The sequence below is a fragment of the Campylobacterota bacterium genome, assembly GCA_020633995.1.
Lineage (GTDB): Bacteria > Babelota > Babeliae > Babelales > RVW-14 > JACKCO01.
This window is the reverse complement of the sequence record JACKCO010000006.1, coordinates 1-57,671: the sequence shown is the minus strand read 5'-3', so window position 1 is coordinate 57,671 and position 57,671 is coordinate 1. Positions and strand designations below refer to the sequence as shown.

Here is a 57,671-nt window from a genome sequence, read left to right as displayed (position 1 = left end):
ACGTTAGAGGCCAATGGAGCCAAGAGTCCAAAGCTAAGTTCTCCTTCCTTGCAATTGCCAGTGGTATTAGTGAAGAGTTCATCCCAGATAAGCCCGTCATGAAAGTTGTCAAATCAATTGGCGTTCAAGATAAAGATGGCAAACCATATGATCCAAGCCCTGATGCTAAAGTCCAACTTGAAATAGCAAAACTTGGTATGGGTGGTGCCATTGCTCCCGGCCGCGCAACGGAACGACTTGACCGCGTACCATTTGCTAAAAATCCTGTTATCAGCGGTTTTGCAACAACCAAGTTTGAAGATGTCAGCGAAAGTAGTTTAATCGAACTTAAGGGCTTACAAGCTGAACAAAAAGATTCAGGTGCTGCTTGGATTGAGCGCGCTTTAAGTGAACAAAACCGTGGTACTATTAGCTTTCTTGCACGCGCGGGCGATGACGGCGGTATTAGTATTGTCTTCGGCCAAGACATCTCGACAAACTTTACTTGGAAAATTGTTATTGGTGGCTGGCAAAACACAACATCACAAATTATCCGTCGCCACTTTGAGGGCAATGAGCCTCGAGATGAAACACTTTATGAAGTAACACAAGAACAGAACCCATTGGCACAAGCAGTGCCCGGACAATTTGTCCCATACTGGGCATCGGTTGACAACGGGCTCATCATGGTTGGTGTTGGACTGCCGGGTGAAAATATTATCATGGCAGTGCGAGACGAAACACCTGCATACAATATTAAATTTGCTGGTATTGGTTGTCATAAGCGTCCTGTTGAGTTCACCGAACTTCAAACACATAACCCTGTTGTTGTACAAGAACCAATAAGACTCTTTAAAGAAATAACCGACTCGTTTGACGCTCCGGCCGGCAACATTAACATTTTAGAACACCCATTTAGAACTAAGGGACGAGGATCTATCGGTTTTGAAGTTCAAGGCAAAGAAAAGGTTGCTCTCTTTTTAGGGGAAGCCAAAGACAACACGAAAGAACACTACTTAATCGTCTTTGGCGACACCAATGCAAAGGGTAAGCAGGGAATCTCAATCAGAAAGTATGTTCCTCTCATTGAAGATTATGTGCTCCGTGCGTTCGTAAACCAAGAAACACACCCTTCCATTGCACTATCAGGAAGTGGTACTAATAGCTTTTGGGTTAGCTATCAAAGCGCACAGCTTGTTCTTGGACAAGGTGAAATTGGCGACAACACATTCTTCGTCTACAATGATCTAAACCCATACGATGAAATACACACTATTGGTTTTGGCTCACTCGGTCAGGCAGGCGCAACAATTAATAATCTGACAATTGCACCGCCAACAGAAATCGAAGTTGAAGTACCAGAAACCGTCTACAAAACGCTGATGCGTGGCTCAACATTCTTCAGAGGCGGAGTCAGCATCAAGACACCATTTGAATACCGTGGAGCTCAAGAAAAGGAAAGTCTCAAGTTCACTGACCTAATCGCAGACCATGACTATTTTCCAAGCTCTACACCGGTGCCCGGTCAATACTATGACTTCATTTTTGAAATCAAACCAGATGGTTCCCCGCACCTTGCTCTTGCTAAAACTCCAGAAAACCCACTGTTTGAATCTATTCAAAAAAGCATCATCAGAAAACGTGCTGAGGCTGAGCGAGCACAACAGGAAGGAGCTATCACTGCTGCCAGAGGAGCTTCTACACGTGAGATTGCTGAGCTTGAAGCACATAAAATAGCGCAGGAAGGTGAGGTCGCACTGAAAAAAGCAATGGCTAAAGGTGATATACAACGTCAGATGGGACAAGCAATGCAAGCTGTATCAAGCGGTGGTACCATGGGTGCTGGTATGATGGCTGGTATGACACTACCAAGCTTGCTGCTCTCCGCGGCATCATACAGCGCTGCAATGGCAATTGGTGCGGGTTCGATTGGCCTAATGAAAAATGCAGCACAGAAAGACCTTGAAGGTGTCCAAGCACAAGGTCAAAAAACAATTGAAAGTGCTAGAATGCTTCAGGAAGCTGCCAAAATAGAGGCCAAGGCAAAAGAGAAACAGCTAGCGCTTGAAAACAAGGCTAAAGAACTTCAATATGAGGCCAACCTACTTGAAGGTAATCTTGGATTTGCAATGAATAAAGCTGATCAATACGCTTATGCAAGCGATGTACCTCGACCACAACCCGGCACAATCAGCGTTCCAGACCGAGCCAAGATGAATGAGCAATATGCACTCTCAAAGCTTGAAGAAGTTGGAGAGCTCTCATTTCAAAGTAAAGACAATCTTGAACGCATCATTACACTCCTGCAAGGCGTTGTTAACCTTACTTCTCACGCAACTGTTATGGACAAAGAATATACACGTAGAACACTTTATGACTTCATGGAAAATCTCTACTCATCGTACCGAAACCTCTATGGCATGCCAAGTCAACGTCAAGATCTGACTATGTACAACCGCATGCTCAACCTGTTCATCACCGCATACAACAATGAGTACATAGCAAACATTAACAATCCACAAGAGGCACAGATTAAGGGAACCTGGTACTCCTATATCAACCAACTCGGTAGAGCCTTTTTGACGGCTCTCAAATTTGCTGGCTTACGTATTCCTCCGTGCTATGGTGAGTACATTTGGCTACCAATTGAACTAGAAGAAGATGGACAAGGATCAATTACCTTTGAGGTACGTGCAACCAACGACGTCTTTATCGGTTTTGGTCAAGAGGCTTTCAGAACAAGAAACACCAACAAAGAAATTTACGAGTTAGTCATTGGTGGATGGAAAAACTCACGCACCGTCATTCGTATCGACAGTCTTGGCAAATCAGTCAAAGAATTCCATCGCGAACAAAACCCTGACGCTATGCTCAAGCCGATGGAATACGAAAAATATACGGTTAGTCTGAACAACGGCGTCATCACACTCTTTAAGGAAAACAAAAAAGTACTCGAGTGGGAAGATCCATATCCAACTGAACGTATTCGCTACATCGGCTTAAGTTCATGGGATTCACCGGTAGAATTTCGTAATATTGAAGTTGGAAAACCAACAAGCAAGTCAACGTCAAAACCGGCTATGAAAGCAAAAGAACCAGCTAAGACTGAAAAAAAACGCCAAGTCAGACGCCGTAGAAAAACACAAAAAAGTGCGGCTACCATAAGCGCCTAAAAAACTTTAAACCTTGAGCTAGCAACCCTTTTCTTTATTTGTAGTTATGGTAAAATGGGGAAAAGTGAGCAGGGTTGCTAGCTCAATTGGTAGAGCAACAGACTCTTAATCTGCAGGTTCAGGGTTCGAGTCCCTGGCGACCCACCATTATCGATCTTTTAGATATTTAGAGCTAAATTATGTTGCAAGGGTGGCGAAATTGGTAGACGCACTGGCCTTAGGAGCCAGCCCTCGAAAGAGGATGGGGGTTCAAGTCCCCCCTCTTGCACCAAATACCTGCTAACTTGTTTCTTTTTATTTTTTCTCTTGACCTTGTCCCATTTTCATTTTTTATACTCCCTGTGTATTACTATAATAAATACTGTAAATTAATTGTGTTTTACTTTCAGCGGTAAAAGGAGCCTTTCTATGATAAAAGTAAACCAAGACACTTCTATCTTAATACAAGATCCAGCTACGCTACCGCTCTCGCCCCTTTCGCTCAATGCACATAACATCACCTTCAGCATTTCTCAAATCTCTTCGCATATCTACAGAATTAATATCAATATCCCCAAAAATATTGTTCTGTTCCTCAAATCAATCACCATAGAATTGTTTAAAAATGACCACTTTGAAGGATTTGAAGCACAAACAGCACCACAAGAATACATAGAAGAAGTGTATAAAAATGAAATAGATTACAAGATCAAAAATTACCTACTCAAGCACATTGTCATCGATTTCATCTATCAAGAAATCTTGAAAAAAAAAATACGCCTTGTTAACTACCCGCGGCTTGCAGGAATAACAAGCAACCCAGACAAAGGAATAACCTATCTTTTTGACTATTCAACCTCTGACTTGATGGAACTTAAAGAATGGAGGCATTTTGCCTTCAAGTCGCCTAAACGGAAAAAATACAAGGACCTGGATAAACAAGTTATTTCCTTCATAGAGCAGCATTGCCCACCTGAGAAAAATTTTAAAAAGAACGTAACGGTCGAGGAAGGTGATTGGGCTTATTTTACGGCCATCTTGCTTAACAAAAATAGCCACTCGCTCAAGCCACCCCTGATGAGCTCGTTTTGGATTAAAATAAAAAACAATCACCTACAAGATCCATTTGCTACGCTCTTTATTGGCAAGAGAATGGGCGACAGCTTTATCTCTAATAAATTTGAGATAAATAAGTCGTTTAATGAGCTTGATACCAAGCGGTATAATTTCTACATAACGATCCAAAACCTTTCAAAAGGCAAATATTTCCTTATTGACACGTTCAAAACAACCTTCAAGCTTAAAAATATAGCGGAAATTCATAATAAATTGATGGAAGTATTTTCTTATAGAAATGACTTGTCACAGCGCAAAACAATTATAGAAGAGATCTTTCATCTCCTCCTTTCAAAGCACCGATTTGAAATACCAAAACACCTTGTTGTTCGTCGGGAAGAGGACCTTCTGCGAGCAATCTCTCAACAACCTGACTACCACGTTTATAAGGCTCAAAAGGACTTTTATGAACAGGTTTCTTTACTAGCTGAAAAACAATTGAAGGAAGAGATCATTATTGATCACATAGCCTACCACGACAACATAACCGTCTCAACCAAAGACGCTCAAAATTATCTCCATTTATTCAATCACAAACGCCTTAAAGAGTTTGTGTATTTCAAACCATACCTACAAAAAATAGAAGATCCAGATGCTCCGATCTCTTCACACATACTCAATCAAACGATAATACGGGAAAAAACACTTAACCACATCGTTCACGCCCTGACAAAATAAATGGCGCAAGCCACTTCAAGAGCAAATTTGGACTTGCGAAGAAGCCTTTCATGCGGTAAAATAGAGGATATTCCTGTATATTTAGTATTTGATATCGCATGCAATTTTGAACAAAAATTTCATTTAGGAGTTTTTTCATGTCAACGACGTACAAGCCAAGCGTAAGAAAACGCAAAAGAAAGCACGGCTTTTTGAGCCGCATGAGAACAAGACTTGGTCGCAAAATGATCAACCGCAGACGCGCAAAAAAACGAAGCCGTCTTTCAGCGTAACCTGCAGCGTAATCTATTTAGATGGTGAAATTTACAAACTGCTTTCGTTTTTCTGGCAAAGAGATCAAGCAAGCGTTTGATCGCGCCACTTTCCACCGCAAGCTTAGTGGAATAAAAATTTTGAAGGTTTGTATTTCACCATCCTCTTCGAGCCAGCACGGCAAAATACTCATTGTCGCTTCCAAGAGTTGTGGTAAGGCTCACCAACGCAATTTATTCAAGCGCCGGATAAAAGCAATTTATTATCAAAACAAACTATACCAAAACTCCACTCAGTGGATTTTGATAGCATCAGCGCATGCTTTAACGTTGTCATTTCCTGAACTTGAGCAAGCAATCCTTGCGCTTCTCACTGCTACGCAGGAGTAACGATGAAATTCATTTATCGCCTCATCTTTGCCATCATAGATTCACTCAGACCAATGCTGGGGGCACCATTTACGTGTATTTACTGGCAAGAATCATGCAGAGTTTATGCAAAAAGAATACTCCTTGAAAAACCCTGGTATATATCCCCCATATACATAGTCTTGAGAATTCTTAGTTGCAACCCAATGGGGGCTCTATTTTTATACTTCCGATCTAGAAGTCAAAATCATTAATATGCCCCAATCTCACACAGGCCTTAACAATGCTTCGTGCTTTCTGAGACATTCTGATAGCACCTTTAAACAGCTCACTTCGTGTAACAGGCATCTCATCAATAATCTGAAAAACACTTAGCCCAGAGCTATTTCTGTTTATCATAAACTGAACCTGCTCTGCACCTGTTCCACCAATACTCTCCAGCAAATGCGTAAACATTGCTAAATTATTTTTTAGCGCTGCAATTTGCAAAACATTATTTCCAGAGCCATCAAGCATCCAAAGGGCACTCAAATCTTTTGAAAGTATTTTTTTGACTAATTCAATGTCATAACCGTATCCAGCAAGCAAATGCAAGGGAGTATTACCAACCCCATTTTTAGCACATACATCAGCATTATTTTGAATCAACAAATCAAAGGTCCCCCCAAAATTGACATTCGTATTCCCAGCGTAGGAATCAAACGAAAACAGTGCCGCCAGATGTAAGGGGGTCATACCTTTCACTTCAACAATTGGCAACCCACCAACCAGTATCTGCTTGCCCAAGATTTCGTAACCGAAGTCTTCATTAATTGGTTGCATATTCTCGTCTACAAGCGGAATAACACTGTTAGCACCGCAAGCGGTTATATTATGCCTTAACGTCTCACGAACCCCAGCCACATCGCCAGTGGCAGCAAATACATGTATGTTCGGGTCATCTAAATCCATAACATATGACAATAACTTTGCTAAAAAAATTATTTCGTTGGTTTGCAGCAAAAATAGAATATTTGTTCTCGATTGCCTTGAAAAAAATATTGCATGTCTTGTTCTTTCGTCTTTGCTTGGATCATAAAACGTTAAAATGTCATACGGCGCAGAAAAACTGGTAGGCACCATAATAGAACGGGGTCTTGCCCCTCCTAACTTCCTAAGTTTCTTCACCACGGGTAAGGAACTACTAAAAAGATTGCCCCCACTCTTTTTCTGTTCAGCACCCCTTAACGAAAGGCTAACCCAAAAGACTGTAAACAATATTCGAGAGACTTTCATAATATTTTCCTGCATAAAGAACCGTTACTACTCATCCCACTTTTTACTAAAAAACGCATAAAGATTACAACAATATAAGATGTCAAAAAAGAATCAGTATGCCTACTTTGGTTCCTCCTTTGGCCCACATAACTTTCTATAATCTTGTGCGCCAGGTTCGCCATTAATAACATCATAAAATGGTTGATACTGATTTGCCGTTTTTTGATCTAGAAGCCTTAACGGAGCTAAGCTCTTTGCATTTTCTTGTAACATATAAGAATACAAAGAGCCCTTTTTAACCATTAGTTTTAAAAAATGAGAAAACATTATAACATTATTTTTTTCAATAGACAGGTGCAAAACATTATTTTTTTGTCCATCTAAAACACAAAGTATATTTTCATTCTCAGACAAAAATCTATCAACCAACTTTGTATTACACCCATACATAGCAAGTAGATGCAACGGCGTGTAGCCTGTCTCTTCCATTTTTGCCTCAATATTTGCCCCATAAGAAAACAGTAAATCAACGACTTCTAAAAAATTGGCATTATTCATCGCCCGCTCGTCAAATGAAAATAACGCTGCACTATGTAGAGGGGTCATACCGCGTATATTTTGGTAAATACCAGATTTATTTTTTAGCTTTCCAACACATTTGTTAACGCCAGAAGAACTCTTGTCACCCCGACTACTAAATACCTCCTGAGACATTTGCTTAATCCCATCAACATCTCCTGAACAAGCAAAAATATGCCAATTTGGATCGTCCAGATCAGCAATATACATCCATATGTTCAGCAAAAATAAACGCTCAGCAGGGTTTAAAAAAGAAATCTTACTCAACGATGATCCCCAAAATGCATTGGCTGCATCTTCGCTATATTCGGGCCGTTGACCATAATTATCACCAATATCGGTTTGTTTTGTTAAAGATCTTACAATTTTTCGAAACATATTGGGAGACCCGCTCCCTCGCCTCTGATCGGCAGCATTAACAAACGCGCCATTAAATAAGACACAGAAAAAAAACAATAAAATCATGTATCCCCCAACCCTATTTTATGACATAAAAAAAAGAGGTTCCCTGTACATGATTGTACAAAAGAACCTCTTCAAAACTCAAAACATGAGATTTTTTATGTTTGTAGCCTTCCCACACGAACACGAACCATGTCATCCACCTTGCAATATTTTGCAGCAACGTCATTCATGTCTTTCAGCTGCATACCCTGTACACGCTCGAGCACTTTGTCATAATAATCAAACCCAAGCTTGAGTGCGTCAAGATAGCACAAAGTTCGTGCAATGGCTCCATTGTCAGAGATCAGATCAAGCAGGTCTTTAATGTAAATTTGCTGGGCAGCCTTGAGCTCATCTTCTTTAACTCCACCTTGCCCGACGCCAACAAGCATCTCTCGCATTTTTTGTTCTGCTAGCTCAACCTTGTCCGGGCTCAACATTGAACCGATAACGTCATAGCCGTGCAATTGGCTTGCTCCTAGACACAGGCCTCCAAATGCCCAGTAAAACAGACCGGTTTGTTCGCGCAGTTCATACAAGCGAGAACCAAGCGAACGAAAACAGATAGTATTGAGCAGCTTAAGAGGAACAAAGTCTTGATCGTAGATGGTAAGTTGCGAAGGCTGGCCAAGCAGCAATACCACTTGATCTCGCAGCATTGGAATATCAAGCGTCTGTCCAGGATCAAAATCCGCTTTCATCTGATCCCACACCTTTGCCTCACCATTTTGCCAACTCTTGCTCACCTCTGTAATGACACCCTGCATGTGATCAAGATCAAAATCACCAACAATCGACAAAACCATGTTTGATGGAACAACGTATTGTTGATGCGTCATGCGCAAGTCATGTACACCAACTTTTTTGGTCAAATTAATAACTTCATCAAAATCCCAAGCAAACGGATGATTTTTATACACTAAACTCTTAAACGCCCTAACAGCACGAGCCTTAGGATAGTCTTTTGCACGCTCAAGCCCATCAACAGTGATTGTTTTTAATTTTTTAAGGGCTTCAAAACTAAATGCTGGCTGCGTCATCACATGCATGAACCGGTCAAACAATGGCTCAATATCATTAGCTAAACAAACAAATCGTGCACCCTGCTCATAAAATGAATACACCGCCCCATTTTGCTCAAAAAAGTCTGCTATTTCCTCTTTGCTATAATCAACGCTCCCTTCTGGCAGCATGTCCATCATGATCTCAACCAAGTAACCTTCCTTGGCATCGCTAAATAAATGACCATCGCGAAACTGCAGGCACACGCTGATCAGGGGAGATGTTGCTTTCTTGTGCAGCAACACCTTGAGGCCGTTGTCCAATACAAACTCACGGCTAGGCTTAGGAAAGGCAAACTCAAGCGGGCAAGGCTCTGGAAGCGTATGAACAAATTCAGCCTGCTCAAGTGGCGCAGTGCGTGTATGTTTTTTTACAATGTCTTTTTCAAGCTCTTCATCCTGCTTTTTTAAACTCAAGACAAGTTCTTTTTTCGACTCAGGAAGCGGTAGCACCTGTACCCGATTCATTAAAAAGGGATCTAGATGTTTGCTCACATACTCCTGAACGATCTGGTTAGTAACCTCAAAAAGCTTCCGTGGTCGTTTAAACACGGCCAGTTCATCTTTTGTTGCAAAATATGAATCAATCCATGCATTAATAAAACTCGACAAATTCTCCATTTTTTGAAAAAAGCGTCGGCCCCGCATTTTTGCAGCACGTGCAAGTTCTCGCTCATCAACCCCTTCTCTGGCAATCTTTTCAAGCATTTTTTGCACCGCCTGCATGCAAGCATCTGACTTACCTTCAACCGGTTCTGCCAGAATCAAAAAAATGCCAGCACGTGCAAACTTTAATGCCTTGACATAAACGCTTGTTGCTATTTTAAGTTCATCAACAAGCAGTTTGCTCAAAATACTGGCATTGCCGTCACCAAGCATTGCCTCAATAACTGATGCCACGACTTCTTGTTCATGACGACTTCCCGGAATAAGCCAGTACAAACCAAGCTGCTCCTTTTGTACATCCTCAAATAAACGAGTACTGTGCGTTGTCACCTCTTGCATAGGGAGTGGAAATTTCACGTCATTTTCAGAACTAGAATTCAAACCTTTAATTGATGAAAAATTCTGGCGGAACTCTTTTTCTATCTCATCAAGGTCTACATCTCCAGCAACAAACAACGTTGCACGGGACGGGCCATAGTGCTGTTCATAAAACTTTTTCAAATTTTGAGCATCCAGATCCAGCAAATCTTCTTTAAAGCCAATAACCGGCATGTGATACGGATGGTGCGGTGGAAAAATATTCTGACAGGCTGAGTAAAGCATTTTTCGTACGTAATCGTCTTTGCCCATCTTCAGCTCTTGAATAACTGCCTTAACCTCAGAAGCCAGGTGCTGCTGTTCAAAACGAGAGTTTTGCATACAGTCGGCAAGAATACCCACAAACGGCTTCCAATTGTTTTTGTTCGTCTCAAAGTAATAGCTTGTAACATCCATCGAGGTATAGGCATTAAAACTGGCACCATACTTTCGGGCAATGGAGTCAATATCTCCTTCTTTGAGCTTTTGCGTCCCTTTAAAAATCATGTGCTCAATTAAATGAGCAAGCCCTCGCTCTCCCGATTTTTCAACGTATGAACCGACATCATACGCAATCTGGACCAAGACTTTGGGAATGGATGGATTGGCAAATGCAAGAAGCGTCATACCATTGTCTAGTACGACTTTTTTAACTTTCTCTTTGGGAACTGGAAAATCTACTTTGAAACTTTGCAACGTGCTACCCTGCCTCTTTTTATAAACATAAAACCACGAACTAACAATAATCCCTACAAATACCAAGCAGATTACACTAAAAATCAAAATATTCATACGCTTCATAAGACTTTCTCTACCCAAAAATTTATTATAGATTTTCACAAGACAATTTTATTGTACATGTTATTTGTAAAAAATCACATGTACACAAAGTCACTGATGTCTACAAAAAAACAATTCTAATGTGCTAGACTCTCGCTAACAAAAACTATATAAATAAATTTGTAAAAGGAGACCCCATGCCTAGATGCCCTATAAAAAAGCTATTCATATTTTTCATGTTGCTGACAACAGTGTCAGCAAAGATGAAATACAACATAGAACTTGAAACCATCACCCCTGCCTCCACCAGAGTTTCAATGCATGAAGCTGTACAAAAAGCATTGGAAAACAGACCGAACTTACGCGCGCTACAACACGCCATTTTTGCAAGCAGAATGGCGGCGCGCAACGCAATGACAGGGTATTATCCGCAAATCAATTTGACTTCAGAATTTTCACAGGCAAACAACGAAAATGCACTCAGTAACACAACTACATTAGAACTGAATCAGCTTATCTATTCATTTTCTGGCCCGTTGCAACAACGCAGAAAGGCAAAAAAAGAAACCGATGTAACACGCCTACTTACCGAAGAAGAAAAAATAAACGTTAGACGTGATGTTGAAATAGCGTTTCTTTTCGTTTGGTTTCAAGAGAAAAGACATCAAGCAATTCAAGCTCTGTACACATCCAGCTCATCACAATTTAAACGCTCAAAACATCAAGATAAACTCGCCCTGATTGATAAAAAAGACTGGCTACAAGAAGTATCTCGTCACACACAAAACATTTCAAGCGTAGACACGTACCATGATGAGCTAGACATCATACGAGAACGGCTCGATTTTCTATCTGGTCATGCCCTTGATTTTTATAAACAAGGCCAATCTCACGACGAACAAGCAATTCAGCAACTTTACTGGAAACCATACCCTATCAAATTGCTGTCCCTCAACCACTACTATGATTGCGCCTGCAAACACCACCCAAGCATAAAAAAACAAACCAAGTTCATAGAAATAGAAAAAGAAAATCTAAAAATTGCCCAAGGCTCACGCTTGCCAAATTTTGGCTTTGTCGCAAACACCGGTTTTAACAAAGCACCTCTTTCCGCACTACAGAGCGGTATACCACTTCGCATTAACGGCTTTCATGCGTTCGGTTTTGGCACACAATGGACCATGTTTGACGGGCTATCTGCCCACTTTCGAGAGGAGCAAGCTCGAGCAAACAAACTTAAAGAAACACTCAACCGCCAACAAACTGTTGACTTGATCAAGCAACAAATACACGAAAAATTTATGGTACTAAAAACCGAACTCAGTAACGTACGAACACAATATACAAACTATATAAAAGAAAAAAATGACTTCTTGCTCAAGCGCCAAGAACATAAACTTGGCTTACTATCAGATACACAATACGACGCAGTGGTAACAACGTGGGAGAATGCACGCCTTGCATGGATAGACAGGCTAACACGAGCTGAAATAAGACATCGAGAACTATTGCACGCGTGCGGATATCCACCAGAGCTTGAAAATCCACACGCGCAAAAAGCTTAAAGCTGAGGAAGCGTGATACCGCGCTGTCCCATATACTTACCAGAACGGTCGGCATATGAAACCATGCACTCACTATCAGCTTGAAAGAAAATAACTTGGGCTATCCCCTCGTTTGCATAAATCTTTGCAGGCAACGGCGTCGTATTTGAAATTTCAATGGTGACGTGACCTTCCCACTCAGGCTCAAATGGCGTCACATTAACGATAATGCCACATCGAGCATATGTTGATTTGCCCAAACAAATTGTAAGCACATCACGTGGAATCTTGAAATACTCAACACTACGCGCAAGCGCAAATGAATTTGGTGGAACAACGCAAACATCTGTTTTTGTTTCCACAAATGAATCATCACGAAAATTTTTTGGGTCCACGATCGAATTATAGACATTGGTAAAAACTTTAAACTCGTCAGATACGCGAATGTCATAGCCATAGCTTGAAACACCGTAGCTGACAACTTTATTACCCTGCTGGTCAACAGTCCTCATCTGTCTTTCAACAAATGGATCAATCATCTTTTCATTTAATGCTTTTTCAATTATCCAACGATCCGACTTTATACTCATAAGGCTCCTAAGGTTTATATCATGTTTCAATAGCGCTCCTCAGCCTACCGCAAATTAAAAAAGAGCTCAACGTTGATACATAACAGACACAAATTCAGGATAATCGCAACGTTCAACTTCTTTCCAACTGTTCCATTCAACGGCCGGAAAAAAAACATCACCTTCATAAGCATGCTTGATGTAGCTGATATACAAACGGTCAACTCGCTCCAAAAACTGTGCATAGGTGTATGCACCACCGATAATAAAAATATCTTTGCCATATGTCTGTGCCACACTCAACGCTTGCTGAACAGACGAGCAAACACAAACACCTTCAAGTGAAGTATCCTCTGGTGCTAACACAATGTTGTGTCTGTTGGGCAATGGCCTGCCGATAGACTCAAAGGTACGTTTACCCATGATAACAGTTTGCCCCTGCGTAATTTTTTTAAAGTACTTAAGCTCATCGGGAATATGCCATGGCAAGGCATTGCCTCTACCAATGACACCGTCTTTTGTCATTGCAGTAATAATGGCAATCATACCGCTATCTCAAATTTTATTCGTGGATGACTTTGGTAATTAAGCGGTATGGAGTCTTGTGCAGACCAGTTAAAAATTGATGTAAATGGCTCGGTCATCAAACTTGGCAATTCATATGTTGATGGATCACGCTTGACCTGCTCTAAAGCACCCTGTACATGATTAGTGTAAATATGCACGTCGGCCAAAAAACCAATTAACTTTCCTTCTTTCAGGCCAGCCTCTTTTGCAAGCAAATGAAGTAACAACGCATAACTTGCAATGTTAAACGGCAGACCAAGCATGACATCAACCGAACGTTGATTCCACAATAAATTCAATGCTCCATCAATAACCGTGACTTGAAACGCGTAATGACACGGCGGCAACGCCATCTCTTTTAAAAATGGTGGATTCCAAGCACACACCAACATACGGCGATCATGTGGATTACTTTTTAGAGTATCCACAAGCTGCTTGAATTGATCATGCCCCTTGCCAGTGTAGTCAGCATCATATGAGCTATACTCGGCGCCAAAGTGCCGCCACTGAAACCCGTAAATTGGCCCAAGGTCCTGCTCATCAAACATACGTTGTTTTTCTTGCTCGCTATGTCCATAAGGTGCTTTTCGAGGATATGCCCACTCATCCCAAATATGGTTATTGCGATCCTGCAACCATTTTTTATCAGTGATCCCTTTGATAAAAAATTCAAGCTCGGTCGCAACCAACCTAAAGGGCACTTTTTTTGTCGTCAGTAATGGAAAACCATCAACCATAGCATGCTCAAACATCTGGCCTGCCACGGTCAACGCTTCAACCCCCGTTCTATTTTCTTTGCGCACACCATTATCAAGTACATGACGTACGATGTCCAAATATGCTTTCATGATTTTAATCCTACCTGAAATTTAGAGTAGTAACGCGGTTTACTATAGTCCGCGTCTTCGTTATAGTTATAACATTATAGTCTAAAAAAATTAATGCTACCCCTTGAAAGGAAACAAGCAATGAACAACCGCATCCAACAACTTTGTTCGGCTCTTTTGTGGTCAGGAGCAACTTATGTCAGTTCATGCATCAAAATAAGTACACTAGTAGGATCAAGCAAGTTTATGCTTTCTCCATTTGCATTCATCGTGCCACTCGTTGGTGGACTGTTCAGCCCAATCTCCTCGGTTGTCTGCTTTATTGCTAGCTGGGGCCTGCTGCATACGCTTGGTGCCAAACCATTGGTGACCATGGGCATTCCAACGTTGTTTGCAACACTCTCATTGGCACTCTCATCACGCACTAATCGTAGGGCACACCGCCTACTCAACGTTGCTCTGCATGTTTTAGTTCCTGCATTTTGCATGGGGATTTTTATCACACATGATGGTATACAAGGCTGGGCAATGCTGTACAGCGCCTACTGGCTGGTTCCAATAGCCCTGCACTCTTTTGCCAGACACTCATTGCTTGCGCGCATGCTGCAAAGCACCTTTTTAGCACATGCGATTGGTTCTATCATGTGGCTCTACACAGTTCCAATGACCAGCGAGCAATGGACAACACTTATACCCCTTGTCGCAGTTGAGCGACTCACGTTTGCGGTCATTGCCACAGGCGTGCTAGTCTTAATCAGGTTAGCCTCGCAGCAGCTAAGTTACTCGCTAAAAAAAGAAATCGTATAAATGTTTAGGCCGGGCTAGTCCTGGCCTTTTTTTTACTCGGGAAAGGAGAACTCGTATGAAAAAAATAACATACACATTGGTAACGCTAGTCCTCTTTCTTTTACCTGCCCTGCACTGCGCGGAGCAACAACCTTCTCCCCTACAAACGCTCTTTCAACAATATCAACTAGATCTACAAAAACCTCAAACAAAAATCTTTTATAGCTGGCTTACTAACGTTGTGAGCAAAAAAATACCTCAACCAATACACCATCAAGGCTGCAAAAAAGTTGGAGATTGCACATGTCTTTGTCAGCTTTACAGTGTTCTAGAAAGTTTGGAAAAAGAAAATTTCTGGACAGGCCAGCGCTCTGACCAGTTCTTCAATGCCTTGGTGGCAATGCTTGGCGGGCAGCCTCAAAATCAAATACTAGAAAACAAATCTGCCAAAACACTGTATGCGCAAATTCAACCATTGCTTGCTAAGATTTTTAACACCCAAAAATATCCAAACATGAATGGGCTGGAACTATGTTATGCCGCTGTTGAACCCTTTTTTTACGCTCTCTATCAGCTACGCGATCAGTCAAGTCAAGAATCTGCTAGTCAACAACTTTCACCAGCCTCACAGTTTTATTGTCTAAAAAAGTTTAAGCCTATCCAAACCGACGCAAAGCTCTCATTCTTACTTGATCCAATAATCAGCATAGCACGAAGCTATAACTGGCAAACAGATAAAACTGTAGAAATCATGCTCATGACAACCTCGCTGTTCAAAGAAATTTTGCTCTACAAATACTCTGCCAAAACCAGCGAAGAAGATGAACAAACCTTTTCACTCTACCAAGGCAAACCATCAGACAAAGCCTCGGAGATTGAAACACGATTACAAAAATATGAGCAGTGCATACAACATGAAGACATCAAAAATCAGCTCATGCCCCATTTTGAAACCATCAGACAAGCAAGTCTTTTAATACTACTCCCCTCGCAACACCAGTACATTGAAAAAACACTTTATGCGCTCGTCAAAGAGCACAGTCAATTTGATATTTTTAATTTTGGACCAGCTGATGACAACGAGCTCCTGATAGCAATAATTTTAAGTTATTATTGCCAACAAAGCCTCAGTCACAATGCAGGAGCCCCTGAAAAACAGATAGAAACAGCTATTGATCAGATTTGTAAGATACTCAAACTGAAAGACGGGAAAGCTAAAAAACATGCAGCCAAACTCTTGGCAAAACTCAAGGGTATCCCGCTCCAAAGCAACGATCAAAAATCACCCCAACCTTCTTTTATGCAGCAGTTAGATTTCTTGGGCTGGTTTGCATATCTTTACTCACAAAAAACACCCACAGAGCAAGCTCACCCAGAGCAATAGTCAGACAAAGCAATCTTAATAAAAGGCCATCTCAAATAGATGGCCTTTTATGTTAAATGTTTATTGCCGACGCACCGGTCACCTTTTGCTCAATTGCACCACATAGCTGACCAAGCACAAAAGCACACACTTTTTTAACCGCCTCAGTCGTTTCAAGCTGCTGCACCTGTTCAAGCGTAAACCACTGCACACCTTCAGATTCAGCCTCATTAACTACAACGCTCTCATCCAACGCTTGAGCCAAATAACACAGATCCAAATGTTCGTGCACCTGCTGCTTACCAGTCTCTCGGTCAAAAATTCGATGCTCCCAAACAAAAAGCGGCGTAGGCAACTGCGTCTCCATTTTATTATGTACTCCAAGCTCAAAATAAGGGTTAACAATGCGTGCCTGCACACCCGTCTCCTCTCGCACTTCACGTAGCGCGGCCTCATGGGGCACTTCCCAACCTTCAAGATGCCCACCTGGCGCAAGCCAAAGGCCAATTTTTTTGTGCAACATAAGCAAAATTCTGTCAGCATTTTTACTAAGCACATAGGCACTTGCGGTAAAATCTTGTGGTTTGAGCGGTATATTGTTTTGGCACATGAAAAATTCCTTGATAACATGCGTTGATCCAGCACTTTTTTATGTCATTGCTTGACCAGTTAGTAAAAGTCAGTATCTTGAACAAGATAGGTCAGAACAGGACAATTGTTAATTTATTTTTGAGTGTAAAAAGTATGATGCGCGTTAAAATAAACCATATCAGTGCACAACACCTTAACCAAACAGCAACCGTTAAAGGGTGGGTCAGGTCAGTACGCAACCAAAAAAGCTTCTCATTTATTGCCATTAACGACGGGTCTCAAGTCGCTCCATTTCAAGTTATCGCTGACGAAAAAAATGTTGCCAACTATGAAACTGTTATTCCGACAGTTGCTAATGGCTGTTCAGTCAGTATTACCGGAATTATTGTCCAAAGCCCGGGCAAGGGCCAAGCACTTGAAATGCATGCACAAAACATAGAAGTGCTAGGCACATGCGACCAAGAAGCATATCCTTTGCAAAAAAAACATCATACTCTCGAATTTTTACGTGAAATCTCCCACCTACGGGCACGCACCAACACCATTGGGGCAGTGGCACGCGTACGCAATGCACTCTCATTTGCAACACACAAATTTTTTCAAGAAAAAAACTTTTTATACATTCACACCCCTATTGTTACTGAATCTGACTGTGAAGGCGCTGGTGAACTGTTTACCGTCACCACATTGGTTAACAAACCAGAGCAACTCAAAAAAGGTGTCAATTTTGCCGACGATTTTTTTGCCAAGCAAGCCTATCTAACCGTTTCTGGCCAACTTAATGTTGAAACGTATGCCTGTGCGCTTTCAGACGTTTACACCTTTGGCCCAACCTTTCGCGCTGAAAACTCAAACACTCCACGACACCTCGCCGAATTTTGGATGATTGAACCTGAGCTAGCGTTTGCCGATCTTGACGATGACATGGACTGCGCGCAGCAGTACCTGCAGTACATCGTCAAATACGTCCTTGAGCACAATCAACCTGATCTTGAGTTTTTTCAAAAACAATACAAAAAAGATTTATTTGAGCAGCTTGAACACGTTGCACACACACCATGTAAGCGTTTATCTTACACCGAGGCTATTGATATTTTGCTCGCCTCAGGCAAGTCGTTTGAATATCCTGTTGCGTGGGGTGTAAACCTACAAGCTGAACATGAACGCTACCTGGCTGAACAACATTGCAAAGCTCCAGTCATGGTGTACGACTATCCTAAAGAGATTAAATCATTTTACATGCGTGCAAACGAAGATGGTAAAACGGTTGCAGCCATGGACATGCTTGTGCCCGGCATTGGTGAACTAATTGGTGGATCACAGCGTGAAGAGCGCCTTGATGTACTTCAGAACCGCATGCTCGAACTGGGAATGGAGCTTGAACGCTACCAATGGTACCTCGACTTACGTCGCTTTGGCAGCGTCAAGCATGCTGGCTTTGGCTTGGGGCTTGAGCGCATGGTACAATTTGCCACAGGCATGGAAAACATTCGTGACGTTATTCCGTTTCCACGTACACCAAAACACTGCCAATTTTAAACAATAACTTCTTGCTGTTGCTGGTGATAGTCAAGTGTCTCGTCAACTGAACGCAAACGATACATGTTCTGGCCACTACGGCTAGGAGTTACTTCGACCATATACAAAATAAGGTTGAGTAGAGGATGATTAAGCTCAAACTTGTCATTTAAGAACTTGTATGCATGCAAAATACCAATGCCTGTCGCATATTCAGCTTTTTCTCGCATCGCTCCAATGGCAGCACCAAGCTCCTGCTTACCCTTATTGCAAGCTTCAACAACAATCCTAAAAACATCCCGAGCCTTGGTCTGTAATTCTTCAAGGCCCTTATGTACATTTTCAACATTCTCTCGCGACCACTCAGTAGCTCCAAGTGCTGCCGTAGCAACAGTAACTTGCTGATCCTCAGGTACGGTATGACAAAGAAAAGCCAAACAACATTCAATGCAACCTCTACGGCGTTGTTCGCTAGTCTTCTTTCTTTTGCCACCTTCTTCATCCATGCCAGAGCCTGTGCCCACCAATCCAACAAGCAAAAAAACATATAATAGCTGCTTTTTCATACCACACCCCTGTGTTTTAAAAATGACACTCATCTGCCTAAGTGTTAATGATTGCAAACCTCAGATGCAAGAAAAACAAAAAAAAAGAAGGAAGCTGAGTAGCTTCCTTCTTTTTTTACAAAATTGCGTTTCTTACCAACAATAATTACCCCTGACGGACAATTAATGCCGCCTCTTCACTCGTCAACTCGGTGAAATCGCGCGATACTACATCATCGATCACCAGATCAGTGTATTTGAGGTTTAAAAACTCAGCCATTGTCTTAACGTTACTGCAAATTGCAAATAACTCATTTATAGAGGCTCTTCTAATCTCTTTAACATATTCAGCTTTATCTCTGCATATCTTAATATCTTCTGTCTCAAGAGGCTGAAATGTTATTGGGTAGTCACCCCACGAAGAGAACAAACTCGTCATAGTAGACGGTCCAATATTACAGCTCTTCACCCACTCTGGTAAGTACTTATTAAAATCACCGCTTTGTGCTATCTGCATGTAAGCACTTTTCGCATTCGCAACTACCGCTTTAAAATTAACCGTTTCTAGGTCAAGCTTTGTATAAAACAATTTATTCAAATATTTCGTTGCAAAGTAGTTGTACATATGCTCAAATGGTGCACGTGCTGTCTTTGCCATGCTCCACATACTTACTGTCGTATAAATATCAGCCTTTAATATCATCAAAAACAAAAGAATTGTGCTGAGTCCAAGAATACCCTGTTCAGCTTCTACAACAACTTTTGAATTTTTTCTTAACCATGACCGTGTTAAAAAGAGTAGTGAAATAGGATCTCCAGCCTTCACCCCTTCTCGCACAACACGATTCAAATGCTCCATTGAAAGTCTCTCAACATCGTTGTTTGGGTTAGCATTTAAGTAAAGTCGCTCTAATACATCAGCGTATTCTTTACAGTGCATGCTATCACGATATTGTTCTACTTTTGCAAGAAATTTTTTCGCCTCTCCTGCATTTTTTTCAGCGAGCTCTTGCATCGCCCGCTGTTTCTTCAATTCTTCTTGTTGTTTAAGTTGATCCGGAGTTAGAGGTGGCGGCGTTGGGGCCTGTTGCTGTTGAACCAGTATGACTTGCTGCGAATGTCCTACCCCCTGATACGTATGACAAAGTTGCTGTGGTTGAAGCGGTGAAGCTTGGTGCACTTCCGGAGCTTCGTGATACACTGCTTGCTGAAGCCCTTGTGTTTGTTCATCACGTTGCTGCTCAGCTGCAAAAGCCATTGAGCCCATTGTCACCACAGTGGTTAGTGTCAACAAATTGACTACTTTGATCTTCATCATCTTTCTCCCTTTTGTAATGATGAGACTACCCTACTTCTCTGTTCCTTACCCAATGCTCGAATCTGATCAAAGCATGAGCTTTCTTGAAACATTACTTATTTGAGCATGGAGTGTCAAGCTTTGGAGAGAAAGAAAGCACAAAAAAAATGAAACTGTACAGCGCCGCTAAAGTTTTACAATGTTGCTGCAAATGATTCAAAAACTTGCTCAGGAGAAATGTTTGAAACATTCAATGTGTCAACGCGCTGATTCACTGAATTATAAAAATCAAGAATATGTTGTTCGTGTCGGCGATATACCTCTAAACGATGTTTGACCACGTCGGGTTCGTCATCTGGACGACGGCTCAGTTCTGAACCACACTCATCACATGTGTAGCTATCCTGTTTTGGCAGCATGGACAAACGAAAAACCTTTTGACACTTTTTGTTGCTACACACTAAGCGATTGCTCAAACGTTTAACAATTTCAAAGTCAGGAATTTCCAGCTTGATAACGCAAAAAACAAAGTCGGGGAAATAATGCGCAAGCATTTCACGCATAAGTTCGGCCTGTGCACGCGTACGTGGATACCCATCTAAAATGATGGAAGACCCATTAACCGCATTCTTCTCAAGCCACCCTTGTACCATTGAGTTAACAATATCATCAGACACCAATTTTCCAGCATTGATCAGTTCCGAAACCGTCTTACCCAGCTCATCACCAGCTGCAATATGCTCACGAAATAATTTACCCGTTGAAAGCACCTTAAACCCAAGACGCTCAACGCATAGCGAAGCCAGAGTTCCCTTGCCTGAGCCTGGAGCTCCAAAAAACACAAAAATTGTTTTATCTGTCTGATGATTGTTCATAAAAATATAAAACCTCTTTTTATTGATGCATAGTACTTTTTATGTACCCCATGGTCAAGGAAGGTCTAGAATACCAAGATTTTGTCCAGAACACAAAGCCCGACTTATTTTCTTTAATCAAACAAACTGTTTTATTGACAATACACGCATTAGATGACAATCTGAAGAAAGTTAAGCATTACAATGCACGAATTATAAATACAAACCGAAAGGTATTTTTATGATTACCGCTCAGGTACCGTGCATACAGCAGTCAAAAAAGCGTATGCACCCACTACACACACTCGCTACTACTCAGCTCAATAGCGCACCCTGCTGGCATTCTTACTATTTTGGTTATCTTTTTTACGGCTGCTAGGCCGTACCATACTATCCCTCCAATCACCATTTTCGTTTAATTAACGCGTGCACTCCACAGCAAAAAATTGCTTTGTGTACACACAATAAGCACTTGTTGTACCATTTTACTAAAAGAATATTACTCCCAAATATTTGGAGCCTTATACCTTGAAGGGTTTTTACCATGGCAAAAAGAACTATTGTCATCGTCGCTAGCATCTTACTCACCATCGCCGTTTCGCTACTGCTGACACAAAAATTTAGAACTGCCCGCCACGGCCCGGCACTAACCATTGGTGTGTTAACAACCATTCCACACCCAGCGCTGGACAGTGCACAAGAAGGATTTATCAAACAAGTGAGCGGTAAGTTTGGTAGCGCTGTTCGCTTTGTTATGCAAAGTGCAGACGGATCAGCAGCACAAGCACAAGCCATTGCACAAGCGTTTCACGCAAATAGTGATATCAAAGCAATTTTGACACTGGGCAGCCTGGCAACACAAGCCATGGCCCGCGTTGAAAAAAACAAACCAATTTTTACCGCCGCCGTTAGTGACCCGTGGGCACTCAACCTTGACCGACAAGACAACGTGTGCGGAAGCTCAGACATGATCAACTTGACCCAATACTTGGACACACTCAAAAAGCTATTGCCCGACGTACGCCGTATTGCGATTATGTTTAATCCCGCAGAAGTTAACGCCGTTGGCATGGTCGAAAAAATGACACCACTACTTGAGCGAGAAAACTTCACCATCACAAAAGCACAAATTCAACATGAGTCTGAAATTGGACAAACAATGAACTTTGCACTCAGCCGCGCAGATGTTATTATTACTCCAATTGACAACACTGTTGCAAGTTTGGTAGAAACCATCAGCAAGCAAGCACTTAAAGCAAACAAGCCGCTTGTTGTAGCAGATGCCCTGCTCGTGCAAAAAGGTGCATTTGCAGCGCTGTCAGGCATCGACTACTTCAAGAGTGGGCAAGCTGCTGGTGCAATGGCGCTCAGCGTGCTCATTGATGGAAAAACACCACTGCAGCTGGGCTTTGCTCAGGCTCCAAGTACAAAGCTTGTTGTCAATAAAAAGGTCATGAACACACTTAAGCGTTCAGTACCAGTCTCGCTTACGCAAGATTGCATTTTTGTTGAAAAGTAACAGAACATTTCACTATACAAACGAGGAAACAACGTGGAGTTTTTACCCGAACTTAGTCAACTGTTTATCAACACACTCATTATGGGTGGCATTTATTCACTCGTGGTGCTCGCATTATTTTTAACATCACAGCTCATCGTCTTTGACGATCTGAGCATTGAAGGAAGCTTTGCAAGCGGCGGCGCACTGTGTGCGCTCATGCTCACCTGGTATGTACCACCAATTGTATGCATTCCGTTTATCATGGCAGCGGGAGCGCTCGTTGGCATTACAACCGGAACTATTCACAACAAACTGCGCTGTAGCCCACTCATTAGTGGCATCATTGTCATCACAGGTTTGTTTTCAATTAACCTCAATCTTGCCGGTCCCAACCTATCTCTTGCAAACTACACAACCATTTTTGATCAAACATGGCTTGCAAGCATCACCAGCAATGCAGAACTACAAGCACTCATAATAATTACACTCATTAACGTGATTGTAATGTGTGGCATAGAATATTTTTTACGCACAGAACTTGGCTTTCTGCTCACCGCTGTTGGACAAAATCCACGTTTTCTTACCAACTTGGGCAAAAACTCTGGCGGCTACAAACTTGTCGCGCTCATGATTGCACATAGCGTAACAGCACTGGCAGGATCGCTATTTGTTCAATACAACGGTTTTTTTAGCATCACTGGCAGTATCGGTACTCTCATCATTGGTCTTGCAGGACTCATGATTGGTGAAAAAGTTATTGCCCACTCAACGTTGCGCTTCATTTTGGGTGCCATTATCTATCAAGCAGTCATCGCGCTTACCATACAGCTTGAGTTTAACCCATCGTGGAACAAACTCGTCACGGCACTGCTGCTGGCAGCACTTATGTTTGTACAACATCGTAAACTTGGTAGAGGAGCATAATATGTTTACACTTAAAGACATTTCAGTCATCCGTGCTGGCAATCTGATTCTTGACAAAATCAACGCAACTATCCAAGAAGGCGATTTTATAACCGTCATTGGAGCAAACGGCGCGGGCAAAACAACCTTGCTTGAAACAATATCTGGCAAACTCAAACCAAATGCCGGCAGCATTACATTCAAGGGTAAAGACGTTACATACGAAAACGAACAAAGCAGAGCTCGTTACATCAGTCGTGTTTTTCAAAACCCACGCCTTAACGCTGTCGATACTTTAACCGTCGCACAAAATTTGGCACTGGCAAACATGAAATATCATCGTGCGGGCCTGCGTCCAGCAATGGCAAACCTACCAGCAAAGGCCGCCAGCGAAGTTGCTCAGCTTATGGAATATGACGAAGATGAATTACTACAAACACGTATGAACAGACTCTCTGGTGGACAGCGCCAACTTATTGCACTTGTCATGGCAACGCTCTCACGTCCTAAGCTGTTACTGCTTGACGAACCAACCGCAGCGCTTGACCCTACTGCGGCTACACGGCTCATGCTCTACGCCAAAAAGCTTGTCGCGCGGCACAACATGACAACACTACTGATCACGCATGACCCACACCTTGCGCTGCTGCTTGGCAACAAACTTTGGGTCATTGAAGATGGACAACTCGCACATGAATACGGGCCAGAGAAAGTTAACTTTGAGCCGGATCGGCTGCTTGGTACCATTGACTACGAAGCGCTGAAAACTCTTTGACGAATAAGAAAAATTATCACACTCAAAACCTCGTCACGCCGGCCCATGAGCCGGCGTCCACGTTAACATTTAGATCAAACAGTAGGTTTCATCTTTAGAAATGGACTCCGGATCAAAGTCTACTACTGTCCAAAGTGTTTTTTGAGGTGCTCGTTGTTAACTCAAAGCCAACAAAAAAGGGGTCATCCCCGAGATCCATCGGAGATCTTTATTTTGTATTATCCGTAAAAATATGATTTGCTTAGACAAGTATCTTTGTGATACACATGTGTTTGTAGCTTATTCATAAAACATTAAAATAGATTCCCGATCGAAGCCGGGAATGACGCCTTTAAAAAAATAAATTTTACGTTCTTCTTACAACTAGCCACAACTAAAAGAACCTAGGAAGAAAGACCTCATACATAAAAAAGAGAAAGGAGCCCTCATGGTAAAAAAGTCATTATTTGTAAAAGCAGCACTCATTGCCTGCTGCATGCTTAAACTCAGCGCCGAGCAACAAGCAACATTCAACAAAAAAGCGTTTGTCGAAAAAAACTATCAAACATTGCTCAAAGACTTTGCACAAAAATCAGTACTCGAATGCGATTTTATTGAGAACACAAAAGATATCGATGAAAAAAACATCGAATCACTCACATTCAGCCCATGTGGCAATTACTTGCTCGTTGGTGCTGGCGCGCATGGTGCAATTTTAGTTGAACTAGCCTCTGGCAATAAAAAAAATCTTTACCAACAACATGTGCTCCCAACCGTTACCAGCGTAGCATTCAACAACGACGGAACAACAGCAATAGTTGGACGAGATCTGGGCGTTGATTTTTTTACCATCACTTCATTTGATAACATCATTAAATCTGCAACACAAGAACTTGAACAACAACCATGCAGTCTTGCAACCTGCGGCCAAGGCTGTTGTACCTATGTTGGCGCAGCACAGCTGCATTACTTATTTCGTGATGTAACAAATAATAGCGATCAAGAACAGCTCACCTCATTTTCACTTAACACACCGGGCTCACTGCTCTACAGTGTCGCCTGTCACCCTGGTGGCAAGTTTTTACTGGCCAATGCAAGTGACCATACAAGTTATTTTTTCAACCTCAGCTCAGGCTCAACCGTTACGCTCAGCGGAGAGGGTGTCATACGTTGCTCAGCATTTATTCCAAACACACAGCAGTACGTAGTTGGCTCTGACGACCATACCGTTACTATCGTCAACTTTGATGGCAGCAGTGCTAAAACACTTACACACGACTCAGCGGTCACGGCCATCGCCTGCAGTCCAGAAGGTGAATACATTTTCAGCGGAACTGAAGATGGCATCCTTGCGCTATGGAAGCACGAAACTGATCAAGTGCTTGCAGTCTCTTTGGGCAAGCCCATCAATGCTATCTCTGGCAACGTTGCCGGCAAATGGCTGGCTGTAGCAACCGGCGACACCGTTCATCTCATTCCAACAATTGACTACTTTGCTCAGGAAATGTCAGAACAAGAGCTACAAGAAGTTAGGACGCCCACAACAAACTAACATCAAGACTTGCCATTTTTGACCATATGTGAAACCTGTACGCATACAGAGTGCGTACCAAACAAAAGGGAGAGAAGATGAAAAAACTTCTTACAGTTTTGGGGATTGTCAGTCTTGGGTTTGCACAACACGCAGCAGCAACGATCATCAGTGTTAATGCAGTTGAATTAAAAATCAAAGTTGATGACCCTGAATATTACAACATACACTCAAGTCTGCGTAAACGGGCACAAAACGTCAGTCATGATGCTCAAAAAGAAGATGAAACCTACCAATATAGCTACGCAACCTATGAAATGGGTGGTGGCTTTACCATCTCAACTGAAGATGTTGATGGGGATGGAGCACTAGCAGGAGAATACTTACAAGCACGCTACGAAAATAATTGGGAAGACGGTCACACGGGACTTCGCGGCATATACCGACAATTTGCTATATTCAGTGAAGGTCCCCCGCAATCTATTTCTATAAGCTTTCCTCTCTCAACCAATCAATTTCACAAACTACATGACTGGATCATAAAAAGCAAAGCTGACCATATACGGGAACAATCAGAAGGTGGAATCTCACGAAATATTTATCGCTGGAGCAACTTTGATCTTATCATTGATGATGCTGGCTACAATCAAGAATTTCTCGAAATTCGCTACTTTGGTAACATGCAAACTGCTGGAATTGGCATGAGCATACTGTACAGATTTGTTAATGAACTTATTGGCTTATAAGTAACGGGGAGGCTCACCCTCCCTACTCTTTTTACCACACCATCTTGGCATACGACTTTAACCCCGACCATGCCTTGGCTAAGTAGCCAGTTTTGTAAGCAACAAATGTTGTGAGTGCGGCCATACCGCACAGAGCAAGTGTTTTGAAATAGGGAAAACCCGGTTTTTTGACAACGGGCTCATCTTTTTTTTCTTGTTTTTCTTCTGGACTTTTTTGTTCTGTCTCTGTGCTTACCTGATCTGGTCTAGGACTTACTCTAGAACCAACCAATCCGGCAGAATTAAGGTTTGTTGTTGGTGTTTCTTCCTCAATCTCAGTAACTAGATTATCATTATGTTGAGTATCACCTTCTTCATCCCGATCTAATCTTTGATCTAGCAGACTAAAGGTACTCTTGAAAACGATATCATCATGATATTGACCACCATAAATACAAATTTCCCTGTAACCATACAGAGTGGATACAAATTCACCTTCCCACTTAAGCTCATAACGCAAGGGTCCTTGGCTGGTATCGCGTAGTTTTGGCTCTATTTTCTCAGCAATGCTAATAACAGCTGTCTGTAAATTTGTTTGGGAGTTACTTTGTATCAGGCTACAGTCTGAATTTGTTTGATTAGGTGGCAACGCCGCATCACTAGCACTATTCAAACGCAAAGTATGACGGACCGTCGAACCCTGACCTATGTACCCACTTGCCCGGATACTGTCTTTTAACAATGCTTTACATGCATCGACCAACACCTCTTCCTCATCGTAAATTGAAACAACGTAACGTTGATCAAAACCTTGTATTTTTTCACAAGAAAATTTGAAACAAGCAGATCTAGCTTGCCTTGCAAGCTCTTCCAAATGGTGCAGTAAAAAATGTTTGCTTGATTCAAGATCCAGAGCATTAATATACTGCTCTAGCTGAGAAATACTCATATTGATGTATTCGGAAGCAGGTAACAATGCGCTTTGGGCTGTACGGTAGCTAGTGCCCTGTAAAATAGTATTTGCTCTGGCCTGCGCAACTTCTTGCTTTTTTCTTTCCAAAGTTGCCTTACCCCGATCGAGAGCTTTACAAGCCTGCTGCCAAGATACTGCAGGCCATGTCAGCTGAATAGGCCGCTCGGTGCCTGCATGGACCTTACCTTCCTGTTTATAGTTTTGGCAACGCACGTACCAAACATTATTCACCTTTTTAACGACATATTCTTTACTCTGATAAAAGCCCAGCTCAGGAAACATTCGGTCAAAGCTATCCACAATCTGGCCAAGCGTTTCAGGTGGAACATGGACATATGCGTTATCTGACATAGCGCCAACTGGTGCCACAGCCAAACTTAGTACAAAAAAACATGATTTGTAAAACACACGTTTGAAATTCATGCCTCCCCCCATTTTTATTTTTTTAGCAGCGGCTTTGTGCTTCAAGACAGCGGTGCATATACCATTGGCCGTAATATTTCAAGCATTCCCACAGTGGCTTAATGCTCTTTTCCTGCCATGCTACCGCACCAAAGTACTTAGCCGCTTGCCATGCATGCAACCACGTACCATGTTGGTAGCCAGACCAAAGAATTGCACCACAAATAAATGCAGCCCCGAAATAATTCCAGATTCTTTTGCGGTCCCATGAGGTGCTTTGGGGCTTTGAGCTTGATTGTTTTTTCTTTGTTTTAGATTCATTTTTTTTGGCAGAGGTTGAGCCTTTCGTGTCGCCAGTATTATCTTCGGTATTGTTGGTAAATTTTATTGGCAATAAAGTTATTTTTTTTTTAGCTACATCCAGCGTTACCATGAAACCCCACGTAGAGTTCCATCCCAATTGCCTTTTTCTCTCCTCGGTGATCCCTGCTCGATATTCCTTTAATTTCTTAACTAATGAACTACCGTTTTTTTGAAAATACTGCATGTCAACCAAATCAGTATTTGCAGCTATCTCTCCGTTAATGTAAAACTTAACGTCTACATTCTTCTCAGTTTTACTATCATCTACTTGAATGAATAATCCTACTTTCTTATATTGTTCAACCTGCACAAAACAACCACGAATACACGCTTTCAAATCGAATGACTGGGATAAAGAACCTTGTCCCCTTTGATCAGATACTACTTCTTGACCTTTAACACCAGTATCATCACTCTGACCTGGGCCAAAATAAGCATCGAGGCACTCCTTTACGTTAGCACCCTCACCATATTTAATACTATCCAAAATACGGCCTTGTTCATTCAATTTTTCCAACAGCTGTTTCTGCCCTTCAGCAGCCCACGCCTGGCCAATGCCAGCATAAGCAGCTACCAAGCTCAGGCCTGCAAACAAACGAATGAATAAGCGACGTGAAAATACCATAATAACCTCCATTGCTATGGCACATGCATACTTTACTACTATAATACCTTAATTCTAACAATCTCGTATTTATTGTCAAATGGGCAATATACACATGGGGCTTGGGGCATGATAATTGAATAGTACCTACTAGAGGTGCTTTCGAAGCCTTTACGGCAGTTCATCGCCTAGCCTGGCGATTTACCTTCTCACAGGCTGGCGCCACCCAGCGTATTATTTTATTCTGATGAACTATTTAAGTTCCATAGCATTCGACCACTCAAACTCGCCACCCGGGCTTGATCCGGAGTCCATCTCTAAAGATCGGACTTACCATTTCTGAATGTTAGTGTGGATACCGGCTCGGGGGCCGGTATGACGAAGTTTTTTGCAGGCATGATGACAAAACAAGCAACCCTTTTTTGTCGTCATGCCCTACGTTAATCAACCACAGACCAAAATGTTCAAAAACACTTATTGATCGGTTAAAGACTTATCTATTTCAGGATAGCCATGATCACACCCCGTCATGCTGGCCCCCGAGCCGGCATCCACGTCAACACTCAGCTAAATAGTCGGTTTGTTCTTTAGAAATGGACCCTGGATCGGAGTCCAGGGTGACGAGATTATTGTATTCAAGTCTCCCCTTGTCAAGCACGACGAAGTTTTTTTGTATGCAACCTTGCTAGACACATCTAAGGATGAAAGAGAACTATCCCCACGCATACACAGCACCTTCTCAGCCAATACTTGCACAAAAAAAGCCAAGCCATGCATACTCAAACTCAGTAGGGCAGATCCCCGATGGGACTCGGGGATGACCCCTTTTTTGTTATTACTTGGATTAACAATAAGTTTTTCAAAACACTTTGGACAGTAGTGCCCCCCGACCGGCAGGACGACGAAAATGTTATAGACAAGGCAAATGAAAGGTAAGAAAAAAATGAATTGGTACCAACAAAATATCGATGATATTTTCTCTCAACTCAGCAGCACAAAAAAAGGCCTCAGCCACGAGCAAGCGGCAAAGGTGCGGGCACAAGTAGGGCCAAATCAACTTCCTACGGGTAAAAAGGTAACCGTACTCCATATTTTTATCAGCCAATTTTTGAGCCCGCTCATTTATATCCTGCTCATTGCCGCAGGCATTTCAGCAGCCATTGGCCAGCTTACCGACGCCATGTTTATCATCATCATATTGCTCATTAACGCCATAGTAGGCTCTTTTCAGGAATGGCGTGCAGACAAAGCAGCCCAAATGCTGCAAAAAATTGTACCCCTCAAAAGCAGAACCCTGCGAAGCGGGCAAGAGCATTTGCTTGACGCACATGAGCTGGTTCCGGGTGACATTGTCATTCTTGAATCTGGCAGCAAAATACCAGCCGACATGCGCCTTTTTTGGGTTGATAATGTAACCGTTGATGAGTCGCTACTCACGGGAGAATCAACAGCAGTTGCAAAACATATAAATGTTATAGAAAAAGAATGCACCATGGCAGACCGGCTTAACATGGCCTATGCAGGTACCACTGTTACCTACGGACAAGGCAAGGGAATTGTTGTTTGTACTGGTATGCACACGCAAATTGGTGCCATTGCTCAATCAGTACTGGCAAGCAAAGAAACCAAAACACCTCTACTTATGCGCTTTGAACACATGTCTGCTCGCATCGGGTACCTGATCAGCGCTGCCTGCATACTCGTTGCTGCTGTTGCCCTTGTGCGCGCAATGCCCTACCACGAAGCATTTATGCTCTGCATCGGCTTAATGGTTTCAGCAGTGCCTGAGGGCTTGCCCATTGCAGTCACTATCGCCCTGGCCCGCGGCACACAGCTGATGGCCGCACGCAAAGTTATTGTACGCAAACTCTCAGCAGTTGAGGGATTGGGTAGCTGCAACTGTATAGCAACTGATAAAACAGGCACGCTGACCGTTAACCAACAGACAATCGAAAAAGTATTATTGCCTGATGGCAGTTCACATTTGTTTGCACAACGAAAAGGCCTCTCTGGCGAAGTTGAAGAACGCGTCAAGGACATCATAAAAGTTGGCGTCTTGTCTGGAAGCACGTACCATTCTATGGACAACGGCAAGCCGGTTCTACATGGGGACGAAGTTGACATGGCCTTTTATTCATTTCTTGAGCAATTTGGCATCAATGGTAAAGCGCATATGCAAGAAAACAACATTGAACATAAAATTCCGTTTGATTCTGCTTACTCTTTTTCCGCAGCACTTTACGGCAAAGATGAACAGCAAATGGTGGCAATCAAAGGAGCTGCTGAAACAATCATTCCACTCTGCTCAACCATGCGTTTTGACGGCAAAGGCCAGCAACCAATTGACCAGACCTTTGCCCAAGCACAAGCACAAAGTTTATATGAGCAAGCGTATCGTGTTATTGCTGTTGCCCATGGCACCTGCAAAAGAAATTTACAAAACATTAGCCCAGACACAATTGCCCAAGAAACCATCCAGTTCAGCTTGCTTGGCTTTATTGGCATGATTGACCCACTCAGAACAGAGGCCGCGGATGCCGTCAAGCTTGCACAACAAGCAGGCGTTCACGTCATCATGATCACCGGTGACCACCCGCTCACCGCCTTTACCATCGCCTCGCGTGTTGGCATTGCCAAATACAACGACCAAGTCATGACCGGCACAGAGTTTGAACGACTGCGTGAAAACAATGGCAATAAAGATATTGATACGCTCAAAGATATTACCGTGTTTGCTCGCGTTACCCCACTGCAAAAACTGCAAATTATTAAATTTAGAAAACGGCTTGGCGATTTGGTTGCTGTCACCGGTGATGGAGTCAATGACGCACCAGCACTACGTGAGGCACATATCGGCGTGGCTATGGGCTCTGGCACAGACATCGCAAAAGAAACATCATCAATCATCATTACTGACGATAACTTCAAATCAATCATTGCCGGCATTGAGGAAGGACGAACCGTGTACGCAAATTTGCGCAAAATGGTTTATCTGCTGATCTCAACCGGCATGGCTGAAGTACTCTTGATCGTTTACGCCTTGCTCTTTAACACACCAATGCCCCTGAAAGCACTGCAATTTTTGTGGCTTAATTTGGTTACCAACGGCATACAGGATATTGCGCTGGCCTTTGAACGAGAAAACAACATTTTGCATGAACAAGAGTTCACAAAAAACAAAGAATTTTTCAATCGCCTCATGTTGTCTGAAGTTTTTGTCTCGGGCTTTTTTATGAGCATGCTCATGTTTACGTTTTGGCTCGGACTGCTAGCAACCGGCTGTAACGAGCTAACCGCACGTAACCTCCTTTTTCTCCTCTTCGTTTTGATGCAAAATTTTCATGTCCTGAATTGCCGCTCAGAGCATAAGTCACTGTTTTCTATTCCCCCGCTTTCAAACAAAATACTCATTGGCTGCGTGATCAGTGCTACCAGTATTCACGTGCTGGCCATGCACACACCTGTTTTGCAGCCCATACTTTCTATTCAACCGGCAAGCCTTAACGACTTTTTAATGCTAGTACCAGCCGCAGCCAGCGTGCTGGTTGTTATGGAAATTTTTAAACTGGCCATACGCAAACGATGGATGCGCCACTAAAAAAAAGATCCCGGCCAAAAAGCCGGGATCGCGAGTACCATTTACCGCTATGCTAAACCCAAGTCTTTATAAATCCCTGCACGCTTAGACAAATCAGTTGTAGGCGAGACAAGGTCACAACGCCCGATAACATAGTTCTGAGGGCGCTGGACTCCACCATTTTGTAACAAAAACTCTTTATTTTGCTCATCGGCATGACACACAGCAACCTGATAACCATTCTCAAAGATAATGAGCTCACGGCCCTGCGGCAAAACCGTATACATGCAATCGGCAATGTTTTTAAAACAATAGGCCTGATGACCAAAATAAAACGTCGGGTTGTCTTCCTGCTTGCTATTGCCCCAATACAATTGTGCTACACATTGATTACCATTGGCCTGCTCCCCAGCCATCGTCACAAGTCCGCGTGTTTGCACTGATCCTTTTAGCATAAACCAGTCGCTATATGCACGTAGCTCAACGTCTTGTAACAAAAGCATTGCAGATTTGTCTTTAAACTTTATCGGAGCCGGAAACTCATCTTCCTGCTCTTGCAAAGCATGTGAACCATAGTAATTCAACCTAATGCATTGCAGATGTAGTACCGAGTTTTCAAAAATTACGCTATGAGACCCACTGCGATAATTAAAATTAACATGACTTGCATTATCATGGGTTACCCCAACAAACGCACTGTTGTGATAAAAACAAAATCGACCACTGTCAAAATTATAATCACCAGAGAAATTAATAACCGACCCAGACAGCACGACAAAACCGCCATCCTGAATTTTTAAATTAGAACCTTTAACTCGACAAAGTTTTATATTTTGTAGATTAAGCACCGCATTTGGAGCAACCGTTATACTGCCATTCTCCCCAAGATGAATATCTCGCACCACTAGATCTTTACTATCTATTGTGCGCTCACCGGTAATGACTATGGGACGGTCAATAACATAATATTGCTCACCGTCGTTGTATAAAGCCAAGTCTTGCTCAGTTAAAAGTACGTCCCGAGGGGATTCACCCGAAAAAAGCGGCTGTGATAACAACATTGCAATTGCTAAAATTTTTGTCATTGATAAACAAATTTTCATACTACTCTCCTTGGCCTTGCTCAAGCATAACTTTACTAAACTTTCTGAGCGTACTCTGCTCGCATAATACAAGTTCATAGTAGTATTTTTGAGCATACTCAGCTACCAACTCCTTATCATGACAAACAATTAACACGGTTACGTCATTTTTGTCAACCAGCATTTGCACGAACTCCATAACCATGCGTGCATTTTGATCATCAAGTGCAGCCGTTGGCTCATCAAGCAATAAAATTTTTGCATTCTTTTGCAGTGCCATCCATACTGCCAAAATTTGTCGCTGACCACCCGAAAGTAACTTGACCGGCTTATTTGCATCTATGCCAAGTTTTTTCATAACCACAGGAAGTTCAGGTACCTTTGGCAATGGTGCAAGCAGCGGAAACTGCTCCATGTTTGCGCACGCAATATTTTCGTTAAAGGAAAAATCACCCGCAAGCATCAAATCAAACTTTTGCTGCACCAAACTCACTTTATCGGCAAGCGTAGCTGAGCCCTGCTTGCTTTTGACAGAACCAGCACCCGAAAATGTGTACACATCCTCACCAAGCGTTATCGTACCTTCCAAACGCTCATTTTGTAGTGTTTGGCCCTGCAAAATCCTGAAAAATGTCGACTTACCAACACCATTTTTTCCGCGAATAAAATGCACCTTGTTTGCCTGAAAACTTACCGACAGATCTTTAAAAAAATATTGTCTACGTCCAGCGAATAAAAAGTTAATGTGCTCAAGCGCTAACGCCGTTTGTAATTTCATGATCAAAGCCCCAACATGTTTGAAAGTGTTTGGTTAGCAGACATTTTTCGATACTTAATAATGAGAATGCTTGCAACAAGCAACGATTGAATCATTGTAAAATATTTCAGATTAAACCCAACTTTAAGCAAAAGCTGCTGCAAGCAGCAGTACGCAACGATGCCAACTACCGGAATCATAAACAAAAATGGTCGCTGTGTACGCACCACAGTTTTACCCAAAATCAATGCGGTTATGCAAAAGAGCGCCATGCCATTGCCCGCACCAACATCGGTAAATGCACTTGTCTGTGCAACCAGGTAGCCAGACAAACCAGCACACGCATTGCTCATACAAATACCGCTAACAAAAATAAAGCGCGTTGAAATATTGTAGTGGGTGAAAAAATGTGGGTTGTTACCATACACCGCACAGGCATAACCGAGCTGAGTTTTAAGCAGCAAAAAAATGTAAAGGACAACGCCTATGCTCAAAGACAACAGCACCGGCAGCTCTGGACTGTGCGCAATGGCAACAAACAACTCCAGCGGGTTATTAAACCTGCTAAGCGAAACTTGCGCCCCACCAAGCACATACTGACTCAAACCATGAAACAGCCCTATGGTTAAAATACTTGAAAGCAAATGTGGTAATTTTGCCCACGCAGTCAGAGTACTTGAAATAAGGCCAACAAGAGTGCCTCCCAGCAAGCTAGCAGTGATAACAAACATAAAACTAACCGGTTTGGGAAATAAGTGCGTTGCGACAAGCAACTTTGTACCTAAAATTGCACCGAAGGTAAAGGCGCTTTCAATGCTGATATCTGGTGCTTTAAGCAATGCTATGCTGATGTATGCACCTACCACAAGGGGCACATACAAGCAAACTTGCTCAAGAATAATGGTTACTAAATCAAACGTCATGGATATCCTTTGTCATAATTATTTTTTTAAAATTACGATAAACGTTTCCTAAAATCATGTACCACCCACTTTTGGTTCGCCTCGACGCCGGAATTACCCTCAAGTTGAGCATCTCCAAATACTCGTCATGCCGGCCAACGAGCCAGTATCCATGGTAATACTCAGGCGTTTTATCTTTATAAAAATGGACTCCGGGTCAAGCCTCCCCTGGTCACGCCAGAGGACAGGCTTAGCGACGAGCTTATTTGCCAGAGTGACAAGCTGAGCAGAGCGGGATCCCTTTTTATTAACCATCCAACTACTCAACAAACTCAGTTGCTGTTATCAAAAACTTAATCTGCTCAGACAACTGCAGCCCCTGCTGTAACATACTCTTTTTATTAATGCGTATCTTATAGTCAGACGGCTTTATTATCGGCAAATCACCAGCCTTGCTGCCATCAACTAACATGTGCTTTGCTTTTGCAGCACTGTCTTTGCCAAAGCCAAATGATGTCGCACCAAAACCAACAGCAGCACCTTTAACAACTGAGTCCAACTCACTTGTGCACAGAGTCACTTGTGAGCGGTTGCACAACTTGATTAAACTATCAATGCCAGAAACAACTGAATGATCTTTGAGTACCAACACAACATCGGCATCTTCAATCATCGAGCTTGCCCGTTCATAAATTTCACTTGTTTTGTACACCTCAAGCGTACGCAACTCAGCCCCGTACTGCTCAAGTGTTTTGTGCAAAGTTTCTTTTTTCTGTTCATATCCAGCACACAAAGCAGGATCTGCAACAAGTAGTACACGTTTCATGTCTGGCTTAAGGGTTTTGAGCATATGTACCTGCCATTGCTCATCATCGTCTGAAAGTACACCCGTAACATAGTCTTTGTCTCGCTGAGTAAGTGCAAGTGCGGGCAAGTCAACCGCAGCAAAAACAACAGGCGTCGGCTTTTGTTTTTTGCCCATAATCTCTTTGGTCAGCTGCGTTGCAAGCAGGCCAACGGTAAACACCAAGTCATACTGGCCCTGCACAACCTCCTCAACCTGAGAGCGCAACAAGCTGCGGTTTCCGTTGCCATTGAATGTCGTAAACGTGCAGTTGAGTTTGTATTGACTGACCAACGTGTCAGTAAACCCGTGAACAATTTCTTCAAGTGATGGATGTGTAAGTGGAATAACGACCGCTACCTTATACTCTTTACCGTCGACAACGGTAAGTTCAACATCATTTTGCGGATCCTGAATCTGGCGGGCATAATACAAATACATACAACCAAACACAAGCGTAATGTTGACCAAAACGCTGATAACCATAAATAATTTTTTTGACATAACATTTCTTTCATACTGTTAAAACGTACCGACAACAAACTTACCGCCGGACACAAAGGGCAGCATACATTCATAACAAAAAATGGAGTGGAGCAAAACGAAAATATATGGCTTAACGCCACCAGCAAAAGAATACTGAAGCAAGAAGCGCTTCAATAGATGAGATCAGTAAGCAAAAAATACCCATGCACCGGCTCGGCAAAGACGATACATTCATGAAAAATCCTCCCTAAAACAGGCTGTCCAGCAAAACAAGCCGGACGTGATAACTACATGTCTGTTGTACCATGCCCGGCTTGCTGTGTCAAGAAAAGTGCTCAGAGTCATACGTATCAAAGCGCTCGCTACACTTTATCCGTCGTAACGATTTTTTTCAACTTATCGCCATACGAAAACATCCAAAGACCAAGTGTAATACAGGCTATGGTTAAAAAATAATGCCAAGTGATGATGCCCCCCATAAACAGCCAGTCAAAAAGTGTTGCAAAGATCGGACACAAAAAACCACAGAATGTTACAAACGTCAGCGAGTAGAGACTAAGCAAATACCCATACAAATTGTAAAAAGCAATATTTGCACTAAAAATCAAAAACACCAACCACATCAAAAATTGAGGCCAATCATACACCATATTGCTCAAGTCAGAGGCAAACAGTGTTGTGATAAAGCAGGCAAATCCACCACCAAGCATTGACATGCCATTGATGGTTAACACGCTATAACCTTTTGCCATAAGCTGCTTAACTAAAAACCACGCATATGCCGCCGAAATCATTGACATAAACAATACTGCCTCTGGCACAGAAATATTGAGCAGATCAAACAACATTTGCTCGCCACCGCTCTGCATGTACAGCACTGGCCCAAGCCCCAGCACACCCACCAGCATGCCACCTTTTTGAATCAAGCTTAAACGCTCTTTTAACAGAACGTGTGAAAGAAAGGCAGCAACAAAAGGCGTTGCCGAATAAATCAGTGTTGTCTTAAGCGCAGTCACGTACTGTAGTGCCCAAAACTCAAGCGTGTAGGCAAAGTAAATGTGAAAAAAGGTTGTACGAGCAAACAGCCACCAATCCTCAAGCTTTACAACTTTCAAACTCCCAGCACGTACAGCCTGATAGCCAAGCAACATCAGGCCTGCAATCATCATGCGAATGGTAATAACAAAAAAAGGATCCCCATACATCACCGTCTGCTTTGCACAAATAAATGTTGCTGCAAGCAAAGCATACAAAAAAACTACAAGCAAAATCATGAACTACCCTTTTGGTAAAAAATATTGACTCCAACCATCAACAATATCTTCTATCCTAGCAGATTTATTCATTAAAAGTGTACGCTGTACTGTTTTTCCTGGCTCTACCAACAAAATATTCTTGCACGGCGAACTATTTCTTTGTTGTGCTACTGGATGCTGAGAAAAAATTGTCGCAAGTTGTTTATTCAGATCATGCACAGCACCCTGATGAGATCCTGCCTCTTTGGCAACGGCACCAAAACCCACTGCCGCTAACAACGCCCCCAAAGATGTTGTATAACAGGCGGCAAACTCAAATAATGCCTGGATGTCGCAACAGGCATACATAGATGAATAGTAGGTGAACAAAAGACTGCACAACACTCCAGCACCATACTTGTACCTATCAAAACTATGTTTCCCTTCAATCTGATTAATAATTTCAACAAGCTTAGTTACATCAAAGAATGGAAAATCTTCAGGTCGTTTAAAAAAAACTTTTTCCGTGGACTCGTTGGTAATTGATAAATTCACCACCGTTATTTGGTCAAAAGTGACCTTGCGTGGCAACGCTTTGATGTAGCCCATCTCCTTAAGCTTAGTCAAGACTTTCTCCACACCCTGGCCATCAATGTTTTGCTCATCAGGAAATTCGAAACTACATGTTACACTATCCTTGCCCGTTTCAACCTTATACACACTCATAGGATATGCAGGAAAAAAACAACTAACGGCAAACAACAAACGTACGATTAATTTTTTCATAATTTATTTCGCTTTCAATTTTTTAGATCCCCGATGGGACTCGGGGATGACACCATTTTTGTTGGATTTTAGTTAACAACGAGCACCTCAAAAAACACCTTGGACCGTTGTAAATCTGAGTCGGAAATGACAAGTATTTAACATGGATACCGGCTCGAGGGCCGGCATGACGAGCTTTGAGACACACTAGAGGTAAAATGCATAATTTTTTAGATTTTATGAGAGCAACTTTTAGCATTGTAAACAACAAAAAATAACCATCACAACCGAGCTCGACTCGCATCAACAACAATTCTTTTTTCCAAATCCTGACGAATACAATCTAAGTTAAGATCAAACACTTCGGGGAAAATAATGATTCGGTTGAACTCATGCCAGGCTGGAATCTCATAAAATTTGCCACTACAAATTACTTGAACAGCCTTGCCATCTTCAAGGCAAGTCATGCCGGTAAGTGATTTAAGTCTATGCTCTCCGTCCAATATCATGCCACCGGTCAGAGCAAACAGTGTGACACACAAGGCAGCCTTCCACCCATGCCCTACCGCAATATCTTCTATAGATGGATCAATACCCTCATTCAAAGCAAGATAACGAGGAATATGTACCAGCAGTGGTGTTTTGTTTTTCACGCAAATATGCAACAATTTATTTTGACCACAACGGGGAGCAAGATCTCGACATCCATGCTTGCACAAAAACTGCCCAGTTTCACGCTCGTCTTCCAAAAGGGAAATATTGCACTCAAGCGCTTTCTCGGCAAGTGCTACAGCTATACTTTGACTACACAAGCTCGTACCTGGTAAAAATAGTAGCCAAAGCAACACCAACAACAAACGTACCTTCATCTCCTCTCTCCTTTTCTCAGTTTTTTACATCTTCAGACACAGCAAAGCGCTTAACAAACACACCCCTGTGGGGCGATTTTTTTTGATTAAGCAATTCAGACTTCTTGTTTTTCAAGTACTGATCGAAAAAATTAACCAGATAATCATTAACGAGTTTATTCATACGCAGCTCTTCAATCGTACCAGTCAAAAAGTCAAGGTACCCAAGCATGAAGCAGCTCCTTTTTAAAATAGGCGCATCAGTAAACGACAAATGATCAGCACCATGAATAGTCAAAAGATAATTATCAACTTCTGCCTGCTGGCAAAACTGATCAATCGCATCAATATAACGCTTTTGCAGCTGTTCCTTTTCTTCCCACATACCATCAAATTCATCTGAATCTTCCTGTTCAAAGCGCTTAAGAAACACGTCACCACGCATCGTCATAAACGGCACTTTGCTTGGCTTGCTTGCATCGCTGCCAAATAGCGGGCCATCAAGGTTAACCCCAGCACTAAACCGCTGGTCAGTGCGGCATAACTGTGCAGCAACTGAACCTCCAAACGAATGGCCTACGATGCCAACACGATCAAAATCAAGTAATCCAACAAACTGATTTACCAAATCTCGAGCACTGAGCTCAATCAGCTTTTTCAGCACAAAGTCATGGTCGGCAACCCATGTGTTTTGCTCTTGGTCTTGCTGCTCAAACAATTCACCCAGTTCATCGTCAAAAGCAACAGAGCGACCATCAGGAAACAACGTCAGACCACATGCATAGGTGTGGCCAATACAGACAACAACGTATCCATGGCTTGCAAGCTCTTGCGCATATGCAGTGTTATTGGCTCGAGGTGCCCACAAACCATGTGAAAAAAAAATGATAGGAAATGGGCCGTACTCGGTTGCAGGCAACGCGTCAGCAACCGCGTGAGTAAACACATCATCCAGCCCCTTCAAATGCTTTGCGCTCAGCTGCTCGCACTCAAGTTCATTTTTTAAAAAAGCAATTGCGACAGGATCGTAACGCAGTTTTTCATGCTCAGACGTATCAACTCCCAATAATGCTGGATAAAAAATTTCGACCATGAGCTCACGTGGACTTTCTTGCTCTTTGTCATGCAGCTCACGTCGCTGCTCATCAACCCAATAGCACAACGTACTACCAACAGCATACTCCCCCGTTAATTCGGGAAAATCATACCGCGCAAAACCAGCCGAACTGTACAAACAAACAAACAAAAACGCTGTTAAAGTAGTACTTCTTTGCATAACATATGCTCCTTTTGTAAACTACGGGTTAATTGTTTTGTGCTCAAGTCTAAATGCAAACAGAAAAAAAATGAAGCAACACTCAAAAGATACTCATGCTTGAAGCTGCTAAAAAACTTATTTTATCGACCAATATCAATGCAAATCACATCCAACATGTGCCAAGTTGTGACCACTTCGTTTTACAAGCTGATCAACAATGGATTTTTAGGTTTGCAAAAGATCACATGCGGTCAACAATTTTGCAACGTGAAGTGCAACTGCTCAAACAACTTGCAGGCAAAACAACCTTGCCCATTCCAGAGGTGATATTTGAGTTTAACTCCCCAGTTGGTTTTGGTTACAAAAAAATTGATGGCCAGATTCTCACACCAGCAGATTACAATCAACTCAGCAGTTACTGTAAAGATCATTTTGCCCAAACGCTTGCACAATTTTTGTTTGAACTACACACACCCCTACCACGTGACGCACTCGTTAGATTGCACATACCTGCATCTGACTGGCCACTGCCAAGCCAGCAGCTTACACAAAAGCTTGAACACAAATTGCATGCTACTGCTCTGCAAAATCTTTTGACCTGGACACTGCGCGAATACACCCAAATACAAACAGAGCAGCATGACACAGTTTTATTGCATCATGACCTGTACCATAATAACATTGCCTTTGACACAGAACGTAACGTTATCAACGGCATTTTCGATTTTAGTGACGCTGCACTGGGCGATCCATACATTGATTTTCGCTATCTCTTTTTACTCGACGCTCGGCTGGCCCACAATGTCGGCCAACGCTATGCAAACCTGACGGGCCAACCGTACTCTCCAACACGCACAACGCTGTATTACCTTGCAACAGAGTTTTCACGACTGGCATCCAGCATAGAAAGCAGTTGCGTTATGCAGGACTGTCGTCAAATTATGCAGCGGTTGCTGAAGTTTGAAAAGCCTGCGTAGTGTATCTGACGAATTGATACGCATCTTGCATCCCAAATTCATCGCTCCCACGCCTGTCCTCTGACTTGATCAGGGTATCGTTGGCAGTCCAGAAATTGACTAACCATTATCTGGATGCTGAAACAAGTTCAGCACGACAATGTTTAAAAGCAAAACTTGATCCCTTGACCAAGTACAAGGGAATATAACATGTGCTCTAAAAAAATATTATTTCAAAACACTTTGCACAGTAGTAAAACAGGTTGAGCATAGCGCCCCATTCCATTGAAATAAAACAAGCTGAAACCATCTGAACTATGTCTTCCTGAACTTGTTTCAGGATCCAGAAAAATGGAAAATCATTATCTGGATCCCGGCTCGTAGGCCGGGATGACGAGTGTTGGGTCGAGAATGGCACCCACAACTCGTATTCCTCAACAAAAAAAAGAAGCCACACCAAAATTAGTGTGGCTTCTCTCTCAAGAAAATCTCTTGTGTTTACTCGCTATGCAGCAGCTGCAGCCATCACGCTATCAGACTGCCCAGAGACTTCGCACGTTTGCTTTGCACGCTGGAAGCCGCCTTGCGCTTGTTGGTTATCAAGCAATGCGTTGTACACACATTTGTCAATAATCGCCTCAGTCAGAATATTCTGCTTAGACTCGTAAACCGCATCACACATAGCAACAGACATAAACATCAAGTCACGACCAGTCAGTCCCTTGGTCTTAAGTGCAATCTCTTTTGCTTTCGCCTTAAGCTTTCTGTAACCCAAGCCAGTTAAGTCAGCTGCAAACGCAACTTCTTGATCTGAAGGGACTTCCTGATTAGCGCGGTCGATAGCGCAGAAGTGGTTCCAGATAATTTTTTCACGCTCGTCAACGCCAGGAAGTTTAAACTGTACACGAACAGGGAATCGGCTCAACATAGCCTCGTCAAACTGCTCTGGGTAGTTGGTAATCGCAACCATGGCAAACTTGTTGTTCTTGGCACCAGTAAAGCTGAGAAAGTGTGTGATGACCTCACTCTTTTCCTCACTCATGCCCGTGTTACGCTGACCAAAAAGCACTTCAGCTTCGTCAATAAGCAACAAAACAGGTTTGCTTTGACTGCGAGCATAGTTAAACAGTCGGTCAATTTCTGCCAGTGCTTCTTGTTTTTCAAGCTTAAACAAACTTGCACCACTCATGTACATGTAGATCGCATCAGCTTCATGAGCAATTGCCTGGGCAAGGAATGTTTTACCCGTTCCAGGAGCACCCCAGAAAAGGTAGTTTCTAAAGTATCCACCGTTAGCAGCAACGTTTTGAATTGTTCTTGAAATTTCTGTTGCACGTTCTTTGGTTTCTTTGTCCAAAATAACGTCGTTAACATGAAGCGGTTTGACGTATTTGCCCATGCCAAAAATTGATTTAATTTGTTCTGGGATGGTCAAGCCATTAGTTTGTTCAATAATGTTTGGTTTTCTAAAGTTACGCTCAAACTCATCAGCCGCAAAATGCATGCCACGGTAGGTACCATATGAGGCTGCACCAAAACCAATGACCGACCCCATTTTTGTTTTATCGGTTACAAAGTCTTGGATACTTTTGCCGACCTTGCGCAAGATAGTTAAGATGTGAGTAAACTTCTGATTTTGTAATACCTGCTGATTTTTTGCTTGTTCGTTTTCAAGTTTAATTTTGTTGTTGGTGTTGTTGTCATCAAAAGCCATTTCGTGTTTGTGTGCTTGCTCGTTACGGGCAAAGACAAAATCCTTGTGCCCATCTTCAGCCAGAAGCTTAGCTTCTTCTTGAGCCTGCTGCTGAAACTTATAGATCTCTGGATTTTCTTGAATTGCTTTCAACTCAGCAGCATAGCGAGCCTCTTGCTCACCCATGGCTTTTGCTTTCGCCCCTTTGTAGATATTTTCTGCCTCGAGATCTGCAAGTCTATTTTTTGCTGCAAGTTCTGCTTGCAAATTCGCTTCCATTTCTTCTCTATGGACTCTCTGTTTTTCTCGTTCAAGCTCTAGCGCGCGCCTTTGTTCTTCTTCCTGATTATTCAAAAGCTCTTGCTTTCGTCGTTCAAACTCTTGATCTAATTCTTGTTCTTTTCTATTTAATTCATCAAGTTTATGATCAATCTCTTGCCCTAAGTCTCTTTTGTGATCATCCAATGCCTGCTGATGTATACCACGAAATTCTGCCCGTAACTCTGCAGCATTTGTAAGCACATTAGCTGCAGCTTTGTTAACTTCTTGTCTCTGCAGTTGAGCATTCGCCAAAAGAGTTTGTAGAGTTTGTTTACTTTGCTGTAATTCCCGTTGAAACGTGGTAAGCTCGCCCCTAACAGTCTGTGCTGTGGTATCAGCATCGCGTAATGCCCCCTCCAATATACGTACTTTCCCTCCTAAATCCTCCATGCCGCATGCATCCCCCATGGACAAAAACACAAACGCAGAAATAAAAAATAGAGACAATTTTTTTGTGTACATCATACAAAATCCTAAGATTAAAAAAATTTGGAAAAACATTTCGACAAAGGTCCAAAATTCTACCACCTAAAAAAGCGGCTTGTCAAACACACCTGCGGTTGTCTTTTTTTGCATTGTTTTGATGTTTAAAAAAGTTACACGGTGTCTAGTCACGAGTTCTGGATCCCCGCCCCCCACTTTCGCGAAGACTGTCGGGGATGGCCCCCTTCAAGCTCGTCACTCCGGACTTGATTCGGAGTCCATTTCTAAAGTCAAAATCTAAAACTTATTTGAATCTTTTCATGGATCCCGGCTCGCAGGCCGGGATGACGAGTGTTGAATCGAGGATAACACGGTGTGTGAGTGAAGAAAAACATGATGCGGTTTATATTCATAGATAGCGAGCCTGCCCCCTTGCTTGACAAGGGGGTCACTCCGGACTTGATTCATTACTGTCCAAAGTACTTTTTGAGCTACTCGTTGTTAACTCAAATCCAACAAAAAAGTCGTCATCCCCGAGTCCCATCGGGGATCTCGTTTAAAGTACTTTTTATTGATCAGGAATAACGATTAGTAATGGAAAGAAGATTCCCGATCGGAGTCGGGAATGACCCCTCTGCTTAGAGCAAACCCTTTTTAACACTTTGGACAGCACCGGCTCGCAGGCCGGAGTAAGGGGACAGGCTTGGGAATGGCACGGTGTGTGAGTCTAGAAGAAAACATGATGCGATTGCTTACCCCTTAACACGCGCAAGCAACCGCATCATCTTCAACTTCATAAGCCTGAGCATGGCAAGGACAGGAGAGTCAGATGCGTCAGACGCACTCGGCAACTCCCAATGCTTTGCCTTCTTCTTTTTAAGTTGATCGATCTTTTGTTTGGTTAACACTGGTTTTTGTGTTTTGTGTTCAGGTTTTACACCTGCCAGCACCTGAGTAAGGCTGGTGGTGTCAGTATCGTACTCACGTAGGCTTTGTTTGAGTTGAGCAAAATATTTGTTATAACCACTCACTGCTTTGTCATCACCAACCTGTGTTCGTTTGAGATTGTCTTGGCCCTGTATTTTTTGATAATGGTAAACCTTGTCGTTAAGCTTGTCGTCAGCAAAACCTTTCGTTGTAAAGTACACACGGTCATGTGCCTGCTCGTTAAAAAATGGTGCATTCATCACAAACGCAACGGAAGTAAGTGTCACTGCCCCCGGCTTAAATTTGCCAGCGCCAAAATCGTTTTGACCCGTCAGCGTTTCAATCAATACAATGATCGATTCGTTTCGGAGTGCGCTTTGTGCTTGCTTTTGCCAACCAGGAGCAGACTGTTCTACTTTATCTTTGCCCAAAAGCCAGAGTAAAAACTGTTTAACGCCACCGGTAAGTTGCACCTTATCAATGTAAAACATGGGGCACTGCACACCAATGGTTGAGAGAATGTCGTAATAGCCAACTTTAAAATCAAGCAGGGGTACAAGCTGCACACCAAAGCCGGTAAGCTTGAGCGTTGCTGGTGTATAATATTTTTGCAACAGCACAGCTTCTTTAGCTGAAAAATCAATCACACCATTTTTACGCTGTACACTGCGCACTGTCGGCGAGTCAAGCACGCCAAGCTTTGGTGCCACTACAGGAATGCGTGCCCAACTAGTACCCTGCAGCCTCACCTGGGGAATGTTATAAATGTCTTGCAGCGTTTGGTGTTTGTCACTATAAAATGACGACACGTTTCTAACAATACTTGCTATCTGATCGATACGATCAGTTTTAGTTTTATTGCCCAGGCCATCGTAATACTTGTCAAGCTGATCAAAAAACTGTATAAAGTTATAGCGCGATGTAAATTTGTATTTGCCTTGCAAAACGTTTTTCTCATATCCACTCGTCGTAGTATGCATCGAAGTAACTGATGGAGTAATCGATGTTGTCTCATGACGCGCAAGCGCTCCTGCAACAACGGTATAGCTCAGCTCTTGCGGTGCGCCACTGGCAAGAAATGGCATCTGTAAATGATCACCACCACCATAACAGGTACTATAGTATAAAAAATGTGTGTTGATGGATTGATTAAAAAATCTGGTCAGCATCTTAAACGATTTGACCGACAAATTTATAATCGAGCTCCAACCAAACATTTTTTCAACCGAATCATACCCACGCAGTGCAAACACGACCATAAGTTCTTGCTTTGTTTTGTGCTTCACAAATGGCAAGTTCGACTTTTGCTTGAGCTGCGCTGCATACTGTTCAAGTTGGGCAAGTTTAGCATCAGCATTAGAAGGCTTTTGTGGCTGCAACACATAAGGCATGTTTGAAACGATGTAGCTGAGCACTTCTTGCGACTCATTATCGGTCCAGTTTTGTTTATTCCCATGAGGCATTGTATAACTTTTTTTGTCCAGAACCTTGAGCCGCATAGCCTGCTCGATAAAATCGCGTCCTGGCCAAAAACCAAGCTGTTCTTTAACATAATTAACCAAATTTGTTTCAGGGCTGCCAGCACCGCCATGTCCCGCTGCAAAAAACTGCCACACTGGCAAAAGCAAGTTTTTGTCAAAGTCTACCTCTGCTAACGCTAGCGAGAAGGGCTTGAGCTTTTGTGGTCGTAACTTCAAGTCATACTCTATACGTTTTATTGTCTGAGGTATCTGGCTTACTACCTCCTGCTTTCTCTTAATATCTATCTCTTTTGCTTTTTTCTCTTTTTCATCTTTAAGAACCGCCAGTTCTTTTTGAAACGTTTTTATATCCTGTTCTAACGCAATTTTTTTTACGGCTAACTTTTTAGGCAATGTTCGCTCTATGTCTCCGAGATTTTTGCGTATTTTTTCAAATTCTTGTTTTTCTCCTTCAGAAACTTCACGAGTTTTAACGTCAGCATTGTTCAAAAAAATCTTTCCCATAATGTTGCGCAGAAGGCCAACTCCTAACACTTTGCCAGCAAGCTCACGTTTTTTTGAATATTCGCTTTGTTTTGAAAAGAAATGCGGATAATTTTTTTCTTGCAGGGGCTTGTCAATTTTTTGCAGACTACTCAACTTCAAGCCAAGTAAAAAATCTGTCTCTGTAATTTTTTTCTTGGGATCAAAAAACTGCGAAAACTGCAATACATCTGACCTCGCACCAACCATAACTTTCTTGTAGACATCGGCACTTTTAAGAATACGCTGCTTGTACAGCTTGGGAACAAGTACATAGAGATACTCATGACCGGTTGGCTGCTGGTCAGCAACGGCTTTATACATCTCCCACTCGTTTTCGTTAAACAGCTGTGCATATTGATATGAAGCATTAGCATTGCCAACTTTTGCCCCATACTCCAAAAACATGCGCCAGACAATGGGATGCACAACAACAATCCCCGCTCGCTGAACTACTGCAGTCATAAGCCAGGCAAGCATTGCGCCACCACCAACAGCGTTACCACTCTGGTCGTACTTTACATCGCTGCCCTCATCAAAAATCATAATGGCATTACGCAGCCTGAGGCTGTCTTGAGCGCAAGCGCGGTGTAGCTGAAGACAGAAAATAGATAAAAAAAACAACAGTAATTTTGACGTTCTAGTCATACGCTATACCTTTAAGCTTGCTCCTGCCAACGGTACAAACTCCACAAAAACACTCGATACTACATGTCGTGCTGAATTCATTTCAGCATCCAGATAATGTTTTTTCCCAATTTCTGGATCCTGAAACAAGTTCAGGAAGACAGAAGGTTTGCTCATGCAGACTTGCTAAACTCATCACTCTGAATCCCAACAAGGTATTATCTTGCTCGTCGGCACACTATCACTGCCCGATAAGCGAAAATCCAGAACTTGATTTCAACCTCCATTTACTGTAGAAAAAAACGCTCCCTCAAAACAACACTTTCTCCTAATTGAAATTTACAAAAATCAAATAGGCCAAACCCTTGCCCATATTTCAAAAAAAGCCTCATTCGTGATACACTTTTTCAGAAAAATAACCCCATAAAAAAATGAGGAGAAACTATGAAAGAGAAAGTACTTTCGCTCTGTGCTTTGGCATTAAGTTACAGTGCTAATGGTTTTGGCGATAACGCAGTTAACCTGAACAAGCAAACAACGCAGCCAGACAGCATTAGCGCACACGCATCAACTAAAACACTGGACATGGCAGCAACAAACACCTTCAAAAAAGAGGAAACAATGACTCAAAAAAATAGTGACGCTACAACAGCGGCCAAATCACAAAAAACGTCTGCCCCTGAAGCAGAATTTAAACCAACCCCACGAACATTGGATAAAACGTTTAAAACAGCTTCAGGCTTGAAGTACACAGTACTACAAGAGCCAGACAGCGACGCTCTGACCGTCAAACCAGGTGATCAAGTAACGGTTCACTACACTGGCTGGCTTGACAACAACGGTCAACCAGGCAAAAAGTTTGACAGCAGTGTTGACCGCGGACGTAAATTTACCTTCAGAGCTGGGGTAGGACAAGTTATTCGTGGTTGGGATGAAACCCTACTTTCCATGAAGACTGGCGAGAAACGCCGTGTAACCATTCCTGCAGAACTTGGCTATGGCGCACGCGGTGCAGGAGCCGCTATTCCACCAAACGCTTCATTAATTTTTGACGTTGAACTTTTTGATGTCAAAACACCTCAGCCACGTGCTCATCGCACAGCATAAACTTACTTGGGTAGGTGGTAGTAACTTAATTACCGCCTACCCTCCAATGTGTTCTGGCAAATTTTTGCCCCCACTCTTGTAATTGCCTCTTTTTCTCTTGGTCACGCTCATAGTCTATGGGCATTTTTCCCTGGTGATTTCTTGCTGCCATCAACTCTGGACAGTTGCAAATGAGTGTCTTTGCTGTTTCATACCATTTTTTTTGTACTGCTATATGCAAAAGTGTATCACCATTGTGATCACACGCCTTAAAACTGGTTCCACTAAAAATCAATGTTACTTTTTGCCAAGCATTTTTGTCATTGCTTGTATCAATTTTAAAAAAACCATCTTCGTATTTTTCAGGCATCGCTTGCAGAGCTGTATGCAGGGGGGTAAGCATGTACCACTGATCTTTTAAAAAATTATAAAGACGTACTTTACCTTTCTGACGGGCCTGAAAAACATACGAGCTACACACAACATCACTAAACGGGCCGTTAAGCGAGAAACCATTTTGATTCAACTGATATACTGTGGTTACTATATCTTCCCGGTTGCTTTTGGCGACATCATACAGCTGCTTATAACTGGCGATATACTCGGCAAACTCGTCTAAAAACGTCTTAAGCAAGTCAGCATCATCATAAGCAAACACATGGCTGAAAACTCTCGTTGCTAAATCTCTCATGTACCGCGGATTACTTTTCAGAAAAGTGATAATGGCACGCACAACATCCTGCTCCAGAGCATTGTCTTTTTGCAGCAAAGCATGATAAAACAACGTTTCTGTAGCTTTGACAAAACTATCATAGTTCGCTATTTGCCCCTGCTTAAGCTGCTCACACAAGTCTTTGAGTTTGGCATGATGCTCACGCTCTTGAGCATTACCAACCCATGAATGGGTTGTTTGCTCGGTCTCTACACTTCTGACTTCATCACAATATCCGGGCATAATAGAAACAGTTGCACGAGCAGGCACAATATCTTTAAACATTTGTTTAAGCCGTGCTAGCTCACGCTCATCGCGTTCTACTTTTTTTTGGTGTTTGTACTGTTCAATACTTGGCCATGATTGCGAGCACCCATCCTGAGGTTGTCCATTTGACTGACCATAATCGTCCATAATACAAAAAAAAACTTTGTCCTCGGCGGCATTGACCTGGCTTTTACTCAGTAAGAATAGAAACAAAAGAAAAACCATTCGCATAAGCAACCGACAAAACATATCATCTCATTCTCGTGGTTGACTACGATTGAGTAAACAACAAGTACCATCCTTCTATGGTATCTACTAGACACTTAATATTAGCATCCAGCAAACACAAACAGTCGCTTTCTTTGCACTTGTGATACGCACCCGCACTGATAAGCTGATGGGCTGAATCGTAGTCTTTTTTTTCAAAAGCATAATCTAGTGCAGTCTTTTGAGCCTTATCAAGAGCATTAACATACTCTATAAGATGAATGCCTTTGTATTTTTTCATTGCTGCTGCAACAATACGTGTAGTCAGATCAGCACGCCCCATCTCAACAGCTATGTGCAATGCTGTTTTACTCTGCTCATCACGCGCATCCAAACGCAGAGAAAACTGACCAAGCATTTTCTCGATAATTTCTAGTAACACTGCCTGATTTTGGGCAGCACTATGTCCTACCTTTTTTAGCGCATATAAAAATGGTGAGCAAAAGTAGAGATGCTCACGTTGGGCAAAAAGATCTTTCACTGCCTGTTTTTTCACAAAATGCAAACAACCCCCAATAGTATGTCCAAACTCATTTAAGTGTCCATTGCATGCACTGGAATCATCATCATTGAGCAACGTACTCACACGTTCAAGCTCCCCAGCCTCAATTGCCTGGTACATAGCCACACAGCCATTGAGGTCAAATCCCTGCAGTCGGTCCAAAACAGCCTTAACCTGCTGACAACCTTGCGTTGTCAATACAGAAAACAAAATTTTTAAATCATCTCGCTGCTTGTGATACGGCGAATGTTGTGGTGAATATTCATAGGAAACATCGATAGCGATTGGGCTCAACAACGAGGTACTCTTTACATCTTCACTACTCGCTGGTTTACCGTTTTCGCCTGTTTCCAGACACCACGGAGGAGGTGAAGATACTCTTTTGCCAAAGCCACACATCGACGCTGCGCTATTGAAAACTAGCATGGAGGACCTGAGCGTGTCCATAGCGCTCGTAAGCAAATCGCCATTCTTCCCCCTTTTCACATCCATATATGATTTTTGAGGTCTATTTGCAAATTTTTCAAGCTTTGTCTGAAGATAAAAATGATTGTGTTCGCAAGCAAGGTCTGCTGGTGTTTTACCCTCAAAATCTTTCAATCCAAAATCTACAGCCTGCCATTGCTGGGCGCATGCTTTTTCATCAAGTAAAACAATTACTTTTTCATTGCCACGAATAGCAGCATGATGCGCTATATTTCGGCCATAAATGTCATATGCATTCAGGTTAATACTGGGATGATTAATGAGAGCCTTGACGATGGTGCAGTCAACATCACTGTCCACACTTTCTGTTAAAAAAGCATAAGTAAGTGGCGGATAATCCATTGCACCCCTTAAGGCAAGCTCTTTGCAAATATCAAGTCTTTGAGCCAGAGGAAAGCGTGAAGCTTGAGTTGCATCTTTAAAAGCGTGATACACTGCATGTGCATACGGCAAAGGCATACACTGATTAAACAAAACATAACCATTAGGGTTTTGTCCATCTTCAAGAGCCTGTAAAACCTCTTGATAGCTCCTTTTTGTTATAGCATCGTAAAGTTTGCCACAGCCTTTAATATCAGGTACCCCAGGCAGCGCACGAGTGAGTAAACCAAAGCACCCTTGCTCGATACTTGTAAACAGCATAATTGCACTCTGCCGCTCTAACATTGACGGGTTATACTCTGCAGCTATGCTCATCGAAAAAAGTGAGAAACATGTATATACAACAGATAAAAATTTTAGAAATGCCTTCTCCTTTATTTTTTCTCCCTTAAATAAAGTGTGTCACCGGACAGTATACTCAGATTTTTTTGACAATGTCACGAGCTTAAGAAAACATTAAAAAATCCCCGGCTGAGTCGAGGCTTTCATTTTTCCATATGCCAAATAATTAGAATAATTAGGCATTCTAAACTGTTGCTCTTTTTCGGTAAGACTGAGTAACATACAAAAAAACGAGGTATTCAAGACGAAGGAACGACTGTGGCTCAAACCAAACTAAAAACATATAGAAAAAAAAGGGACTTTTCTCGCAGCCCTGAGCCTAAAAATAATACCCCAAAATCTCCCTCGAAAAAAAGCAAAGGGCCCATTTTTGTTGTACAACTTCACCATGCAAGCCATAAACACTATGACCTTCGCTTAGAAATTAACAGAACACTGGTTTCATGGGCTGTGCCCAAGGGAATATCAAACAACACAAAAATAAAACGACTTGCTATCCCAACCGAAAACCACCCGCGTTCGTACGCACGCTTTGAAGGCGTCATCCCTCAGGGCAACTATGGCGCAGGGACAGTCATGGTCTGGGATTATGGAACCTTTAAAAATATCAAAAAAACAAATGGACGACCTGTTGCACTCAGCACATGCTTAAAAAACGGCCAGATTGAGGTCTGCCTGAAGGGCAAAAAACTACATGGTAATTTTGCACTCATTAAAACCAACAAACCACAAAAAGGGTCGTGGCTGCTGGTAAAAATGAAAGATGCACATGCAAACAAAGCAATTACAGACAAAACAAAGTCTGCGCTCACTGGCAGAACCATGCAACAAATAAAGCGGGAAGCAACATGAGCAAGCAGCTAAAAACTTCAGGTTCAGAAACAATAAAAGCTGGCGGACGCAACATAGAAGTTTCAAACACAGACAAAATTCTTTTTCCCAAAAGCAAAATTACCAAAAGAGATCTTATCAATTATTACCAAGACATCGCACCATTCATGCTCACACACACAAAAAATCGCGCGATGAGCATGGTTCGCCATCCAGATGGTATAAAAAAAGAAGGCTTTTTTCAAAAGAATATCGATGATTATTTTCCAATGTGGATCAAACGCATACAGGTCAAAAAAGCTGATGGTCATAACACTATGGTTGTTTGCAACAACAGTGCAACACTGGTGTACTTAGCCAATCAAGCCTGCATAACGCCACATCTATGGCTGAGCAAAATAGACAAACTCAATTTTCCAGACCGCATGATTTTTGACCTAGACCCGGCAAAAAATATGAACTTTTCAGTTGTATGCCAAACTGCACGAGCACTCAAAGATGTTATTGACTCTGTCGGGCTTGTGCCCTTTGTTATGACCACAGGCTCTCGTGGCCTGCATGTTGTTGTGCCCATCAAGCCTACTGAATCATTTGATGTCGTACGAGCGTATGCTGGCAATATCGCTCAAATACTCGTTGAGCAAAACCCAAAGCAGCTTACAACAGAAATTCGTAAAAACAAACGACGCGGACGACTTTTTATTGACTGTGGTCGCAACGCTTACGCACAAACGTCAGTTGCTCCCTACGCAGTACGCGCAATTGAGGGAGCACCGGTGGCAATGCCACTGCACTGGGAAGAATTAAAACAAAGCAGACTCAACGCACAACGCTTTACAATCAAAAATGCCATTACCCACCTTGAAAAGCACGGCAATCCATGGCGGGCTATCAATCGTAGTGCTTGCAAGATTAAACCCTTTTTATAAATAATTAAAAAAAGTGACTATGAAACTAGATCCAGAATATAATTTTTGACCATACTCAAACGCACGTAGGTAAAAAATAAATAACTGGCACTAGGTATAGTCTATATCAAAACAACTTGGTAGATATTCTTCAGCCCATTCGCAAAGCTCAGCATCTCTTTTATTGCTCAATAACATTACATCAACTGATTGCCCCGGATTTATAATAAATGGCACTCGAACAGGTGCAACGGGATGCTCATCACGTATTTTTATAAGTACTTCTTCAAGCCGTTGAGTAACTTCCGAGCTTGTCCAAGCCTTTAGACAGCTGCACGTTGACCATATAGTAACTCCAGCCAATCCATACCCCAACGCTACAACGAGTGCAGCTGGATTTGTAAGCATAGGTAACACATAAAAGGTCGTACCTGCAATGCCCGCATGAGAAAGCATATCACACCTGAGCTCACGTTTTAATGGTTCAAGCATCTTAAATGTTTTATTAACATCAAGGCTCTGAAATGTGGGAACTTTAAGACATATTATACCGTTTCTTCCATCGTTATGGATTGTTAACTTAAAAAGTTTTGCCCACAAAAAGTCTATTTTTCCCTCTAGACCTTGCCTTTCCATACAGATTCTCTCTACATGGTGTACCCCTGCTTGCCTAGCCCACTCAACAGAAAAATATTGATTCCATATCGGGTTTAAACTTATTTTTACACTTGTGCCTTCGCAAAGAGAAAAAGCAAATGAGCGCTCGTCACCATCCTTGTGTGTCTCCACAGGACTAAGAAAACTGCTTGATAAAAAGCTACAACTAAAAGTATCATCATTTTTTTCATGTGTTATTCTCCTCTAGTATTTTTTAATGTTGGCTTCCTACACTTTTTACACTCTCAATAAAAAAGCCCCAACGGTTAAGTTAGGGCTTTTAATCTTGGCAGTACCTATTTTTCCGGGCCGTCTCCAGCCGAGTATTTTCGGCGTAGTGGACTTTACTTCCGTATTCGGAATGGGAACGGGTGTTTCCCCACTACTATCGCCACCAAGAAATTTGTGATGCGACCGGACAGAGCCGGTGGCAAAATCTTGATATAAAATTTTCAAATATAGATTCCCAACTTGATTGGGAATGACGCCAAGACGTCATCTTTTTTAATATCGTGAGCACACTTTCGCATGCTCACGATATTTTTTCAGCAACCTTAATTTTTTTTGCACTCAATCATCTTAATAAAATCGCAGATAAAACTCTCGACTTATTAGTACTGGTTAGCTGAACACATTGCTGTGCTTACACACCCAGCCTATCGACCTTGTAGTCTTCAAGGAGTCTTATGATACAAGCAAGCTTGTATCGGGGTATCTTATCTTGAAGTGGGCTTCCCACTTAGATGCTTTCAGCGGTTATCCCTTCCGAACTTAGATATCCAGCCATGCTTTTGGTCAACAACTGGTAAACCAGAGGTTCGTCCATTCCGGTCCTCTCGTACTAGGAACAGCTCTTCTCAAATACCCTACGCCCACGATGGATAAGGACCGAACTGTCTTACGACGTTCTGAACCCAGCTCGCGTACCGCTTTAATTGGCGAACAGCCAAACCCTTGGGACCTTCTCCAGCCCCAGGATGCGATGAGCCGACATCGAGGTGCCAAACCTCCTCGTCGATATGGACTCTCAGAGGAGATCAGCCTGTTATCCCCGGCGTACCTTTTATCCGTTTAGCAATAGCCCTTCCATACAGAACTACTGGATCACTAAATCCTGCTTTCGCACCTGCTTGACCTGTATGTCTCGCAGTCAAGCCCTCTTCTACTTTTGCGCTTGATATGACGATTTCTATTCGTCACAAGAGGACCTTTGAACGCCTCCGTTACATTTTGGGAGGCGACCACCCCAGTCAAACTACCCACCAGACACTGTCTTTCGCCCGGATCACGGGACAAAGTTAGATCTTCAAAGTAATAAGGGCGGTATTTCACCGATGGCTCCGTCGCAGCTAGCGCCACGACATCATAGCCTCCCGCCTATCCTACACATATCAATCCAAAGATCAATGTCAAGCTATAGTAAAGGTGCACAGGGTCTTTCCGTCCTATCGCGGGTAACTTGCATTTTCACAAGTACTACAATTTCACTGAGTCTTCCATCAAGACAGCGCCCAAGTCGTTACGCCATTCATGCAGGTCGGAACTTACCCGACAAGGGACTTCGCTACCTTAGGACCGTTATAGTTACGGCCGCCGTTTACCGGGGCTTCGATTCAATGCTTCGCCGAAGCTGACATCTCCTGTTAACCTTCCGGCACTGGGCAGGCGTCAGACCATATACTTCCTCTTTCGAGTTTGCATGGCCCTGTGTTTTTGTTAAACAGTCGCCTGGGCCTGGTTATTGCAACCGGTCTCCGCTTCTCTTTTGTATAAAAGATAACGGCACCGGCACTCCTTCTCCCGAAGTTACGGAGTTATTTTGCCGAGTTCCTTGACGGAAGTTATCTCAACGCCTTAGTATGCTCTACTCACCCACCTGTGTCGGTTTACGGTACGATCACTTTTTCGTTACGCTTAGAGGTTTTTCTGGTCAGCGGAGCGTCAGCCGAACATACCTCTCTCTTAGATTGGCATGCCTGTCACTTCTCGGAACCATTTTGCGGATTTACCTACAAAACTATCCTACCTGCTTCGCATGGCATCCATGCGCCATGTCAGCCTAGCTTTCTGCGTCACCCCATCACACTAAAAGTGGTGCAGGAATATTTAACCTGCTTCCCATCGCCTACTCCTATTGGCCTCGGCTTAGGGTCTCGACTAACCCAGAGAGGATAAACCTTTCTCTTGGAACCCTTGGGTTTCCGGCGAACAGGAATCTCACCTGTTTTATCGTTACTCATACCAACATACTCACTTCTTTGGCCCTCCATCTGTCCTTCCGGTCAGACTTGCCGCCAAAGAACGCTTCTCTACCACTTTACCACAAGGGTAAAATCCATAGTTTCGGTGACACGCTTAGCCCCGTTCATGCTTCAGCGCAAAAACACTTGACCAGTGAGCTGTTACGCTTTCTTTAAAAGATGGCTGCTTCTAAGCCAACTTCCTGGTTGTCTGTGTATTTCCACTTCTTTTCCCACTTAGCGTGTACTTTGGGACCTTAACTGATGGTCTGGGCTCTTTCCCTCTCGACTACCAAGCTTATCCCCGGCAGTCCGACTCCTGCGATTTCACGTATAGCATTCAGAGTTAGCTAAGGGTTGGTAGGCGTTAGCCCCCTATCCTAGACTGTGCTTTACCGCCATACGCTACCACGCAAGGCTATACCTCAATATATTTCGAGAAGAACCAGCTATCTCCTAGTTTGATTAGCCTTTCACTCCAATCCACAGGTCATCCCAGAGGTTTTCAACCCTCACGAGTTCAGGCCTCCATCCGACATTACTCAGACTTCACCTTGCCCATGGATAGCTCACTAGGTTTCGGGTCTACCCCACATTACTCAACGCCCTTTTCAGACTCGCTTTCGCTCCGGCTCCGGTCTTTCTAACCTTAACCTTGCAATGTAGGAGTAACTCGTTGGCTCATTATGCAAAAGGTACGTGGTCGCACATACGTATATTGTGCTTCCACCGATTATAGACATCTGGTTTCAGGTTCTATTTCACTCCCCTCCCGGGGTTCTTTTCACCTTTCCCTCACGGTACTTGTCCACTATCGGTCATTAGAGAGTATTTAGCCTTACCCGATGGTCCGGGCTGATTCCCACGGAATTTCACGTGCTCCGTGGTACTTGGGTAATTTGAACATATGTAACGCTGCTCTTTCGGATACAAGACTTTCACTTTCTTTGGTCGTCCGTCCCAGAACGTTCTCCTACAACAACAACATATGCGCGCTCTAAGCACAAGCGCTACCAAATCCCCACTTCCAGTATACTGCAACGAGTGCATTCTTACACAGCATACCTTTTAGACTCTTCCCGTTTCGCTCACCACTACTCAGGGAATCACATTCGTTTTCTTTTCCTCGCACTACTTAGATGTTTCAGTTCATGCGGTTTGCTTCCTTGCCCTATATATTCAGACAAGGATATCAAGGGGTTACCTTGATGGGTTTTCCCATTCGGAAATCTCCGGATCTATGCTTGGTTGACAGCTCCCCGAAGCTTACAGCAGCCTCCCACTTCCTTCTTCGCCTTCTAATACCTGTGGCATCCGCCAAATGCCCTTTTCAATTATCTACAAACTCTTTTTCGTTGAGACAATTCAGTGCAAATTGCTTT

General features: G+C 42.6%; 43 protein-coding genes, 2 tRNA genes and 2 rRNA genes (1 of these 47 running past the window's edge). 20 read left to right on the top strand and 27 right to left on the bottom strand.

The window, feature by feature from the left end; translation table 11 throughout:
- The 6 genes from H6679_06015 to rnpA all read left to right on the top strand — a co-directional run.
- Positions 1 to 3,152 carry the 3' portion of a hypothetical protein gene (locus H6679_06015; GenBank protein ID MCB9493798.1) on the top strand. It extends 2,080 nt beyond the left edge of the window, so 3,152 of the gene's 5,232 nt are visible here — the last part of the coding sequence; the start codon falls outside the window, past its left edge; its stop codon occupies positions 3,150 to 3,152.
- A 71-nt stretch (positions 3,153 to 3,223) separates the two neighbouring features.
- A tRNA-Lys gene (locus H6679_06010) sits at positions 3,224 to 3,299 on the top strand.
- 37 nt (positions 3,300 to 3,336) lie between these two features.
- Positions 3,337 to 3,423: transfer RNA gene (locus tag H6679_06005), tRNA-Leu, on the top strand.
- 137 nt (positions 3,424 to 3,560) lie between these two features.
- Positions 3,561 to 4,925 (top strand): hypothetical protein, encoded by a 1,365-nt coding sequence (locus H6679_06000; GenBank protein MCB9493797.1) that lies wholly within the window; start codon positions 3,561 to 3,563, stop codon positions 4,923 to 4,925.
- 137 nt (positions 4,926 to 5,062) lie between these two features.
- A complete protein-coding gene (gene rpmH / locus H6679_05995) occupies positions 5,063 to 5,197 on the top strand; it encodes a 50S ribosomal protein L34 (GenBank protein ID MCB9493796.1) in 135 nt (44 codons plus the stop codon).
- A 21-nt stretch (positions 5,198 to 5,218) separates the two neighbouring features.
- Positions 5,219 to 5,566 (top strand): ribonuclease P protein component, encoded by a 348-nt coding sequence (rnpA, locus tag H6679_05990; GenBank protein MCB9493795.1) that lies wholly within the window; start codon positions 5,219 to 5,221, stop codon positions 5,564 to 5,566.
- Positions 5,567 to 5,779: 213 nt separating this feature from the next.
- Here rnpA and H6679_05985 read toward each other — a convergent pair whose 3' ends face one another.
- The 3 genes from H6679_05985 to H6679_05975 all read right to left on the bottom strand — a co-directional run bounded on the left by H6679_05985 (position 5,780) and on the right by H6679_05975 (position 10,701).
- Complete coding sequence (locus H6679_05985; GenBank protein MCB9493794.1) at positions 5,780 to 6,667, bottom strand: ankyrin repeat domain-containing protein; 888 nt, start codon at positions 6,665 to 6,667, stop codon at positions 5,780 to 5,782.
- A gap of 255 nt (positions 6,668 to 6,922) precedes the next feature.
- Positions 6,923 to 7,759 carry an ankyrin repeat domain-containing protein gene (locus tag H6679_05980; GenBank protein MCB9493793.1) on the bottom strand — a complete coding sequence of 279 codons (837 nt, stop codon included), beginning with the start codon at positions 7,757 to 7,759 and terminating at the stop codon, positions 6,923 to 6,925.
- A gap of 182 nt (positions 7,760 to 7,941) precedes the next feature.
- The gene (locus H6679_05975) at positions 7,942 to 10,701 is read right to left on the bottom strand and encodes an insulinase family protein (protein ID MCB9493792.1); all 2,760 of its coding nucleotides are present in this window, start codon (positions 10,699 to 10,701) and stop codon (positions 7,942 to 7,944) included.
- 185 nt (positions 10,702 to 10,886) lie between these two features.
- Between H6679_05975 and H6679_05970 the strand changes: the two genes are divergently transcribed.
- Complete coding sequence (locus tag H6679_05970) at positions 10,887 to 12,254, top strand: TolC family protein (GenBank protein MCB9493791.1); 1,368 nt, start codon at positions 10,887 to 10,889, stop codon at positions 12,252 to 12,254.
- Here the strand turns inward: H6679_05970 and H6679_05965 are convergent.
- From H6679_05965 to thyA, 3 genes are all read right to left on the bottom strand, one after another.
- Positions 12,251 to 12,823, bottom strand: a complete 573-nt coding sequence (locus H6679_05965; GenBank protein ID MCB9493790.1) for a dCTP deaminase — start codon at positions 12,821 to 12,823, stop codon at positions 12,251 to 12,253. The two genes, H6679_05970 and H6679_05965, sit on opposite strands and share 4 nt — an antisense overlap.
- Positions 12,824 to 12,889: 66 nt before the next feature.
- Complete coding sequence (locus H6679_05960; protein ID MCB9493789.1) at positions 12,890 to 13,348, bottom strand: dihydrofolate reductase; 459 nt, start codon at positions 13,346 to 13,348, stop codon at positions 12,890 to 12,892.
- Complete coding sequence (thyA, locus tag H6679_05955; protein ID MCB9493788.1) at positions 13,345 to 14,217, bottom strand: thymidylate synthase; 873 nt, start codon at positions 14,215 to 14,217, stop codon at positions 13,345 to 13,347. Before thyA ends, H6679_05960 begins: the two co-directional genes overlap by 4 nt.
- A 120-nt stretch (positions 14,218 to 14,337) precedes the next feature.
- Here thyA and H6679_05950 point away from each other — a divergent pair, with 120 nt between their 5' ends.
- Together H6679_05950 and H6679_05945 are read left to right on the top strand one after the other, a co-directional pair.
- The gene (locus tag H6679_05950; protein MCB9493787.1) at positions 14,338 to 15,003 is read left to right on the top strand and encodes a hypothetical protein; all 666 of its coding nucleotides are present in this window, start codon (positions 14,338 to 14,340) and stop codon (positions 15,001 to 15,003) included.
- A gap of 55 nt (positions 15,004 to 15,058) precedes the next feature.
- The gene (locus H6679_05945) at positions 15,059 to 16,366 is read left to right on the top strand and encodes a hypothetical protein (GenBank protein ID MCB9493786.1); all 1,308 of its coding nucleotides are present in this window, start codon (positions 15,059 to 15,061) and stop codon (positions 16,364 to 16,366) included.
- Positions 16,367 to 16,418: 52 nt separating this feature from the next.
- On the opposite strand, the gene H6679_05940 is transcribed toward H6679_05945, so the two are convergent.
- Complete coding sequence (locus H6679_05940) at positions 16,419 to 16,955, bottom strand: NUDIX domain-containing protein (GenBank protein ID MCB9493785.1); 537 nt, start codon at positions 16,953 to 16,955, stop codon at positions 16,419 to 16,421.
- Between the two features lie 134 nt (positions 16,956 to 17,089).
- On the opposite strand from H6679_05940, the gene asnS reads away from it, so the two are divergent.
- The gene (asnS, locus tag H6679_05935; GenBank protein MCB9493784.1) at positions 17,090 to 18,475 is read left to right on the top strand and encodes an asparagine--tRNA ligase; all 1,386 of its coding nucleotides are present in this window, start codon (positions 17,090 to 17,092) and stop codon (positions 18,473 to 18,475) included.
- On the opposite strand, the gene H6679_05930 is transcribed toward asnS, so the two are convergent.
- From H6679_05930 to H6679_05920, 3 genes are all read right to left on the bottom strand, one after another.
- Positions 18,472 to 19,020 (bottom strand): hypothetical protein, encoded by a 549-nt coding sequence (locus H6679_05930; protein MCB9493783.1) that lies wholly within the window; start codon positions 19,018 to 19,020, stop codon positions 18,472 to 18,474. The genes asnS and H6679_05930 overlap by 4 nt on opposite strands.
- 145 nt (positions 19,021 to 19,165) lie before the next feature.
- A complete protein-coding gene (locus H6679_05925; protein ID MCB9493782.1) occupies positions 19,166 to 20,317 on the bottom strand; it encodes a hypothetical protein in 1,152 nt (383 codons plus the stop codon).
- 173 nt (positions 20,318 to 20,490) lie between these two features.
- Positions 20,491 to 21,171: a nucleoside monophosphate kinase gene (locus H6679_05920; protein ID MCB9493781.1), complete on the bottom strand. Its 681-nt coding sequence runs from the start codon at positions 21,169 to 21,171 to the stop codon at positions 20,491 to 20,493.
- A 523-nt stretch (positions 21,172 to 21,694) separates the two neighbouring features.
- On the opposite strand from H6679_05920, the gene H6679_05915 reads away from it, so the two are divergent.
- From H6679_05915 to H6679_05895, 5 genes are all read left to right on the top strand, one after another.
- Positions 21,695 to 22,669, top strand: a complete 975-nt coding sequence (locus tag H6679_05915; protein ID MCB9493780.1) for an ABC transporter substrate-binding protein — start codon at positions 21,695 to 21,697, stop codon at positions 22,667 to 22,669.
- Between the two features lie 33 nt (positions 22,670 to 22,702).
- Positions 22,703 to 23,575 (top strand): hypothetical protein, encoded by an 873-nt coding sequence (locus H6679_05910; GenBank protein ID MCB9493779.1) that lies wholly within the window; start codon positions 22,703 to 22,705, stop codon positions 23,573 to 23,575.
- 1 nt (position 23,576) lies between these two features.
- On the top strand, positions 23,577 to 24,329 hold the full coding sequence (locus tag H6679_05905) for an ATP-binding cassette domain-containing protein (GenBank protein MCB9493778.1): 753 nt from the start codon (positions 23,577 to 23,579) through the stop codon (positions 24,327 to 24,329).
- Positions 24,330 to 24,756: 427 nt separating this feature from the next.
- Positions 24,757 to 25,860 carry a hypothetical protein gene (locus H6679_05900; GenBank protein MCB9493777.1) on the top strand — a complete coding sequence of 368 codons (1,104 nt, stop codon included), beginning with the start codon at positions 24,757 to 24,759 and terminating at the stop codon, positions 25,858 to 25,860.
- A gap of 77 nt (positions 25,861 to 25,937) precedes the next feature.
- On the top strand, positions 25,938 to 26,585 hold the full coding sequence (locus tag H6679_05895; protein MCB9493776.1) for a hypothetical protein: 648 nt from the start codon (positions 25,938 to 25,940) through the stop codon (positions 26,583 to 26,585).
- A 31-nt stretch (positions 26,586 to 26,616) separates the two neighbouring features.
- Here H6679_05895 and H6679_05890 read toward each other — a convergent pair whose 3' ends face one another.
- Both H6679_05890 and H6679_05885 read right to left on the bottom strand, forming a co-directional pair.
- Complete coding sequence (locus H6679_05890) at positions 26,617 to 27,960, bottom strand: hypothetical protein (GenBank protein ID MCB9493775.1); 1,344 nt, start codon at positions 27,958 to 27,960, stop codon at positions 26,617 to 26,619.
- Positions 27,961 to 27,982: 22 nt separating this feature from the next.
- Positions 27,983 to 28,927, bottom strand: coding sequence for a hypothetical protein (locus H6679_05885; protein MCB9493774.1), 945 nt, complete (start codon positions 28,925 to 28,927; stop codon positions 27,983 to 27,985).
- Between the two features lie 904 nt (positions 28,928 to 29,831).
- Between H6679_05885 and H6679_05880 the strand changes: the two genes are divergently transcribed.
- Positions 29,832 to 32,504, top strand: a complete 2,673-nt coding sequence (locus H6679_05880; GenBank protein MCB9493773.1) for an HAD-IC family P-type ATPase — start codon at positions 29,832 to 29,834, stop codon at positions 32,502 to 32,504.
- 47 nt (positions 32,505 to 32,551) lie between these two features.
- Here H6679_05880 and H6679_05875 read toward each other — a convergent pair whose 3' ends face one another.
- The 8 genes from H6679_05875 to H6679_05840 form a co-directional block, all read right to left on the bottom strand.
- Positions 32,552 to 33,586, bottom strand: a complete 1,035-nt coding sequence (locus tag H6679_05875) for a hypothetical protein (protein MCB9493772.1) — start codon at positions 33,584 to 33,586, stop codon at positions 32,552 to 32,554.
- Position 33,587: 1 nt separating this feature from the next.
- Positions 33,588 to 34,343, bottom strand: coding sequence for an ABC transporter ATP-binding protein (locus H6679_05870; protein MCB9493771.1), 756 nt, complete (start codon positions 34,341 to 34,343; stop codon positions 33,588 to 33,590).
- 2 nt (positions 34,344 to 34,345) lie between these two features.
- Positions 34,346 to 35,245 carry a hypothetical protein gene (locus tag H6679_05865; protein MCB9493770.1) on the bottom strand — a complete coding sequence of 300 codons (900 nt, stop codon included), beginning with the start codon at positions 35,243 to 35,245 and terminating at the stop codon, positions 34,346 to 34,348.
- Positions 35,246 to 35,543: 298 nt separating this feature from the next.
- Positions 35,544 to 36,572: a hypothetical protein gene (locus H6679_05860; GenBank protein ID MCB9493769.1), complete on the bottom strand. Its 1,029-nt coding sequence runs from the start codon at positions 36,570 to 36,572 to the stop codon at positions 35,544 to 35,546.
- Positions 36,573 to 36,916: 344 nt separating this feature from the next.
- Entirely contained in the window at positions 36,917 to 37,828 is a 912-nt protein-coding gene (locus H6679_05855) for a DMT family transporter (GenBank protein ID MCB9493768.1), read from the bottom strand.
- A 3-nt stretch (positions 37,829 to 37,831) separates the two neighbouring features.
- Positions 37,832 to 38,575, bottom strand: a complete 744-nt coding sequence (locus H6679_05850) for a hypothetical protein (protein MCB9493767.1) — start codon at positions 38,573 to 38,575, stop codon at positions 37,832 to 37,834.
- Between the two features lie 260 nt (positions 38,576 to 38,835).
- Entirely contained in the window at positions 38,836 to 39,423 is a 588-nt protein-coding gene (locus H6679_05845; protein MCB9493766.1) for a hypothetical protein, read from the bottom strand.
- Positions 39,424 to 39,439: 16 nt separating this feature from the next.
- Positions 39,440 to 40,678: an alpha/beta fold hydrolase gene (locus H6679_05840; protein ID MCB9493765.1), complete on the bottom strand. Its 1,239-nt coding sequence runs from the start codon at positions 40,676 to 40,678 to the stop codon at positions 39,440 to 39,442.
- Positions 40,679 to 40,773: 95 nt separating this feature from the next.
- On the opposite strand from H6679_05840, the gene H6679_05835 reads away from it, so the two are divergent.
- Positions 40,774 to 41,637, top strand: a complete 864-nt coding sequence (locus tag H6679_05835; protein MCB9493764.1) for an aminoglycoside phosphotransferase family protein — start codon at positions 40,774 to 40,776, stop codon at positions 41,635 to 41,637.
- Between the two features lie 484 nt (positions 41,638 to 42,121).
- Here H6679_05835 and H6679_05830 read toward each other — a convergent pair whose 3' ends face one another.
- Both H6679_05830 and H6679_05825 read right to left on the bottom strand, forming a co-directional pair.
- Positions 42,122 to 44,095, bottom strand: a complete 1,974-nt coding sequence (locus H6679_05830) for an AAA family ATPase (protein MCB9493763.1) — start codon at positions 44,093 to 44,095, stop codon at positions 42,122 to 42,124.
- A 710-nt stretch (positions 44,096 to 44,805) separates the two neighbouring features.
- Positions 44,806 to 47,631: a hypothetical protein gene (locus H6679_05825; GenBank protein ID MCB9493762.1), complete on the bottom strand. Its 2,826-nt coding sequence runs from the start codon at positions 47,629 to 47,631 to the stop codon at positions 44,806 to 44,808.
- A 564-nt stretch (positions 47,632 to 48,195) separates the two neighbouring features.
- Here H6679_05825 and H6679_05820 point away from each other — a divergent pair.
- A complete protein-coding gene (locus H6679_05820) occupies positions 48,196 to 48,717 on the top strand; it encodes an FKBP-type peptidyl-prolyl cis-trans isomerase (protein ID MCB9493761.1) in 522 nt (173 codons plus the stop codon).
- A 25-nt stretch (positions 48,718 to 48,742) separates the two neighbouring features.
- On the opposite strand, the gene H6679_05815 is transcribed toward H6679_05820, so the two are convergent.
- Complete coding sequence (locus H6679_05815) at positions 48,743 to 49,822, bottom strand: hypothetical protein (GenBank protein MCB9493760.1); 1,080 nt, start codon at positions 49,820 to 49,822, stop codon at positions 48,743 to 48,745.
- A 124-nt stretch (positions 49,823 to 49,946) separates the two neighbouring features.
- Positions 49,947 to 51,626, bottom strand: coding sequence for a hypothetical protein (locus H6679_05810; protein ID MCB9493759.1), 1,680 nt, complete (start codon positions 51,624 to 51,626; stop codon positions 49,947 to 49,949).
- A gap of 285 nt (positions 51,627 to 51,911) precedes the next feature.
- Here H6679_05810 and H6679_05805 point away from each other — a divergent pair, with 285 nt between their 5' ends.
- Entirely contained in the window at positions 51,912 to 52,505 is a 594-nt protein-coding gene (locus H6679_05805; protein MCB9493758.1) for a DNA ligase, read from the top strand.
- Positions 52,502 to 53,413 carry an ATP-dependent DNA ligase gene (locus tag H6679_05800; GenBank protein ID MCB9493757.1) on the top strand — a complete coding sequence of 304 codons (912 nt, stop codon included), beginning with the start codon at positions 52,502 to 52,504 and terminating at the stop codon, positions 53,411 to 53,413. Before H6679_05805 ends, H6679_05800 begins: the two co-directional genes overlap by 4 nt.
- Positions 53,414 to 53,503: 90 nt before the next feature.
- Here H6679_05800 and H6679_05795 read toward each other — a convergent pair whose 3' ends face one another.
- From H6679_05795 to H6679_05785, 3 genes are all read right to left on the bottom strand, one after another.
- Positions 53,504 to 54,028: a hypothetical protein gene (locus H6679_05795; GenBank protein ID MCB9493756.1), complete on the bottom strand. Its 525-nt coding sequence runs from the start codon at positions 54,026 to 54,028 to the stop codon at positions 53,504 to 53,506.
- A gap of 305 nt (positions 54,029 to 54,333) precedes the next feature.
- Positions 54,334 to 54,448: ribosomal RNA gene (gene rrf / locus H6679_05790) — 5S ribosomal RNA — on the bottom strand.
- 192 nt (positions 54,449 to 54,640) lie between these two features.
- Positions 54,641 to 57,629 (bottom strand): 23S ribosomal RNA (locus tag H6679_05785).
- Positions 57,630 to 57,671 lie beyond the last annotated feature (42 nt).

What these genes read in the sequence shown, in the direction of transcription:
- H6679_05810 (MCB9493759.1), bottom strand. Translation starts at nt 51,626, where the DNA reads ATGAGCATAGCTGCAGAGTATAACCCGTCAATGTTAGAGCGGCAGAGT.
- H6679_05970 (MCB9493791.1), top strand. Translation starts at nt 10,887, where the DNA reads ATGCCTAGATGCCCTATAAAAAAGCTATTCATATTTTTCATGTTGCTG.
- rpmH (MCB9493796.1), top strand. Translation starts at nt 5,063, where the DNA reads ATGTCAACGACGTACAAGCCAAGCGTAAGAAAACGCAAAAGAAAGCAC.
- H6679_05860 (MCB9493769.1), bottom strand. Translation starts at nt 36,572, where the DNA reads ATGTCAAAAAAATTATTTATGGTTATCAGCGTTTTGGTCAACATTACG.
- H6679_05945 (MCB9493786.1), top strand. Translation starts at nt 15,059, where the DNA reads ATGAAAAAAATAACATACACATTGGTAACGCTAGTCCTCTTTCTTTTA.
- H6679_05825 (MCB9493762.1), bottom strand. Translation starts at nt 47,631, where the DNA reads ATGACTAGAACGTCAAAATTACTGTTGTTTTTTTTATCTATTTTCTGT.
- H6679_05960 (MCB9493789.1), bottom strand. Translation starts at nt 13,348, where the DNA reads ATGATTGCCATTATTACTGCAATGACAAAAGACGGTGTCATTGGTAGA.
- H6679_05850 (MCB9493767.1), bottom strand. Translation starts at nt 38,575, where the DNA reads ATGAAAAAATTAATCGTACGTTTGTTGTTTGCCGTTAGTTGTTTTTTT.
- H6679_05885 (MCB9493774.1), bottom strand. Translation starts at nt 28,927, where the DNA reads ATGGTATTTTCACGTCGCTTATTCATTCGTTTGTTTGCAGGCCTGAGC.
- rnpA (MCB9493795.1), top strand. Translation starts at nt 5,219, where the DNA reads ATGGTGAAATTTACAAACTGCTTTCGTTTTTCTGGCAAAGAGATCAAG.
- H6679_05895 (MCB9493776.1), top strand. Translation starts at nt 25,938, where the DNA reads ATGAAAAAACTTCTTACAGTTTTGGGGATTGTCAGTCTTGGGTTTGCA.
- H6679_05875 (MCB9493772.1), bottom strand. Translation starts at nt 33,586, where the DNA reads ATGAAAATTTGTTTATCAATGACAAAAATTTTAGCAATTGCAATGTTG.
- H6679_05965 (MCB9493790.1), bottom strand. Translation starts at nt 12,823, where the DNA reads ATGAGTATAAAGTCGGATCGTTGGATAATTGAAAAAGCATTAAATGAA.
- H6679_05880 (MCB9493773.1), top strand. Translation starts at nt 29,832, where the DNA reads ATGAAAGGTAAGAAAAAAATGAATTGGTACCAACAAAATATCGATGAT.
- H6679_05915 (MCB9493780.1), top strand. Translation starts at nt 21,695, where the DNA reads ATGGCAAAAAGAACTATTGTCATCGTCGCTAGCATCTTACTCACCATC.
- H6679_05870 (MCB9493771.1), bottom strand. Translation starts at nt 34,343, where the DNA reads ATGAAATTACAAACGGCGTTAGCGCTTGAGCACATTAACTTTTTATTC.
- H6679_05840 (MCB9493765.1), bottom strand. Translation starts at nt 40,678, where the DNA reads ATGCAAAGAAGTACTACTTTAACAGCGTTTTTGTTTGTTTGTTTGTAC.
- H6679_05900 (MCB9493777.1), top strand. Translation starts at nt 24,757, where the DNA reads ATGGTAAAAAAGTCATTATTTGTAAAAGCAGCACTCATTGCCTGCTGC.
- H6679_05890 (MCB9493775.1), bottom strand. Translation starts at nt 27,960, where the DNA reads ATGAATTTCAAACGTGTGTTTTACAAATCATGTTTTTTTGTACTAAGT.
- H6679_05980 (MCB9493793.1), bottom strand. Translation starts at nt 7,759, where the DNA reads ATGTTTCGAAAAATTGTAAGATCTTTAACAAAACAAACCGATATTGGT.
- H6679_05830 (MCB9493763.1), bottom strand. Translation starts at nt 44,095, where the DNA reads ATGATGTACACAAAAAAATTGTCTCTATTTTTTATTTCTGCGTTTGTG.
- H6679_05930 (MCB9493783.1), bottom strand. Translation starts at nt 19,020, where the DNA reads ATGAAAAAGCAGCTATTATATGTTTTTTTGCTTGTTGGATTGGTGGGC.
- asnS (MCB9493784.1), top strand. Translation starts at nt 17,090, where the DNA reads ATGATGCGCGTTAAAATAAACCATATCAGTGCACAACACCTTAACCAA.
- H6679_05920 (MCB9493781.1), bottom strand. Translation starts at nt 21,171, where the DNA reads ATGAACAATCATCAGACAGATAAAACAATTTTTGTGTTTTTTGGAGCT.
- H6679_05815 (MCB9493760.1), bottom strand. Translation starts at nt 49,822, where the DNA reads ATGGACGATTATGGTCAGTCAAATGGACAACCTCAGGATGGGTGCTCG.
- H6679_05835 (MCB9493764.1), top strand. Translation starts at nt 40,774, where the DNA reads ATGCTTGAAGCTGCTAAAAAACTTATTTTATCGACCAATATCAATGCA.
- H6679_05985 (MCB9493794.1), bottom strand. Translation starts at nt 6,667, where the DNA reads ATGGTGCCTACCAGTTTTTCTGCGCCGTATGACATTTTAACGTTTTAT.
- H6679_05865 (MCB9493770.1), bottom strand. Translation starts at nt 35,245, where the DNA reads ATGACGTTTGATTTAGTAACCATTATTCTTGAGCAAGTTTGCTTGTAT.
- H6679_05795 (MCB9493756.1), bottom strand. Translation starts at nt 54,028, where the DNA reads ATGGAAAGGCAAGGTCTAGAGGGAAAAATAGACTTTTTGTGGGCAAAA.
- H6679_05940 (MCB9493785.1), bottom strand. Translation starts at nt 16,955, where the DNA reads ATGTGCCAAAACAATATACCGCTCAAACCACAAGATTTTACCGCAAGT.
- H6679_05950 (MCB9493787.1), top strand. Translation starts at nt 14,338, where the DNA reads ATGAACAACCGCATCCAACAACTTTGTTCGGCTCTTTTGTGGTCAGGA.
- H6679_05845 (MCB9493766.1), bottom strand. Translation starts at nt 39,423, where the DNA reads ATGAAGGTACGTTTGTTGTTGGTGTTGCTTTGGCTACTATTTTTACCA.
- H6679_06000 (MCB9493797.1), top strand. Translation starts at nt 3,561, where the DNA reads ATGATAAAAGTAAACCAAGACACTTCTATCTTAATACAAGATCCAGCT.
- H6679_05925 (MCB9493782.1), bottom strand. Translation starts at nt 20,317, where the DNA reads ATGATGAAGATCAAAGTAGTCAATTTGTTGACACTAACCACTGTGGTG.
- H6679_05975 (MCB9493792.1), bottom strand. Translation starts at nt 10,701, where the DNA reads ATGAATATTTTGATTTTTAGTGTAATCTGCTTGGTATTTGTAGGGATT.
- H6679_05855 (MCB9493768.1), bottom strand. Translation starts at nt 37,828, where the DNA reads ATGATTTTGCTTGTAGTTTTTTTGTATGCTTTGCTTGCAGCAACATTT.
- H6679_05820 (MCB9493761.1), top strand. Translation starts at nt 48,196, where the DNA reads ATGGCAGCAACAAACACCTTCAAAAAAGAGGAAACAATGACTCAAAAA.
- H6679_05905 (MCB9493778.1), top strand. Translation starts at nt 23,577, where the DNA reads ATGTTTACACTTAAAGACATTTCAGTCATCCGTGCTGGCAATCTGATT.
- thyA (MCB9493788.1), bottom strand. Translation starts at nt 14,217, where the DNA reads ATGAAAGCATATTTGGACATCGTACGTCATGTACTTGATAATGGTGTG.
- H6679_05800 (MCB9493757.1), top strand. Translation starts at nt 52,502, where the DNA reads ATGAGCAAGCAGCTAAAAACTTCAGGTTCAGAAACAATAAAAGCTGGC.